Here is a 57671-nt window from a genome sequence, read left to right on the forward strand (position 1 = left end):
TATCCTTTTGTCTGTCGCCCGCAGCTTCTCGCCCAACCGCCCTTCCGTGGACCGATTCGTCCCCGCCCGGGCGCTATTCGCGTCGCTGAAATGAATTCCGGCATCGCTATTTGCCAAGAGGACGTTGCCGCGTCATTCAGATCACGGATTCAGGAATCATATAGAGAAGGGTACTACCCATGTTTCCGAGTCCTGGCTCCAAGACTATGTTAATCAAAAATATCGAGAGGTTCCCTGCCAGTTAAATATTCCAAAGCTTTCTGAGTTTCGGCTAGTCGTCGAGTGCGATAAACTTTGGTCATTTGTACTGAAAAAGAAAGAAAAGCAATGGGTTTGGATAGCAAAGGATCGTGATTCTGGATATATTGTTGGCCTTTGTATCGGATCGCGTGGCATTGAAAGTGCGCAAGGATTATGGAATCCTCTGCCATGCTATTATCAAGAGCTAGCAAATTTCTATACCGATTTTTGGGAGGCGTACGAAGCCGTCTTTCCGGAATTCCGTCATTATGCTGTTGGCAAGGAATCGGGAAAAACAAATCATGTCGAACGATACAACGGCACACTCAGACAGCGTATTTCTAGACTCGCACGGAAAGCACTGTCCTTCTCGAAAAAGCTCGAGAACCATATTGGGGCCATTTGGTATTTTATCCATTATTATAATAGCGCTCTTTCAGCTCAGGCTCATCTGTGAAATCATATAGAGAAGGGCACTACCAATGCGTTTTCTGTTCCATTGATCCCCAAACCCCTGTCCTAGCCCGATCCGCCCGGTGCAGGCATTCGAGATAGTCGTCCCAACCCCTCGGCGGATGTCCGCCGCGCGCCTCGACCAAGTCGCGCAGGTCGCCGGCACACACCTCGAAGTTTTCGCCATGCGGGTGCGAGCACCGGTAGCTGACGAAGGCCCCGAGCTGCCGCCGCAACAGATCCGCGGGTATCCTCACTGCGTCTTCCTGGTCGTGGCCGGCGAGCCGCCAGCCAAATTCAGAGCATGGTTTCCAGTCATCGCTGGAGCTGCGTCGCTGTGAACATCGTCAATTGATCCCAGGGGCGGGAAAAGCCGGTCCGAACCTCCACCCACTTGTCGAACGAGTGGCGCGGAGACAGCTTCACCGATCCCTCGGTGGTCTCGACCGGTTTCTCCGGGTTGCCCGCCCAGGCGATCTCCATCGACTCCTCGGGACGGAAGAAATAGAAGCCTACCAGCAGGTTCCCGTGACGTTTCGCTCGCACGCCGATCGACAGCAATCCACGGATGCTTTTCGATGTCTGGGACAGAGGACGCATGGCCTCGGGCAGTCGCTCGTAGGCGGCGACGCTCTCCGACTGGTTGGCCACGCACCAGTCGTGCATCCGGCGGATCAGATCGGGATCGTCTTGCGCGCGGGACAGGGCCACCTGGTCATCCACCAGGATCGCCCCGGCCTCCGCATCGAGCAGGCGGGCGATATCGGCCAGGTGGTTCTGGAACCTGTCGGTGAGGCCGGCGGTCGTCCCCGACATCCCGGCAAGCGGCGCCAGGACGTCTTCCAGGCGCTCCAACCGGACATTCTGGATCCGCCGGCGGTGCGCCGTGAGCGTAGCAACATGTCGAGAGACCAGCTCCTGACATCGGAGCCGCGTGGCCACCGGCACCCTGAGCGGTTCCGGATGGTGGCAGGCGACCAAGCCCCATAGCTTGCCTTCGACGATCACGGAGACCGAGAAAGACGCCGCGACCCGCATATTGCTCAGGTACTCTCGGTGAACCGGAGACACGGAGCGCAGGTCGGACCAAGTCAGGTCGAGTGCCCGACCCGAACCGCTCGCGCCCCGGATGACGATCGGCTCGCGATTGACATCGGGGATGTGGCGATAGGGAGTACGTGCGTAAAGCGCGCGCGCGATGGCGGGAATGTCCGAGGCCGGGAAGCGCAGGCCCAGATAGGCGCCCTTCGAGCGGGTCGCCCGCTCGGCGAGCACCTCACCCGACCAGTCCACCTTGAATTCGTAGAGCATCACCCGATCGAACCCGGTGGCTTTGGCGACTCAGCAACAGACGTCTGCCGGCGGCGCTTGGCAGATCACCGACATCCGGCAGAAAGTCCTGTCGCCAATGAAGGCGGCGGCGTTGTCGCTGGCGGAATCGATCAGGCCGCTCTCGCGATCCACATGGAGCAGCATCCCTTCATCCTGGATGAGTCCGGAGCTGGCCAACGGCTCTCTTTCGCACTCATTGAGCAGCGGGCCAAGGGGCGACTCGGTCATTCCGATCCTCCTCTAGCTGACCGTGATTGGCGCGGGCGGTGTTCCGCGATCCCTTGACGAACAAATGGATAGGAAGTAGATCCAACCCTATCTTGGTTATATCGCGGCGATGACGCTACCATCGAAGGAGTGTTCGAGCAAGGTTACTCGCCGTTGCACGGCCGTTCCAAATTCCCCGATCACTCGGATCATTTCGCGCCCGACACCGGTGCGCCAAAACGCATTCGATAAGGAGCATCCGATGGACGAACCTGTTTTCGCCAACCCTTCCCCCGTGCTCAGTTGGGTGAACGAGGCTTCCGCCTGCGTGACCCGCCATGAGACGGGACTCATGCGTCTCGACGCGGTGGCGGCCGATATCCTGCGAATCCGTTTTTCCCCGTCGGGGCGGCTGACACCGCCCAGACCCTGGAGCCCGGTGCTTGATCTCCCGCCCGCCGGCCTCGCGGTGAGCGAACTGGACGGTGCCCTCCAGATCAGTACCGAGCGACTGACCGCCAGTCTGGATCTCGACTCGGGCACCCTCGCCTTTTCGACCCCCGATGGGCGGCGCTTCGGCGAGGATCTGTCCCCGCCCACCTGGAGGGAAGTCTTGCTTGAGGACACCAGGCTGGAGCATATGCCGGAACCCGAACTGCCCGAGGGCGAGGCCCGGATCGGGGTCTTCCTGAATAAGCGGATGGCGCCCGACGAGGGCTATTTCGGTTTCGGGCAACGCACCGGACGACTGGATCGGCGCCATCGCCGACTCACCAACTGGACCGTCGATCGCGCCTCGCCCGGCCATGGGCGCGGCGACGACAATCTCTACCAGGCCCATCCGATGCTGATGGCGGTCCAGCCGGGGCTGGCTTGGGGGCTGTTTCTCAATTCGACCTGGTACAGCGCTTTCGATGTCGGGGGCGAGTACGAGGATGTGCTCACAGTCTTCACGCTGGGCGGCGAGCTGGATTATTTCATCTTCGCCGGCCCCACGCCGGCGGAGGTCGTGGAACAGCTCACGCGCCTGACTGGACGCCCTATGCTGCCGCCGCTGTGGGCGCTCGGCTACCATCAATCGCGCTGGAGTTATGGCAGCGACAGCGATGTTCGCGCCATCGCCCAGGGCTTCCGGCAGCGCTGGATCCCGTTGGACGCCATCCATCTGGACATCGATTACATGGATGGGTATCGCGTCTTCACCTGGGATCGCGAGCGCTTTCCGGACCCGGCCGCGACCATCGCCGCCCTGCATGCCGATGGGATCCGGGCCGTGACCATTGTCGACCCCGGCGTCAAGCAGGATCTCGGCGGCGACTACGCGGTCGCGGACGCGGGGGTCGAGGGTGGTTATTTCCTGCGTCGACCAGACGGCGAACTCTTCACCGGCTGGGTTTGGCCGGACGCCTCGCTGTTCCCGGATTTCTGTAGCGCCAAGACGCGCCATTGGTGGGGCGATCAGCATGATCCGCTCCTCGGGATCGGTGTCGACGCCATCTGGTGCGACATGAACGAACCCTCCATCGTCGACCGTCCCTTCCGCGAGCGCGGCGTTTGCGAATATCCGATGCCGCTCTCGGTTCGCCACGGCGACGAGGGCGAGGCGCTCCACGCGGAGACCCACAACCTCTATGGACATCTGATGGCGCGGGCTACCTGGGAGGGGCTGGAGCGGCATCGCCCGGAGCGCCGTCCCTGGGTACTCACCCGCTCCGGTTATGTCGGGACGCAACGCTGGGCGGCGAGTTGGATGGGCGACAACAATGCCTGGTGGGAGCATCTGGAGATGAGCCTGCCCCAGCTCGCGAGCATGGGCTTATGCGGATCACCGCATGTCGGGGTGGATATCGGAGGTTTCTACCAGCACAGTTTCGGCGAGCTCTATGCGCGCTGGATCGAGGTCGGGGCCTTTTATCCCTTCATGCGCGCTCATACGCATTGCGACAGCCGGGCGCAGGAGCCCTGGTCGTTCGGGCCGGAGGTCGAGACCCTCGCCCGCGTGGCCATCGAGTGGCGCTACCGACTTCTGCCCTATCTCTACACCCTCGCCCACCGAGCCCACCGAACCGGCGAACCGTTGTTCCGTCCCCTGCTGTTCGATTTTCCCGAGGCCGGGCATCTGCATCAGATCCAGGACCAGATCATGATCGGCCCCCAGCTCATGATCGCCCCGGTCTGCGCCCCCGGTGTCCGGCGGCGTCTGGTCGAACGGCCGCCAGGGACTTGGTACGACCTGCGCGCCGGGGTCCGCGTCGGCGAAGGGCCACTGATCGCCGAGGCCCCGCTCGGCGGCATGCCCATCTTCGTGCGCGGCGGTTCGATCCTCACCCTCGGCCATGTCCGCCAGTCGACGGCGGAACCGCTCACCGAGCTGACCCTGGAGGTCTACCCGGATGACGAGAGCGTCGGCCATTGGACGCTGATCGAGGACGATGGCGAGAGCTTCGAATATCAGGACGGGATGATCGCCGAGACCGACATGAGCATCGCCGCCCTGTCGCAAGGGGCCGAATTGATCCTGGCGGCGCGTCGGGGCGAGCATCGCCCTCCTCCGCGCGCGCTGGTCGTGCGTCTGCATCTGCCCGATCCTCCCGCCGGCCTGATCCTGGATGGCGTCGCGACCGAGGACTGGCATTGGGACGAGCCGCTCAAGGCCGCCGAGTTGCGATTCGCGGACGACGGTGGAGAGCATCGGGTCGCGCCCTGGTATTGACCGGGGATCGAGACGGCTCACCTGGAGACGAATCCGCGAACTTGCGCCGAATGGGTTTCACGCCAACCTTATTTGATTTATGGTTATCGCCCCGCGCCCTTGTCGCGGGTGGCTGGACTCGCCAAGCCATTGATCCAAAAAACCAGATTAGGAGCATCAGTATGAGCATGACCCATAATGTTGGTGATAAGGATAGAATGTATCGCGCTATCGCTGGCGTCATCGTCCTCCTCTGGGGTGTCGCCAATGCGAACCCGGTCGGCCTGATCGGCTTCGTCATCCTGGCCACGGCCTATTTCCGCTGGTGCCCGGTCTACATCCCGATGGGCATCGATTCAACGAAGAAATAGCCACGAGCCCCTCGGCGATTCACGCCCGCGCGGCCGTGGCGCTAGCGAGCGCCAAGGCCGCGTCGCTTTTCCGGATCCTGGGAATTTCTCGCGATTGGACTCGTCCGCCTTCCCTAGACCCGTTACTCTGCTCGCTCAAGAATCATCGAGAAGCATCGAGCACCCCATGGTCAAGTTTTGGAAGCGTGAAGCGGGAGCGGTCGCCACCGAGACGGGAACTGACGTGCCACCCGCGCTGGACGGCCAGGGCCCGCCATCCGGCCTGGAACGGACGGCCCTCGATCAACTGGCTTCCGTGCTCCGTGTCTGGGGTCTGTACGCCTTCGATGTGGATGAGATCAAGGCCGAGGCCATCACCGAGCAACTCGAACGGTGGAGCCGTCATGTGCTCATGGCCTCGCCGACCGGTGACTCCGACGCCGCGCCGGATCCGGACAAGGCGCAAGCGCGCCGCGACTGGGGCGGCCTTCGGGAGTTCGTGACGCGCGTCAGGCGCGGCGAGCAGGCCTATGTGAATCGGCAGATCCTGGGCACGCGACAGGTGATGGGGGATTTCGTCCAGACCCTGGGCCAGGTGCTGGCCGAGGATCAGGAAGAGCAGTCCAGGGTCATGGCGGTAATCCACAAGTTGCGTGGAGCCATCGAGAAAAACGCGCCGGTCGAGGTCTTGACCCAGGAGGCGATGCAGGCCATCGACCTGATCTCCGGGATCGCGCGCGAACGCTCGCAGCGTCATCAGGGACTCCTGAGCGATCTGACCAACAAGCTCCAGACCCTGCGCGGCGAACTGGATGCCGCGCAACGGGAAATGGAGCTGGATCCGCTGACCAGGCTATTCAATCGCAAGGCCCTCGATATCCAGCTCGAACGTGTGTTCGAGCTGTGCAAGCTCTCTGGACAGCCGGCTTGTCTGATGATGATCGATGCCGACCACTTCAAGAATGTCAACGACCAGCACGGCCACCCGGTGGGCGATCTGGTGCTCAAGCGACTGGCCGACTGCTGCGTGCAGGGTTTTCCGCGCAAGACCGATTTCGTCGCGCGTTACGGTGGCGAGGAATTCGCCATCGTGCTTCAGGACACTCACTCGAATACCGGACTACTACTCGGGCAACGGCTGCTTGAGGCCGTGCGGGAGATGAGGATCGAGCACGAGGGCGGCACGCTCGGCATCACGGTCTCGATCGGCATGGCCGAGATCGAGCCTCACGCCAGCTCGGGACAGTGGCTAAGGGCCTCGGACAGCGCGCTCTACGAGGCGAAGAAGGCCGGGCGCGACCGGATCGTGGCCTTGCGCACCGCCGCCTGACCTACTCCTCACGCTTAGTGGGATTTATCGCCGTGATCGCGATGCGCGGCGAAGGAAATTCGATCCAGCACGCCCATCAACAAGGCCGACAGCACGAAGGTCAGGTGAATGATCACGTACCACATCAACTTGTCGCTCGGCATCTGTGAAATATTCACGAAGACCTGGAGCAGATGGATGGATGAAATGGCGACGATGGACGCCGCCACCTTCAGTTTGAGCGTTCCGGCATCCAGCTTGCCCAACCAGTCCAGCTTGTCGTCCCCCTCGCGGACATCGATCCGCGACACGAAGTTCTCGTAACCCGAGAACATCACCATCACCACCAGACTGGCGACCAGCGACAGGTCGATCAAAGCCAGGGTGACCAAGACCATCTCCGACTCGCCCATCGTCAGGATATGCCCGAGCAGGTGGTAGGTTTCCTGGAAAAATTTGATGGCGATCGCGATCAAGGCCAACGACAGGCCCAGATAGATGGGCGCCAGCAGCCAGCGACTGGCATAGAGTAAACGTTCGATCATGCGCTCGAGCACGCCAGGTCTCCTCGACTCATCGTAACAACAGGAAGACCGCGATGAGGGTGACATCGCGGAGGAATCACAAGGCGCGCGGAAGACAGGTCATCCTCCCGCGGGCGGGCGCATTGTAGTTGAGATGCCCCGCTTTCACGCTATCCCGATCGCCTCTTGACGGTACATTGATCTGGAACAGGAAGTCATACCCTTTCGTTTGTCATGTGTCATGGCAAGGGAGGGGCCTTATCCGCAGCATGCGAAGGGATAATAACAACGGCGGACTGGCGACCCCGGCACTCCCGATCGCCCGGTCCGATTCATATCACCCTCGGAGTCTGTCCCATGCGAGCGATCCTCGGACTCACCCTGGCCTTGCTGACACTCGGATCCTTTCCCCTGGCCGATACCCAGGCCCAGGGCGACTGGCCAACCCCACCGGCCCTTGGCGATCCGCCCCCACAGGTCTCCGGCCCCCTGAGCGGCGGCACCGCCGATCACACCAAGTTCGAGATCCTCCAGCAGCCATTCGCCTCCGGACCGGAGGTCACCAAGGCGTGCCTGAGCTGCCATACCGAGACCGGCTCGCACTTCATGAAGAACATCCACTGGACTTGGGAGCATCGCAATCCCGAGACCGGCCAGTTGCTCGGCAAGAAGCACCTGGTCAACAACTTCTGCACCAACGCCCGCGGCAACGAGGGCATGTGCGCCCAGTGTCATGCCGGCTACGGCTGGAAGGACGAGAATTACGACTTCAGCGACGAGACCAACATCGACTGTCTGGTCTGCCACGACCACACCGGAACCTATTACAAGACGCCCAACAGCGCGGGGAGTCCGGCCTGCTCTGTCATGTTCGAGGGCAAGCCGGCCATGGATTTCTCGCTGATCGCCCGTAGCGTCGGCCTGCCCAAGCGCGCCAATTGCGGTGCCTGCCACTTCAACGGCGGCGGCGGCGATAACGTCAAGCATGGCGATCTTTCATCGGCCCTGAAGAACCCGTCTCGCGACGTGGATGTTCACATGGACGCCAATGGGTTGAATTTCGCCTGCACCGCCTGTCACGTCACCAAGTCGCATGTCTGGGCCGGCAGCCGCTACCAGATCGCCGCCAAGGACCATGAAGGTATCGGCAAACCCGGTCAGCGCCGCGACGTGGCCACCTGCGAGTCCTGCCACGGCATGGCCCCGCATCCAGTCGATTCGCTCGCCGCCTTCAAGCGCAACGACCATGTCTCGAGCGTGGCCTGCCAGACCTGTCATATCCCGGAATTCGCCCGCGGCGGCGTGGCCACCATGACCGACTGGGACTGGCGCACCGCCGGCAAGACCCGCAACGGCGAGGGCTATCACGAGAGCGGCTACACCCAGGGCAACGGCGCGCACCGCTACACCTACAAGTCGATCAAGGGAAACTTCACCTACGCCGAGAATCTGGTGCCTCTCTATCGCTGGTTCGATGGGCAGATGAACTACACCACCATCGACACCAAGTTCGACATCACCAAGCCGGTCGCCATCAATGACTTCGGCGGCTCGCGCGAGGATGGCGATTCGCGCATCTGGCCCTTCAAACGGATGCGCACCTGGATGCCGGCGGATATGGGTAATGGCACCCTGGTCTATACCCATCTCTGGGGCGAGGACGAGGATTCCTTCTGGGGCAACTACGACATGGGCAAGGCCATCGCGCACGGAATGAAGGAGTTCGGGCTCCCCTACTCCGGCGAATTCGGCTTTGTCGAGACTCTCTCCTACTGGCCGATCACGCACATGGTGGCGCCCAAGGAAGACGCCCTTTCCTGCGAGGATTGTCACGCCAAGGAGGGGCGCCTACAGGGAGTGGAGGGTATCTACTTGCCGGGCCGCGACCAGAACCGCTGGCTCGATCTGATCGGCATCATCGCGGTCATCGGCACCCTGCTTGGAATCCTGGGTCATGCCCTGATTCGTCTGTTCTCGCCCAAGGGAGAAAACCACTGATGGCCACTCGCCGCGTCAAAATCTTCAGTCTGTTCGAGCGCTTCTGGCACTGGTCGCAGATGCTTCTGATCATGTTCCTGATGTTCACCGGATTCGGGTTGCATGGATTCCATCATCTGCTGGATTTCCAGGCCGCCGTGACACTGCATACGCTCGCCGCCGCCGCGCTGCTGCTGCTGTGGGCCTTTAGTATCTTCTGGCTCTTCACGACCCGGAACTGGCGTCATTTCATCCCGACCGTCAAGGGGATGTGGGGGGTGCTACGCTTCTATATCCTCGGGATCTTCAAGGGCGAACGCCACCCCTACCGCAAGGCCTTCTGGCGCAAGCACAATCCATTGCAGGCCCTGACCTACCTGATGCTCAAGATCGTGCTGTTCCCGCTGATCTGGGTCTCGGGCTTGACCTATGTCTTCTATTTCGTATGGCGCGACGCCTCCCATGCGACCGCCTGGCTGGAGGGAGTGGCGCTGGTGCATACCGCGGCGGCCTTCACGATTCTGACCTTCGCCATCATTCACGTCTATATGCTGACCACCGGGCACTCGTTCCGCGAGCACCTGATGCCCATGATCAACGGTTTCGACGAGGTGGATCTGACCCCCGAGGAAGAGGCCTACCTGCTTAAGGATCAGCCCGAGATCATCCGCTAGACGTCAAGCCTGGGCCGGCGCGGATGGATCCGCGCCGCCCCGGAGCCGGGATCAGCGGCCCGGAAAGCGCATGCTCGCCATCCGATCCAGGGCCCGCATCATGGGTGCCCACCGTGCCGGCGGCTCGAAGGCATCGAGGAAATTCTTGAGATAAAGCCCCAACTCGGTGTCCCCCGACATCCGCAGTCGACGCTGAAAGAAGAGCGTATCCGCATCCTCGCGACGCGCCGCGAGCAGCAGGAATTCGTGCAGTCCGCCGGAGATCGAGGCATCGCCCGGCTTGTCGTCGCCATATCCCCGAATCCGCCCATCGGCGAGACCCAGTCGATAGCGAACCCCGATGTCATCGATCTCGATCGCGATTCGACGATTCATCAGAAAATCCAACTCGCCCTCCTCCAGGGACTCTTTCATGACCTGATTGAGCAGGGTCGCGAGTGCTCGGCTGTGGAGAACGCTCGGGACCAAACGTAGCGGGAAGGTCAAGGGGTACAGCAAACGAAGCGGAGCAGACATGGCGATGATCTCGATCGAATCGTTCGGGAAAAATAGCGGCGAATTTTCCCCCCTCTCCTGGCTCGACACAAGGGAATGACGCAGGTGAAATAGGCCATTCCAAACAGACATCGGGAAATAATGGAATCATGGCCACCAGCCTTCTCGCGCTACTCGACGATATCGCCACCGTTCTGGACGATGTCTCCCTGCTGACCAAGGTCGCGGCCAAGAAAACCGCCAGCGTGCTCGGAGACGATCTGGCCCTCAATGCCGAGCAGGTGCGCGGCGTACGCGCCGAACGCGAACTCCCCGTGGTCTGGGCCGTCTTCAAGGGCTCATTCCTGAACAAGCTCATCCTGGTTCCGACCGCGCTCGCGATCAGCGCCCTCGCCCCCTGGGCCATCCTGCCGCTGTTGATGATCGGCGGACTTTATCTGTGCTTCGAGGGGGTCGAAAAACTCGCCCATGCCTATCCGCGCGACAAGGCCGGATCCAAGGCCCACCATGCCGAGTTGACCGCCGCCCTGGAAGATCCAGGCGTGGATCTCCTGGCCCTGGAGAAGACCAAGATCAAGGGGGCCGTGCGCACGGATTTCATTCTCTCGGCGGAGATCATCGTCATCACCCTGGGCACGGTGGAGCAGGCGGGCTTCATGACTCAGATCATCGTTCTAAGCGGAATCGCCATTCTCATGACCCTGGGTGTTTACGGCCTGGTCGCCGGCATCGTCAAGCTCGATGACGCCGGCCTCCATCTCAGCCGCCGTGACGGCGCGGGCCTCCTGAATTCCTGGTTACGCGCCCTGGGACGCGGCCTCCTGAACGTCGCTCCCTGGCTGATGAAGGCGCTCTCCGTGGCGGGAACCATCGCCATGTTCCTGGTCGGTGGCGGCATCATCGCCCATGGACTTCCCATGGTTCATCATTGGATCGAGCACCTGGGCGAGAGTGTCACGGCCATCGCCGGCATCGGCCCCTTTCTCGGCGCCATCACCCCCATGACCTTGAACGCCTTGGTTGGTCTCGCCGCAGGCGCGCTCGCCCTAGGCGTTCATGCCCTAGTCGTCAGAGGACTAAACAAAGACTGATCGAACCGAATCGAAGCCGATCCGCTCGCCCAATTGAAAAACCCCGCCGAAGCGAGGTTTTGTCCGTCGTCGGTAAGGACGCCGTGGGCGGGTGCCGGCGGCCAGGGAGTCGATGTGGCCGTAGAGGAGTCGCCGCCGGTTGTGTGGGTGACGTTGCCTTGACCCAGGTTGCCGACCTGCCCCAGATCAAACTAAACTCATTGAACTTAGTCTATTTCGCCCGACTGCCATGCGCACCATCAATATCCATGAAGCCAAGACCCATCTGTCGCGCCTCGTCGAGCAAGCGGCGGCCGGAGAACCCTTCGTGATCGCCAAGGCCGGTCGTCCCCTGGTTAAGGTCTTGCCATTGGACGCGCCCGAGTCCGGCCAGATACGACGGCTGGGTTTCATGACCGGACAGATCGCCGTGCCGGATGATTTCGATCGTCTGGGCCAGGACGCCATCGCAAATCTCTTCGCGGGGCAGGTATGAGACTGCTGCTGGATACCCATCTGCTGCTGTGGGCCGCCGGCCTGCCGGAGCGACTCACCACCGAGGCCCGCGCGTTACTCGACGCACCCGAGCATGCGCTCTATTTCAGTGCCGCCAGCCTTTGGGAAATCGTCATCAAGCAGGGACTCGGTCGTGACGATTTTCAGGTCGATGCACGCCTGCTGCGGCGCGGCCTACTGGACAACGGTTATCAGGATCTGCCCATCACCAGCGTCCATACCCTGATGGTCGAAACCCTGCCCGCCATTCATAAAGATCCCTTCGACCGCATCCTCATTGCGCAAGCGATGGCGGACGGCATGACACTCTTGACCACGGACGCTCTGGTGTCCCGGTATCCAGGCCCGATCCGCAAGGTTTGACGAAGCATCGCGAACCACCGACAGGCGTTACCGGACAACCAGCAACGGGCGGTATATGGACCAACAAAAAGGCCCGGCAACCAGGTTGCCGGGCCAGGGATCGAACTGACGGGCGACTTTTGAGGTCGCCTCGCCCAGCGGGTCGTCCGCCGGGATTATTTCTCCAGCGCGACCGACCCCAACTCCTTGCGCCAGCCTGGGAAGAGCTTGTCGGCGTCCTCCGGGAAGGACGCGAAGGCGCGGGCGAATTCCTTGTGCTCCTTGGCGTAGGCGATCGGGTCGGATCCGGACTTCCAGCACTCGTAGGCCTGACGCAGCGAACGGGCGCCGGCGGCCGGGGAGTCGATGTGGCCGTAGGAGCCACCGCCGGCGGTGTTGATGACGTTGCCGTGGCCCAGGTTCTTGAAGAAGCCGGGCAGACGCAGGGCGTTCATGCCGCCGGAGATGATCGGGGCGGTGGGCTTCATGCCGTACCACTTCTGGAAGTAGACCGGACCCTCGCACTCATCGCGCTCGATCATGTAGGCGATGATGCGATCATCCGCCCCACCTTCCATCTTGCCGTAGCCCATGGTGCCAACATGGATGCCGGAGGCGCCTTGCAGACGTGCCATCTTGGCCAGCACGAAGGCGGTGTAGCCGCGATTGGACGAGGGCGAGGTGATCATGCCGTGACCGGCGCGGTGATAGTGCAGGTACTGGTTGGGGTACTGACGACGCGCGGTGGTGATCATGCCGGGACCACCGACGAAGCCATCGACCAGGAAGGCGAGCTTGTCGGCGTCAGAGCCGAAGGTCTCCAGGGCGAAGTCGGCGCGGGCGCACATCTCGTAGTGGTCGTCGGCGGTGATGTTCATCGAGAACAGCTTGGCCTCGCCGGTCTCGTCCTGGGCGCGTTTCATGGCGTCATAGACCAGCGGCATGACCTTCTTGATCGGGGCGAACGTCTGGTTGCCCTGCGGCTCGTCGTTCTTGATGAAGTCGCCGCCAAGCCAGAACTGGTAGGCCGCTTCCGCGAAGGGTTCCGGACGCAGACCCAGCTTGGGCTTGATGATGGTCCCGGCGATATAGCCGCCGTCCTTGACCGGGCGGCCGAGGATGCGCCAGAGGTCGGAGATGTCCTTGGCCGGACCGTCGAACAACTGGATGGCGCGCGGCGGCACATGGAAGTCGACCATCTGGCCGTATTCGATGTCGCCCATGCCCTGATTGTTGCCGATCGTCAGGGTCAGGAAGGAGACCAGCATCATGCGGCCGTCGGTGACGTTGCGGTCGAAGAGATCCAGCGGATAGGCGATGCGCATATCCTCCTTGGCCTCGTCGATGTAATAGACCAGCGCATCGACGCCCTTGGTGAAGTCGTCGGTGGTGCAGACCTCCACGTTGGTGCCGGTGGAGGACTCGGCGGCGAAATGCGCCGCGGCCTCCAGGTAGCCGTGACCGGCCTTCGGCTTCATGCGATAGGCGCAGAGGATGTGGTTGCCACCCTCGATCAGATCGACTTCCTTCAGGCTCAGGTCGGAATAACGTGATGACTGGTCAAGTGCCATTGAACTTCCCTACGGATGGTGAGCGGGCTCGCGCCCATGGAGCAAAGGGGATCACGAGTGAAATACTCCAACTCGTCGAGCAATCTTCCCCCGCCTGATTTCCGCAAAGAATAAATGTTTATTTTTTATAATGATATTCTGATTATCTTATGCGTCTGATAAGTTTTTACTTATGCATCCTCACCACTCGATTCCGCCTCCGGCCGAGAAGACTTCCGACGATCCCTGGCCTTCCGACCGCTCCCTCGCTGGATCCAGAGCGTCGGGCTGGCCGGCCTCCTTGGGCTCCGGGCGCCGACCCCCGACATCCTCCAGCACTAAATTCACGTCCGGCAACACATCGTCGAACTCCACGCCATAGATCTCCCAGATGGAGATGAGCAGCGAGGCGATGAGTGGGCCGATGAAGAGCCCGGCAATCCCGAACATGAAGATGCCGCCGAGCGTGCTGAAGAAGATCATCAGCTCGTGCATCTTGGTGTCCTTGCCCACCAGCATGGGACGCAGCACATTGTCCAGACTGCCGACGACCAGCCCGCAGAAGAGCCCCAGCGCGACCCCGGTGACGACATGGCCCTGGGCGACGAGCACGACGACGGCCGGAATCCAGACGAGGGCGGCGCCCACGTTGGGGATGATCGAGAGGACGGCCATGACCGTCCCCCAGAACACGGCGTTGTCGATACCGGCGACGGCGAAAGCGATGCCCGCCAGACTCCCCTGCAACACCCCGATCAAAAAGGATCCCTTGAGGGTCGCTCGGGTCACCGAGGTGAATTTGTCGAGCATCAGACGCTCGTCGCTGGTTTTGAGCGGCAGGTAGTAGAGAATCTTCAGGATCAGCTTCGGCCCGTCCATCAGCAGGAAATACATGCTGTAGAGGAGCACGAAGGCCATGAAAATGAAATTGACGGTCTTGAGGGTGACGGAAGAGACCCAGTCCACCAGCAAGCGGCTGATCAGGGTCGCCCCTTGGCCGGCCTGCTCGATGATCAGATCCCGGTGCTGGATCACCTGATCGTAGAACGGCAGGTGGCCGAGATAGGCCATGAGTTCGGTCGGATCCTCGATCACGCCCTTGACCGAGACCGAGATCAACTGGCTGACATCCAACGCCTGACCGACCAGGACGCCGATCAGAAGCGCCACCGGAATCAGCACCATGACCGCCATGAGCAGTAGGGTCAGAAGCGAGGCCAGATGGCGGTTGCCGCCAAGCGCGTCTTGCAGTCGCAGAAAGAGTGGACGCGCCAGGGCGCTGAAGAGTCCGGCGAGAAAGAGCGCCATCAGGAACGGCTGGATCATGGCGAGGAAGAGCGCCGAGATCCCGACCGTCATCAAGAGGACGACACCCTTGGTCAAGGTGTCCTGATTCATGTCAGCCATCAAGGTATCCGCCATTGCGCGACCAGGCCAGGTCCGATGGCTCGCAGTCTAGAGTAAGAGCCGCCAGCTTTCAGCCGCCAGTCACGCGATGGCGGTCAGCCCCGTGATCGCGGTCCGCGAGCCGGGGTCTGGCGACTCTCGACGCGCCTCAGTGACCGCCGCCCTTGAGCGCGCTGTTCATGCCGTCGATGGTGTCCTTGGCGTCGCCGAACACCAGGTAGGTGTTGTCCTGATAGAAGAGCAGGTTGTCCACGCCCGAGTAGCCCGGACGCATGGAGCGCTTGAGGAAATAGACCTGGCGCGCGCGTCCCGCCTCCAGGATCGGCATCCCGTAGATGGGGCTGGTCTTGTCCTCCTTGGCCGCCGGGTTGACCACGTCGTTGGCCCCGACCACCAGCACCACGTCGGCGCTCGGGAACTCGGGGTTGATCTCGTCCATCTCCAGAACCTGATCGTAAGGGATGTCCGCCTCGGCCAGCAGCACGTTCATGTGACCCGGCATGCGCCCGGCGACCGGGTGGATGGCGAACTTGACCTCGACGCCCCGCGCCATGAGCAGTTCCATCAGCTCCTTCAACGAGTGCTGGGCCTGGGCCACCGCCATGCCGTAACCGGGGACGATGATGACCTTGCCGGCATCCTCCATCCAGTAGACCGCGTCCTCGATGGCCGCCGACTTGACACCCTTCTCCGCCGCCTGCGCCCCGGCGCTCTCGCCCGCCGCGCCGCTGTCCGATCCGAAGCCGCCGAAGACGACGTTGAGGATGGAGCGATTCATGGCCTTGCACATGATGTAGGACAGAATCGCGCCCGAGCAGCCGACCAGGGCGCCGACGATGATCAGCAGATTGTTGTGCAGCGTGAAGCCGGTCGCCGCCGCCGCCCAACCCGAATAGCTGTTCAGCATCGAGATGATGACCGGCATGTCCGCCCCGCCGATCGGGATGATGAGGGTCACGCCGAGCGTGAAGGCCAGCAGGGTCATGAGGATCAGCGAAACCAGGCTGCCGGTCATGGCGAAATGGACCGCCAGCGTCACGGTCGCCAGACCGATGAGGGCATTGAGCAGGTGCTGGCCCTTGAACTTGACCGGGGCGCCGCTGAGCAGCCCTTGCAGCTTGCCGAAGGCGATGATGGAGCCGGTGAAGGTGATGGCGCCGATCACCACGCCGGCGGAGATCTCGCCCATGAGGACCGCGTTGAGCAGTCCGGCGTCCCGGTAGTGCAGGAAGGTGCCGATACCGACCAGCACCGCCGCCAGACCGACGAAGCTGTGCAGGGCGGCGACCAGCTGCGGCATGGCCGTCATCTGGATACGCATGGCGACGATGGTCCCGATCACCGCGCCGCCCGCGATGCCGGCGATGATGAAGCCGTAGGACTGGACCTCGCGACCGAGCAGCGTCGCCGCGATGGCGATCAGCATGCCGAGCATGGCGTAGAGGTTGCCCCGGCGCGCCGTCGCCGGATGGGTCAGGCCCTTCAAGCCGAGAATGAAGAGGATCGCCGAAAGGAGATAGGCCAGCGCCTGGTGGTTGACTGAGAAATCCATCGGTGAGCGCCCTTACTTCTTTTTCTTGAACATGGAAAGCATCCGGTGGGTCACCAGAAAGCCGCCAAAGACGTTGATCGAGGCCAGCAGCACGGCGACGAATCCGATGATCTGAACCAGCAGGCCGGATTCGGGATCGCCCGCGACCAGCAGCGCGCCGACCAGGACGATACCGGAGATGGCATTGGTCAAGGCCACCAGCGGGGTATGCAGGGAGGGCGTGACGCCCCAGACCACCCAGTAGCCGATGAAACAGGCCAGAACGAAGACATAAAGGGCAACCAGCGAGGGATCGAGTGCCTCGGGCATGTGCGTGACTCCTTTGAATTGGTCAGTGTGCGGTGATCGGTGGACAGCGAGCGGGGATCGGCGGGCAACCGCCTCGATTCGAACCCCGTTCGGGGTCCGCTTCATTTGGCGCCTGGGCCAAACCGCGTTCGCCTGATCGGCGTGAACGCCGGCTCGCATGAGCCGGCGCGCCTCGCCGCGGACGCGCCCTAGACGGAGGCCCGCGCCAGCATGGCCGCCGTGATGTCGTCCTCGTCCAGATTCTTGAGCTGGGGTCCGGACTCGCCCAGTTCGACCATGATCTCGATCAGGTTCATCAGGTTGCGGGCATAGAAGGCGCTCGCGTCCGCCGGGACCAGGGCTGGGAAGTTGGTCAGGCCGACGATGGTCACGCCATGCCGCTCGACGATCTCGTCGGCGACCGTGAGCGGACAGTTGCCGCCGTTGGCCGCGGCCAGATCGACGATGACCGAACCCGGACGCATCCGCGCGACGACCGCCTCGGTCACCAGGACCGGCGCCGGCCGGCAGGGTATGAGCGCGGTGGTGATGATGACGTGCGCCTTGGCCAACTCATCGCTCAGCGCCGCCTGCTGGCGCGCCTTGGCTTCGTCGGACAGCTCCTTGGCGTAACCGCCCTCCCCGGCCCCGCTCTCGCCCAGGTCCAGATCGATCGGCTTGGCGCCGAGCGAGAGGATCTGCTCGCGGGTCTCCGGGCGCACGTCATAGGCATGGACATCCGCGCCCAGCCGACGCGCGGTGGCGATCGCCTGCAAGCCGGCGACGCCCGCGCCCAGGACGACAACGCGCGCGGGCTTGGCGGAGCCGGCCGAGGTCATCATCATGGGCAGGAAGCGGCCGTAACGCGCCGCCGCCTCCAGGGTCGCGCGATAGCCGGCGATGTTGCTCTGCGAGGACAGCGCATCCATGGACTGGGCGCGCGAGGTGCGCGGCATGCGCTCCATGCCGAGCACCCGGATGTTCTTCGCCAGCATCGACGCCACCAGGGCATCCTCGCCGCAGCTCTCCAGCAGACCGATGAAGAGTCCGCCCGAGCGCATCTGGGCGACATCCGATTCATCGGGCCGGCGGACCTTCAGGAGCAGATCGACATCATAGGCCCCGGCGCGATCGGTCAGCCGGGCGCCAGCCTGCTCGTACTCCGCATCCGGATAACCGGCCCGCGTACCGGCGCCGGACTCGACCAGAATGTCGAACCCTTTCCCAATCAGTTTCTTCACCACGTCCGGCGTGGAAGCGACGCGCGTCTCGCCTGGGCGCGTCTCCAAAGGGATTCCGATCTTCATACAGCGATTTGCCCCGTACTCCGGTGTCGCCACCCACCTGGGCGGCAAAATCCGGCGATTATGCTGGCCGGGTTCGATGACCGCAACCTCGAAACCGACCGCTACGCGGCGAGTTCGGCGGCCCCGCCGAGCCTGGCCAGGAGATTCAGTCCACCCTCCCGGAACAACGACGGCCTGAACCGGCGGGCCTCCAGAGGCCGATCCCAAGGCCCTTCGGCACCGTCGCGACACCTTGGGTGTCCGACTTCCGGTCGTGGCGTACCCCGCCGCCAGGGATCGCGAACCAGCGTCGAACCAGCCGTTTTTCCTGTGTCGCTGAAGGCTTGGAAGTGGATAGAATCGACACCCCAAACGGATGAAACCGTGGCAACCGATACGAATGGGCTTTTCGCGCCAGTATGAATGAAGAGACCTTTCACCTGTTGGAGACGCTCGGCGAGGACGGCCTGCTCCCGGTCCTCTCGGTTTGGCGCGACCGCTATCCGCGCGGCGCCATCATCGCCCTGGTCGCCGAATCCGAGCGCTCGCGGCTGCCCCTGCTCCAGGCCGCCTGTCGCGCCCATGGGCTGGTTCTGCTGGGCGCGCTCTTTCCCGGCTTGATCCGGCAGGAAAGGTTCGTGACCCAGGGCGCCTGCCTGCTCGTTCTGCCAGGCGTGCCGCGTCATGCGCTGATCGATCGGCTCGATGCCGATGGACCCGGATCCGCCGCCAGGATCGCCGCCGCCCTGCCCCAGGATCTCGACGCCGAAGCGCCCCCCACACTGTTCATGATCTTCGATGCCATGGTGCCCAATATCGCCAGCATCCTCGATGATCTCTATCTGGAACTGGCCGATGGGGTCCGCTATCTGGGCGCCAACGCGGGCAGCGAAACCTTCCAGCCCATGCCCTGCCTGTTCGATGGCGAACGACTGATCGGTGATGGCGTGCTCTGTCTGCTGCTGCCGGGCGACTGGAACACAGGGCTGATCCATGGCTACCGCGCGCCGGACGATCTCGTCACGGCCACCGCCACGGCGGGTAACAAGATCGTCGGCATCGACTGGCGACCAGCCTTTCCGGTCTATCGCGACAAGGTATTGGAGCGTTACGGGGTCGCCCTCGATCGCGAGAATTTCTACCGCTACGCGGTGCATTTTCCATTCGGCATCGAGCTGGCCAACGGTCAGACGCTGGTGCGCATCCCGGTCGCCCTGGACGCCGACGATGGCATCCTCTGCGTGGGCGAGGTGCCGAACAACGCCCTCCTGACCCTGCTCCAGTCACCGGAGGTGGATTCACTGGATACCGCCCGCTCGCTGGCCGAGCGGCTGCGCCTGGAGCCTCCGGCCTATCCCTGGCTGCTGTTCTTTTACTGTGCCGGGCGGCGCCTGCACCTTGGCGAGGCCGCCGAACGGGAGCTGACGGCCTGCGCCCGCGAGATCGGCGCGGACCCGATCGGCGCCTTGACGCTCGGCGAAATCGGGAGTCTCGGCGAGGGTGCCTACCCCTTGTTCCACAACGCCGCGGTACTGGGTATCCGCTGGAAGGCGCCCGGCGACAAGCCCGCATGAGCCAGAACGCACGACATACCCGCCTGCTGTCGATGCTCTATGACCTGGTGCGGGTCATCGGCGGTGAATCCCAGCCCGAACCCCTGCTGACCCGAACCATCCAGCGCCTGCTCTTCCACACCGGGCTTCCGGCGGGCGTCGCGCTGGAGATCACCGATCAGGAGGGCCAGCCAGCCGTCCGCCTGGCCTCGGTGGTCGGCAACCGGCGTCTGGAGGCGCACCGGGGCGAGCTGGTTCCGGTCTCGGCCTCCTGGGTCAGCGGCCCGATCGCCGGGCTGTCCGAGGAGTCCGACCTCGACGGGATCCGGGCACTCCTCCATGGCCATGGTTATGTCCTGCGCCTGCCGGTCACGGACTTCGGCGCCATGGTGCTGTTCGGACCGGCCAGCCAGGCCTCCGACCTGCCGCTGTCCGAGCTCTTCCCGCCCGTGCTGGACAATCTGGCCAAGGCGATCCGTCTGTGCCAGACCAACGCGGCCTACACGCGACGCCTCGAACTGGATCGGGAAACCGCGCAATCGCGGCTCGCCGCGAGCGACAGGCTGCTAGAGGCCGAGCGCGCCCGTCTGCGCACCCTGATCGAGGCGGTGCCGGATGTCATCTGGCTCAAGGATCCGGACGGGGTCTATCTGCTCTGCAACCGCATGTTCGAGCGTCTCTACGGGGCGAGCGAGGCGGACATCCTTGGCAAGACGGACTATGACTTCGTCGAACCGGAACTCGCCGATTTCTTCCGCGCCAATGATCGCAAGGCCGCCGAGCTGGGCCGGCCTTCGACGAACGAGGAGTGGCTGACCTTCGCCAGTGATGGTTATCGCGGTCTGTTCGAGACCATCAAGACGCCCATGTATGACAACCAGGGGCAACTCGTGGGCGTGATCGGTCTCGCTCGGGATATCACCGCGCGCAAGACCGAGCAGGCCGAGTTGCAGCGCCGAGAGGAGATCTACGGCGCCATCGTCAATCAGGCGGCCGACGGCATCGTACTGATCGACAGCGTGACGCGCCGCTTCGAGGAGTTCAACGACGCCGCCTGCCTTCCGCTCGGTTACAGCCGCGCCGAGTTCGCCGACCTCACCCTCGAAGACCTCACCGGGCTCCCGTCGGCCGAGGTGGCGGAGCGGATGGATCGCATCCTCGCGATGAACGCCGCGACCTTCGAGATCCGTCACCGGCGCAAGGACGGTGAGTGGCGCGACATCCTGGTCAGCAATCGCACGGTGTGCATCGGCGATCGGATCTTTATCGCGGCCATCTGGCATGACGTCACCGAGCGCAAGGGCGTCGACGCGGAGCTGGAACGCCACCGGCAACACCTCGAGGAGTTGGTCGCCGAGCGCACGGCCGAACTGGAGGCGGCGAATCAGGCCAAAAGCGTCTTCCTTGCCAACATGAGCCACGAGATCCGCACCCCGATGAACGCCATCATCGGGCTGACCCATCTGTTGCGGCGCGAGATCGAACTCCCCCGACAACGCGAACAGCTCGACAAGGTCGCCGGGGCCGCCCGGCACCTGCTTGGGGTCATCAACGATATCCTCGACTACTCCAAGATCGAGGCCGGCAAGCTGACCCTGGAGTCGAGCGATTTCGATCTCGATCAGGTTCTGGAGAACACGTCCAACCTCTTGGCGGACAGGGCCGCCGCCAAGGGCCTGGAGCTGGTGATCGACATCGCCGAACTGCCGGGCAAGCTGCATGGCGACGGGCAGCGACTGGGGCAGGTGCTGCTCAACTTCGCCAGCAACGCCATCAAATTCACCGAACGCGGTTGCGTGCTGATCCGCGGACGACTCCTGTCCCGCACGCCGGAGCGACTGTCGATTCGCTTCGAGGTCAGGGACACCGGGATCGGCGTCACCCCGGAGCAGCGACGCCGGCTCTTTCTGCCCTTCGAGCAGGCCGATGCCTCGACCACCCGTCTCTATGGCGGAACGGGGCTGGGGTTGGCCATCAGTCGCTGTCTGGTCGAGGGCATGGGCGGTCGGATCGGCTGCGAGAGCGAACCCGGCCAGGGTGCGACCTTCTGGATGGAGATCCCCTTCGGGCCGGTCTCCGAGCCCTCGCCGGCCGAGCCGGATCCTGGCGACTGGCGTGCCTGGCGCGTGCTGATCGCGGATGATCTCGCCGAGTCGCGCGCCGCCATGGCGGCGATCCTGAGCCACCAGGGGATGCGGGTGACCTGCGTGTCGTCCGGAGCCGAGGTGATCGCCCAACTGCTGAGGTCGGAGTCTCGCGGTGAGACCTACGACCTGGTGCTGCTCGACTGGCGGATGCCCGACATGGATGGCCCGGAAACGGTCCGTCACCTGCACCGCCTGTCGCTCGCCCAGACGCCGCGACTGATCCTGCTCGATGCCTCGCTCGCCTTGCCGCGCGAGGAAGCCGAGGCGCTGGGCGTCCAAGGCCACATCCTCAAACCGTTCACGCCGCGCGGGTTCATCAACCGTCTGGCGGGATGGCTCTCGTTGGACGCGGCCTCCGAGGTGGTCGGAACGCCGCGTCTGTCCGAGACGCGATTGGCGAGACACCGTGGTCAACGCATTCTGCTGGCCGAGGACAACCCTTTGAATATGGAAGTCGCGCTGACCCTGCTGCGACAGGTCGGCCTGGCGGTCGATCACGCCGAGAATGGTCTGATCGCCGTACGCCTGGCCGAAAGTCAGCCCTATCGTCTGATCTTGATGGACATCCAGATGCCACTGCTCGATGGATTGGAGGCCACGCGCCGGATCCGCGCCCTGCCAGCCCATCGCGAGACCCCCATTCTGGCCATGACGGCGAACGCCTTCGACGAAGACCGGGATTTCTGTCTGGCGGCCGGGATGAACGACCACGTCTCCAAGCCGGTCGATCCCGAGACGCTCTACGACGTGCTGCTCCGCTGGCTGCCGCCGCCCGACCTCGCCGTCTCCGAGCCCGCGACGCCGGCCTTGACCAGGACGGTGCTCGGCGCGGAAGAAAACAGGGAAGACGTGGAAGGCCTGGAGAGACGGCTGCGTGGGATCGCCGGCCTGGATCCAACCCTGGGCCTGAGATCGGTACGCGGTCGCCTGCCTACCTACGTGCGATTGCTGAGACAGTTCCGCGTGCATCACCGCGAGGATATGCGCACACTTCTGGCGTTGCTCGAACAGGGTGACCAGGAAAGCGCACAGCGCGTCGCGCACAGCCTCAAGGGGGTCGCGGCCACGCTGGGCATGAGCGAGCTTCAGGGACAGGCCGCGGCGCTCGAACAGTCCCTAAAGCAGGGGAACGACCGCGAGGCGATTCGGGCCGAGGCGCTAATGCTCGACCAATCGCTCGGGAATCTGATGCTCGCCCTCGCCGCCAATCTCCCGGACCAGGATTGAGGCCCGAAAGAGTACGCTGGGTTTCAGTCCCGGCGGCTGAGCCGATAGACTTTGTAGTAGACGCACTCCGGGGGCTGGCCTGGCGTATCGCCTTCGATCAGGCGCTCGACGTGGGCCAGTTCGATCTCGAAGCGCTCGCCGTAAAGGGCTTCGATCTCGGGCGCGGCGGCGGAAGCCTGGATCGGCGACTGGCCTTCTTCCGCGTCCTCGGCCGTGAGCAGCAGGAGTTTACGGGCGGTCGGGGTGATCAGACTCAGGTGGGCGACGTAACTCCGGCGGATGTCCTCCGGTAGCGCGGTGAAGGCTGTGTGGTCGTAGATGGCGTCGATCGGCCCGAGATCCGCCTCGGTCATCGCGAAAAAGTCTCCACAGAGAATGCCGAGATTCCCGTGGCCCCAGCGGGTGAGCCGTCCCTCGTCGCGTCGCGTGGGCTGCATCTGGTGTTCGCGAAAGAAGGCGCGGACCGCGAGTGGGCTCAACTCGATGCCGAGGACACGATACCCCTGCTCGATGAGCCACAGCATGTCCAGACTCTTGCCGCAGAGCGGGACCAGTACGCGACTTCCAGGCGCCAGGCCGAGACCCGGCCAGAAACGGACCAGGAGTTGGTTGACCGTTTTCTGGTGAAAGTCGGTGCGGTGGTCGCGCCAGTACTGTTGCCATAGGCCGTTGTCACGACTGGTCATGCGGATTCCGTTGCAGTGATTGAGCGAGGTTCGAACCCCGGCCCTTGAATGGATCGCCGTGTTCCGGCGGACGGGCGGCGCGGCGCGAGCGAGGAAGACGACGAGCCCCTATGGAAGGGAGCCAGCATGCCTGACTATCGCCACATCCGCATCCTCGGTACGCCGATTTCTTCAGTGTCAGGCTTCGGTCCCATGTCCGGACGCTTCCATCGCCGGCATGAGCCACTGTCGGATGTCCGCGACCAGTGTGGTCAATTCGCCATCCAGGTGAGCGACCGCGATGTCGAGTTGGCGCGGGGCGGCCGTGTCGCGCAGAAGATGTTCCAGGGCCTCGGCCGCGGCCTGAGCCCTCCGTGCGCCGAGATTGCCCACGGCGCCCTTGAGACCATGGACCAGTCGCCGGGCCGAAGCGGAATCGCCGGCGGCCAGGGAATCCCGGATCCTGGCGACATCCATTCCATGATGGTCCACCAGCAGGCACAGAAAACGCGCCAGCATCTCGTCCTTACCGCCCAGGAGCCGCAGGGCGACCGGAAGATCGAGACCTTCGATCCTGGCCAGTTGCTCCCGACAGGCCGTGGCGGTCACGCGGCAAGCCCGATCGCCGGGCTCGATCGACGCCGGGTTCTCGCAGGGCAGCCATTTCAGCAGGGTGGCGTAGAGCTGCTCGATGTCGATCGGCTTGGTGATGAAGTCGTTCATTCCAGCCGCTTCGCACGCCTGACGATCCTCGGTGAAGGCGTTGGCGGTCATGGCCAGGATCGGGAGCGAGCGCCAGCCCGGCAGGGCACGTATCCGCCGGGTCGCCTCCAGTCCATCCAGACGCGGCATCCGCATGTCCATCAGGACCAGATCGTAATGAGCCTGCCGGGCGCGATCCAGGGCCTCGATCCCATCCGCGGCCGTGTCGATCGCGCATCCGACCCGCTGCAATAGCCCCAGGGCCACCTCGCGATTGATTGGGTTGTCTTCCACCAAGAGCACGCGATGACCGGAGTGCCGGGCGCGCAGGGTCGCCTCGGACTCTCGCGCCACCGGCGGCGCGCTCAGCGGCATGACCCCTTCTCCACGCGCGAGGAGCGCCGTCATCCAGAAGGTGCTGCCCTGCCCCGGCACGCTCTCGACACCCGTCTCGCCGCCCATCAGATGCGCCAGATAGCGCGTGATCGCCAGACCCAGGCCGGTCCCTCCGAACTTGCGCGTGGTGGAACTATCGGCCTGCTCGAAGGGATCGAAGATCGTCGGCAGAACCTCGGGCGCGATGCCGATCCCGGTGTCCTGAACCTCGAAGTGCACCATCAGACGGTCATCGCGTTCCTCCAGCAGTCTGGCGCGCAACAGGACGATCCCGCGGTCGGTGAATTTGAGTGCGTTCGCGGCATAGTTGAGCAGGGCCTGGCGGAGCCGGGTCGGGTCGCCGCGCAGCCAGTTCGGCACCGAGCCGCCGTCGACCATGAGGGACAGTCCCTTGGTCGTCGCTACCTCGTCGATCAGCGAACAGACGTCGTCGAGCAGGGTGGAGAGGGCGAAATCGGTCTCTTCCAGTCGCAGCCGATCCTCCTCGATCTTGGACAGGTCGAGGATGTTGTTGATGATGTGCAACAGATGGTTCGCCGCCATCTCGATCTTGAGGAGCCGTTCGGTCGGGGCGCCGTCCGGGATCTCGTCACGCAGCAGATGCGTCAGGCCAATGATGGCGTTCATCGGCGTGCGGATCTCGTGGCTCATGTTGGCCAGGAAGGCACTCTTGGTCCGGTTGGCCGACTCCGCGCGCTCGCGCGCCTCGGCCAGTTCCTCGGTGCGTCGGGCGACCAGTTCCTCCAGGTGGTGACGGTGGCGGTCGAGTTCGCGCTGTTGCGCGCTCACCTGCCGGCGCATGGCGACCTTTTCGATGCCGTTGGCGATCGTGCGCCGCAGAATCTCCCGGCCGACACGTCCCTTCACGAGAAAATCATGCGCGCCATGCTTCATGCATTCGACCGCCAGAGCGGCGTCCTCGTACCCGGTCAGAACGATGAGGGCGTAATCCTCCTCATGCCCCGCGCCCCGCTCCTCGAAGAATTCCAGGGCCGTCATGTCGGGCAACTGGTAGTCCAGCAACACGCACTCCGGGCGCAGCATCTCGGCGAGGTTAAGACCTCGATCGCCCCGCTCGGTCGCGATGACCTCGAACCCCTCGCGCAGATAGTACCGAAAGGTTTCGGTGTCCTCGGGGCTGTCGTCGATGATCAGCACTTTCGGTAGGACATCATTCATGAGTCGGCAAGCCGATGGCCTCGGGTTTGTTTAGGGAAGGGTCGCGGCCATGAACCAGTAGCTCACGAAGGCGTCGATCCGTGATGCGAACAACTCCCGACTCAGCGGTTTGATCAGGTATCCGGCGGCGCCAAGACGGTAATATAGCTCTACGTCCCGAGGATTGTTCGAGGTCGTGAGCATGACGATGGGAAAGGGCGGACAGCGCGGATCGCAACGGATGGCTTCCAGGATCTCCCGGCCAGTCCCGTCGGGCAGATTGACATCGAGCAACGCCAGGGCGGGAGGCGCCAACGCCCGATGGGCGGTCCGGTCGAGTGGAAAGAGGAATTCGAGGGTGTCGTCGACCCGTGTGAAACGCTGGATCGGACGCTTGAAACCGACCCGCCGCAAGGCCCAGCGGGTCAGCTCGTAGTCTTCATCGGAATCCTCGACGATCAAGAGTGCCTTTTCGTGTTTCTTATCCATGGACGCACTATTGGTTTACTCGCGGCGGATCCGTCGCTGGTCCATCACGCCGGCCGCGATTTCGGGGCGAGCGTGAAACGAAAGATCGATCCTTCCCCTGGCACGGATTCCAGCCAGATATGTCCGCCATGGCGTTCGATGGCCTTTTTGGTGATCGTCAAACCGGCGCCGGTCCCGCCGCCGTACTCCTCGCGGCCATGCAGCCGACGGAAGATCTGGAAGATCCTGGCGAAGTGTTTCGGCGCGATCCCGATGCCATTATCGCGCACGAAAAAGACAGGCGGATCGAGTTCGCTGTCGCAACCGACCTCGATCAATTTATCCGCGCGTTCGTTGTACTTGATGGCGTTCGAAATCAGGTTGCCGAGGATCTCGGTCACGCGGACCCGATCGCAGTGCGTCACCGGCAACCGACCGAGCACCCGCACCCGCACCGAACCCGAGGGAGGCTGGAGCTGTAGCGATTCGAGCATCTGGGCGAGGACATCGTTGAGATCGACCGGCCGTAAATCGAGGTCGATCCGGCCGACGCGCGAATACTGGAGCAGCGATTCGATCAGATCATCCATCCGACAGGTGAGACGGAGGATGGTCGCCAGGCGCCTCTGGCTCTGCTCCGACAGTTGCCCGCCCTCCTCTTCCTGCAGGAATTGGACGAAATTGTGGATACCGCGCAGGGGTTCCTTCAGGTCGTGGGAGGCGGCGTAGGCGAAGGTGTCGAGTTCCAGATTGCTTTCCACCAGTTCGCTGTTCAGACGCCGGAGCCGCTCGGTGTGCACGATGATCGACTCGATGATGCCCACCCGCAACTCGCTCGCATGCTCGATTTCGCAGTCCAGCCAGGGACGCGACTGGCCGGGGACGGTCTCCTTCCAGAGCGCGAACGAGGTACGGGGCATCAGACGGATCACATCTCCGTCCGCGTCGATCTCGACCGGCTTGCGCGGATCGCCGGCCCAGTTGACGGACTGCAACCACTCGGGACGGAACCACATCAGGCTGTCGGGGCCATCACACGACAGGCGCACCGCCAGCAGGCCGCTCGCGATCTCGCCGAAGGCGGCGGCCGGCGGATAATCCGCCGGCAAGCGATGGGTGACGAAGAGCGGATCCTCGCGCGCGGCCAGCCAATCGGCCAGCGCCCGGACATCGCGCTCGGCGGGCGTGACGCCGAACAGCGTCAAGCCGTCCTCCGTGAGCAGCGCGGCGCCGCCGGCATCCAGCGGGGACAGCAGGTCGGGAGGCGCGTCCATCAGCCCCTGTCGACTGGTCGCGGACCCGAGCATCGCCTTGAGATGATGCGCGCGCGCGGCGCTCAGCGTCAGACGATAGCCATCATGCTCCTCGGCTGTTTTCGAGCCCATGAGCAGCGAGACCATATGGGCGAGGAACTCCACCGCCACGCGGCTCTCGTAGGGCAGATACTTCGGCCCCTCGTGGTGCATGCAGGAGATCAATCCCCACAAGTGGCCGTCCTTGAGCAGCGTGGTCACCAACGTGGCCTTGACCCCCATGTTTCGGAGGTAGCCGCTGTACATGAGCGAGACGCTGCGCAGGAACGAATAGCTCAGATCCGGAGGACGCGCGGTCAGCGGATTGAGTTCCGGCACCAGGGGAACCGGGACATAGTCGACATCGGGCAGATGGCGAACCCAGCTCAGGCTGAACAAGCGCCGGGCCGGCTCGGGGATATCGGCGGCCGGGTAGTGCAGGCCCAGATAGGTCTCGCGATCCGAGCCCACCGACTCGGCGATCACCTCGCCGCTGCCGTCCGGGTCGAAACGATAGACCATGACCCGATCGAAACCGGTGAGACGGCGGATGCGCTCCACCGTCAAATCGAAAAACCCTTGCAGCGATTGACTGGCCTGCAAGGCCTGGATGCTGGCGTGAACGTCCTGATACAGATCGGAGGCATGCGATCGCGCCTCCTCGTCGATGCGTTCGAACTCCAGCAGCAGCAAACCGTCGATGCGATTGGCGAACAGATGGAAACTGTCGTCCCGACCGGGCAGGCGCACCGTCATCAGGTGCGCCAGCACACCGGAGATGTTCTGGGAGGCTAGGCGCGCGCGCAGCGTCTCGCTCACCTCATCGCCCAAGAGGATGCCGATCGACGCCTGATGGAGCGCCTCGGGAGGGAACCCCAGAAGGCTTTCCGTATTGGCGCTGGCCTGCAGAATGCGCAAATCCGGTTCGTCGAGCATCAGCAGCGCGCCATGCGGTTGAATGGCGCCCGCGAACTGGATCTGTTCACGATCGCAGTGCGTGAGATCCAGCTTGTTCGAGTGATCCTGTTGCCCCGGTTTCATGTCTTGCCTTACTGATGATGGGTGACCCGAACATCGCCGCGCGCGACGCGGATGTCGCGCGACATCCTACAACTCACAACGAGAATCGATGACAGATCCTAGGCGGTTGTCGCTGATCGGTGCTTGACGCGCCCCGTCACGGAATCGACACTCACGAGGGACGATAGGACAGTCCGAGTGGGTGTGCAACGCACCCCTGTCGTAGCGGCGAACCACCGGAACGCGGATCCATTCGATCAATCATCAGGAGGACAACATGGCGACACAGACCATGAGCGACATCATGAATCCAGGCGCGATCAACCTCGACCCCGAGTTCCCGCATGCTCCACCCGAATGGACCCGCGGAGGCGCCGAGGAAGCGGCCCAGCATGACGGCATTCAGCTCGACGAGGATCACTGGCGAACGATCAAGGCCCTCCAGGACTACTTCGAGCGTCATGATCACCCCAACGTCCGCGATCTCCATGACGCGCTCGACGAGTCCTTCCATTCCAAGGGCGGCATCAAATATCTCTATGGCCTCTTCCCAGGCGGCCCCGTCGCGCAAGGGTGCCGATACGCTGGATTACAGCCGCCATCCGGCGCGCTCGACAAGTCATTCGGCAGCGTTCAGTAGGATCCGGCGGCCGGGAGCGCTTCATCGCACGTCTCGCCGAAGACGCTTCCGGCCACCGTTCACGCTCCGCATGATCAGCGATCCCCAACAGCGCCAGCACATTCTCGACCGTTTTTCCTTTCTGCGCGTGGCCCCACTGGCTTTGCGCGCCGAACTCTTCGACAACGCCTCCATCGCGCGTCTGCCGGCGGGACGTCCGATCTGTGACCATGGTTCGACCTGCTCCCTCTTGCCCTTGATCCTCGTCGGGACCGGGCGGGTCTATCAGCTCGGCGAGAACGGCCGAGAGATCACGCTCTATCGCGTGGAGCCGGGCGAAAGCTGCGTGCTGACCGCCTCCTGCATCCTCGGCCATCGGCCCTTCCCGGCCTTCGCCGAATGCGAGAGCGATGTCGAGGCGGTCGTGGTGAGAGCCGCCGAGGTACACCGCTGGATGTCCGAATCCGAGCCCTGGCGGGAGTATCTCTTCGGCCTGATCGCCAGTCGGTTGCAGGAGGTCTTCGGGGTGCTGGACGCGGTGCTCTTCCAGCGTCTGGATCAGCGCCTCGTCACCTTTCTTCTGAGCGCGCGCTCGGCGGCACCGGGTCGGGACATTCGCATGACCCACCAGGCCCTGGCGGTGGAGTTGGGGTCATCCCGCGAGGTCATCAGCCGGGTGCTCAAAGGGTTGGAAGGACAGGGCCTGCTGCGCACAACGCGGGGTCTGATCGAACTGCTGGATATCCCAGGGCTGGAATCGCGGGCGCGTGATGGCTGATCCGTTGGTGACATAGTCACGGAAGCGACGGATCGATCCGCGTACTCTCTGCTCACACACACCGGATCGGCCAAGAGCGCCGGTCACCACCATCACAGCAGAGATCCCAGCATGACCCAAAACCTCGGAAAACTCGATCGTACCCTCCGTATCGTCGCCGGCGTCGCCATCGCCGCCTGGGGCGTCTACGCTCAGAATTGGCTCGGCGCCATCGCCCTGGTGCCCCTCGCCACCGGACTCATCGGCTGGTGCCCGGTCTATCTGCCGATCGGTCTGAATACCAACAAATAAGACAGGTTCGCCCGCCACTCGCCGCCACTTCGGCGGCGAGTGGCGGGCGATTTTTCGCGCTTCCCAAGTTATTGGAACTTAACCTCGCCGCTGATCGCCCGCATATAAGAGGCGCTGACGCTGTCGCCGACGGCGACCGATTCAAGCAGGGCCGGATCCTTGACCTTGAACGTCATGATTTGCTCTGGCCCCTTGATCGTCACGCTGGATTTCGCCTTGTCCACGGACTCGACGACACCCGTGACGGTCAAGGATTCGACCATCATGCCGGCCGGCTTCTCGCCTGGATCGCGCACCACAGAGGACTGGGTCGAGATACCGATGGCGCCGGCGTCCGCGCCCGTTTTCAGATCGATTAGGACGAGATCGGTTTCGGTGATGGTCAGGACATTCCCGATCTTGACCTCATCGAGACGCTGGACCTCCGCTGGGACATGCAGCACCTCGAAGCGGCCCTCCGGGGTCTTGATGGTCAGCATGCGCTTCTCCTGATTGACGACCGTCACGGTGCCGCTGACGGTGGAGGAAACGGAGCCGACGGCGACCGGAACGGTTTCGGCATGCGCGATGGGCAGGGAGCCGAGGAGACCCAGGGTCATGGCGCAGGCAAGGGTGATCGGGCGTGGCATTGTCGTCATGGAAAAATGATCCTTGAGGTTGAATGGAAGTCAAAATCAGCGACCCGCAGGCGATCCGCCGGGCCTGTCATCCGGCGCCCCGTCAATAGGGCGAACTCACGACCAGGTATTGGACGCTCGCCCCGGCCTATTGTGGGCGATACCTGGCCGAACCGCATCGCTTTGGATGCTCCGTTAGGGCGTGACGATGCGGTTCAACGGCTCTTCTCAGGTTCATCGATGCCTTCCCGTGCCTCGCTCAGTGAGCGGAAACGCTCGACGGCCATCCGCAGGTTGCTAAACATCCGCTCGCGCCCGAGCGTCTCGCCGAGCGGCGAGCGCTGAACCATGCCGAGCGCCTCCGGATTAAGCGCGACCAGCCAGAGCTGGATGCCGCGTTCGCGCAGCCGCTCCTCGCCCTCGGCGAGCATCTTGAGCGCCGAGTACTCGATGTCGGGCACGGCGCGGAAATCGACCACCAGCACGCGCGGCTCGGCTAAGTCGATGAGCCCCCAGAGTTGCTCGCCGATGCGCTGGGCGTTGGCGAAAAAGATGCGTCCCTCCGGGCGCGCCATCAGGAGGCCGGGAACGGTCTCGTCATCCGGATGCTCCGCCGATTTCGGGCGGAAGAGATCGGTGCCGGGCTTGCGTCCGAGCACATAAAGCCTCGGATGGGCGGTCTGGTAGGCCAGGGCGACCAGCGACACGATGACCGCCACCACGATCCCCTTGAGCGTTCCGAGCAGCACCACGCCACCAAAGGCGGCCAACGCCCAGAGAAATTCCATCCGCCGAACTCGCAGGATGGCGAGGAACTCAGCCGGCTGAATCAGACCGATCGAATAGACGATGACCACCGCCGCCAGCGTCGCCTGGGGCATCAGACCCATGAGCGGCGCGAGCAGGACCAGGGTCGCCACGGCGGCGGCGGCCGTCACCAGTCCGGCGATCTGGGTACGTGCGCCGGCGAGCCGGTTGACGGCCGTCTGCGAGGTGCCGCCCCCGCCGGGCATGGCGCTGAAGAGACCGCCGACGAGGTTACCGAGCCCTGTCGCCAGCAGCTCACGATTGGGCTCTGGACGCGGCTCGCCGCGACCCGCGAAGGCGCGCGCGGCGGCGATCGACTCGGTGAAGCTCATGAGCGCGATGCCGAGCGCGCCGGGCCAGAGCTGTTCGATCAGACCCAGGTCGGGGAGGGTCAGGGACGGCAGCCCCTGGGGAATCTGGCCGACGATCGCCACGCCATGGCCTTGCAGAGCGAACAGGCCCGAGACGGCGATGCCGAGCGCGACCGCGACCAGCGGGGCCGGGGCGCGTGGAACCAGACGCTCGATCCCCAGCAGAATCGCCAGCATGGCGACGCCGACCGCGAGCGTCGTGAACGAGGTCTCGGGCAAGTGATGGACAAGCGCCAGGATGTCGCGCAGGAACCCGCTCTTCTCGAAATGGAGGCCGAGCAGCTTGGGTACCTGATCGAGGACGATGACCAGCCCGACGCCGGCCTTGAAGCCGGTCAGCACCGGCTCCGAGATGAAGCTGGCAACCACGCCCAGGCGCAGTACCGAGGCCAGGATGAGCATGATCCCGACCAGGAAGGCGAGGGTCGCGGAGGCGGTAAGCAGCGCCGTCGGATCACCGCCAGGCACCACCAGCGCGAGCTGAGTGCCGGTGAGGATCGCCAGCGTGGTCGTGGTGCTGACGCTGAGCGGTCGCGAGGTGCCCAGGATGGCGTAGATCACCAGGGGGACGAAGGCGGTATAGAGCCCCACCTCGACCGGCAGTCCGGCGATGGTGGCATAGGCCATGGCCTTTGGAACGACCACCGCCGCCGTGGTCAGACCGGCGAGCAGATCCAGACGCAGCCAGCCCTTTTGGTAGCCGCCCAGCCAGTCGAACATCGGGATGGGGGTCATCGTGGATTCACTCCTGAAGCTCTCCGGTCTCGTTGGCGAGAGCCGTCGCATGACTCTCGATGAGTATTGTGCGATTCATGCCCAGAGCTTATTGACGGGATAGGGATTGGTAATCCTTGAAGTCATCGAGCGGTGCGTCAAAGTCCTCCGCCATCCAGATTTTCCCTTGCGCACTGCCAGGCTGACGGGGCTGTCCGACACCGAGGTGCTTGCGCTCCAGAAATTGCACGAAATCCAGGACTTCGGCCGCCACCGATTCCGGCAGCGCTTTCAGGTGTTGATAGACCATTTCGGCGTGGGTCATGGCGATTCTCCAACAGACGTTTGCCGGGATGGGCGGAACCATCCTTCGCAAAAGAGATTAGCTTGCAAGGACGCAACGTGACCTGGATTCACTCCCGAAGCTCTCCGGCCTCGTTGGCGACGCCCTCGGGGAGCGCGAAGGGCGTGGCGAGGATCAGCGGCGTCATGAAGAGCGCGCCGCCGCCCGGTCGGTGGATCTCCGCCCGCTCATACACCCGTTCGAAGAGCGCGTCCGCCGCCTCCGCGTCCACGACGATGGTGACCAGACGCACCAGCGCGGGCTCCGGCAGTTTGCCGCGACGGGCGGTGCTCTCGCGCAACACCGAATGGCCGCGACAATAGACGCTGTTCGCCCGGTTGACGCCCGCCTGGTCGCGCAGCCAGGCCAGGAGACACCGCTCCGTGCCGTCGTCGGGGAGGATACAGGAGATCAGTTTGGCGGCCCCGCCAGGAACCGGCGCGTCCCGTTCGGTCGCGCTCATGACTGGCCTCCCGGCCCCGTCACTCGCTCCAGGATCTCGCGCGGAACAAAGGTCGCCATCCGCTCGATCGGGGTGATATAGGCCATCCCGGCGCCAGGCCGGTTGAGTTCGGCGGCTCGGTAGATCGCCTCGAAGACCACGTCCTGGTAGTCGGTCGCGACCAGGACGTTGACGACATCCTTCTCCGCCTCGACCGCGATGCCCAGCAGCCCGAGCCGTTCGCGCGGACCGATGCCCCTGGCGTGATAGACCAGCGCTCCGGCCGCGCCCATGGTCTGGGCGGCCTGGATGACCGCGTCGCCGCGTCCGGCCGTGACGATGCAGGTGATGAGCGCCACGTCGGTCAGGTAGGTGATTTTGTCTTTCATAGCGGCGATTGGACGTCCAGCGCTGGTTGGGTGGATGGGTCGCGGCGGTCGGTGCGTTCTTGCAGCCCGGCCCGCAGGCGCGCCCAGAGACCGGTCAGCAGCACGCTGATGATGGGACCGATGGAGGCCAGGCAGAGGATCCCGAACCCCTCGACCGCCTGGGTCGCGTTGCCGAAGCCAAGCCCCATGGCGAGCACCAGAGGCACGGTGATGGGACCGGTGGTGACGCCGGCGCTGTCCCAGGCGACATTGACGAACTCCTCCGAGGACACCAGGGTCAGTAGCGTGGCGAGCAGATAGGGCGGGACGATGAGCCAGACCAGCGGCAGATCGAAGATGAGCTTGGTCACGCCCAGCGCGATACCGCAGGCGACCCCGACCGAGACCGCCAAAATCAGTGTGCGCTTCTTGAAGAAGCCGTTGGTCAACTGCTCCGCCGTGACGCCCAGGGCGTTGAGCGCCGGCTCGGCGATGGTCGCCCCGAAGCCGAGCACCCAGGCGAAGACCAGGGCCAGGGTCAGTCCGACCCCATAGAGATAGAGCGGCGACCCCTCCGCGTCGGGAACCGCCATGAAGGCGGCCGGGACCAGGGATCCAGCGCTCGCGCCGAGCGCCGACAGCCCGTAGGTCAGCCCCAGATTGAAGAGACACATGCCGATCAGCGTCAGGGCGATCCCCAGCCAGATCTCGCGCGGACGCGGCAGTTCTTCCTTCAGCACGAACTTCAAAATGATGAAAAGGAAGAGCACCAGCGGCAGGATGGCGCGCAGACCCAGGATCAATTCAACTCCGGGGCTGCGTTCGTACCAGGCGAGCGCGCCCATATCCGTGCCCGCCATGGCGGCGATGGCGAGGATCTCGGTGGGCGTGACGGTCCCGGCGACATAAAAGGCCAGCAGCAGCACGCCGATGATGGGAAAGAGCGAGGCCAGGGTGACGATGCCGAAGCCGGACAGCCCGGAATCGCCCCGACCGGCCGCCGCCGCGATGCCGATGCCGAGCGACAGCACCAGCGGCACCGTGACCGGCCCGGTGGTCACCGCGCCGGCATCCCAGGCCAGCCCCATGACCTTGGCCAGCTCCGGATCGCCCGCGCCGTAAAGGGTGAGCCCGAGCACCGGCACCAGCGAGGCATAAATGAGCGGCTTGAGGCTCCAGCCATGCAGAAAACGCAGCGTCCCCAGCACCGCGGCCAGACCGACGCTGGCCCCGATGACCAGCACCAGCGCGCCGGTCCATTCGTTGAGCAGCAGCCAGAGATAAGGCGCGAGCTCGGGCGAGACGTTCCGACCGGCGGCCTGAAGCGCGCCGATCGCCGGCTCCGCGAAGGTCACGCCGATACCGAGCAGGAGCGTGATCAGCAGCACCAGCGGCAGCGACGACTTGCGCGGCAGGGTGTGGCCGATGAGTTCACCAAAGGGCATGAGACCCAGCTTCAGCCCCTCCATGAAGAACATCAGCCCGAGGATCACCGCGAACAGACCGGCGGTGATGAGCCAGGAGTCATCGACGAGCTGACGCAGGATGAGGATCTGAAAGAGCGCGAGATAGAGCGCCAGGGGCACGACCGCCCGGAACTGATCCATGAAGCGCACGGAGACGTAGGGACGCAGCAGTCCCGCGATTTCGTCCGGGTGCAGCCGGATGGGCGGCGGGGCCGGTGGCGGCAGCGGGCGGCCGTTCACGTCCCGCCGTGCCGGCGGCAGGATAGCGTTGGCGCTCAGCTCACGCCGTCCGGCGCCGATCGCTCGCAGATAATCGCCGTATCGGACGGAGTCTTTCATGCTCTATCGGTGCTCCTCGATGAAAACGAAACTCCGCCGGCGCCTCATGCGCGGCGGGATCTGGCGAATGATCGCCAACATATGGGCGGATTCGCCAGATACAGCCACCCGGCCGCGACTTGCAGGGGGCGCTTGAACGCCCGCGAGGTCGTCCAGGATCCATGGGGCTCTCTCCCTCCCGGCCAGCTCCGGTCGGTCATCCCACGCCCCACCCAGGCACCGCGTCGGCGTCCAACGCGCATGCGAAATGAGGAGCCGTTCAGATTTTCAAGTCCGTCGCTCGCCTAGACTAGGCGCTGGCGGCCGAGACGCCCGTCACAGGCTGGCATTTTATCTACCTTGTCTCCTGGAAGCCTAGGATCCCACGGCTTCCATGTCGTCACCCTTGAGCGATGCTTGCCCACTCCCCAACTCCGAACCCTATGGGACGGCGTCGCGGATTTCGAACGACCCTGACGCGAAGCTAGACAGGCGCCTAACCTTGCCAAGCCGAAACGACACCCATCCCGACACTAACCCGCAAAGCCCACGCGCGGACGACGATCCTTCGCGTTGGCGGATCCGCGTCCTGGAATCGATGATGAGCGGCGTCAGTGTCGCCGATGCCAATGCGCCGGACTTACCTCTGGTGTATGTTAATCCAGCCTTCCAGTCCATGACCGGCTACGAAGCCGACGAGCTGCTGGGACGCAACTGCCGCTTTCTGCAAGGCCATGACACCGATCAGGAGGCACTCGCGGTGGTTCGGGCGGCACTGCGAGAGGGGCGCGAAGCCTCCGTGCTGCTGCGTAACTACCGTAAGGACGGCACCCTGTTCATGAATCAGTTGCGTCTTGCGCCGGTCAGGGATCGGACCGGGCGGATCACCCATTTCGTCGGCATTCAGCAGGATGTGACCAGGGAACTGCAAACCCAGGCGGATCTGCTCAAGGCCAAGGAGGAGGCGGAACAGGCCAACCGGGCGAAGTCCGAATTCCTCTCGCTGATGAGCCATGAATTGCACACAGCCATGAACGCGATCCTCGGCTTCGCCCAGTTACTGGAACAGGATGTATCGCTCGGCGAGGCACAGCGCGAAAACGTGCACGAGATCCTCCTCGGCGGCGAACATTTGCTGAAGCTCATCAACGAGGTGCTTGATCTGACCCGACTGGAATCCGGCCAACTCGAACTCCAGATCGAACCCGTCGCCCTGGAGCCCCTGGTCAGGGACTGTCTCGCCCTGGTCGAACCACTGGGACGCCATCTGGGGATCGGCCTGCATGTGGGGTCCATGTCCGGCCTGGTTCTGCTGGCCGATCGCGGACGCTTGAAGCAGGTACTCGTCAACCTGCTCTCCAACGCTATCCGATACAATCGACCCAAGGGCCGGGTCAGCCTGGAGGCAAGCCACGCGCGCGACGCCCCAGGGGCGATCAGACTGGAGGTCTCGGACACGGGTCCAGGGATCCAGCCAGCGCGGCTGAATGAACTGTTTCAATCCGTCACGCGGCGCAACGCGGATGATCTCGATCTCCATGGGGAAGGCGATGGCATCGCTTTGGCGGTCTGCCGCCGACTCACCGAGGCCATGGGGGGGCGAATCGGCGTTGCGAGCGTGGTTGGCGAGGGAAGCCGGTTTTTGATCGAACTCCCAGGGATGGAGTCCGTGACGATGGATCCCTAGGCAGGCGGGAGGAATATCCTTGAACGGTTATTCACCGGAAACGGCTGTATGAATAACATCACCAAACCCAATAAGCCGGTCAGGTCATTGGCCCGGATCCTCGTGGTCGATGACGAACGGTCCAATCTGATCCTGATGGACCGCCTGTTGCGCGCCGAGGGTTATGAGAATCCGATCCTGATCCAGGATCCGCGCGAGGTCATGCCCGCCTACCGGCGGGTGACGCCAGATCTGATCCTGCTCGATATCCGCATGCCCTATGTGACGGGGTTCGACATCATCGAGCAGATCGTCGCCTTGAACGATCCGCTCGCCCCGCCGATCCTCGTCCTGACCGCGCAGCATAGCCGCGATTATCTGCTGCGCGCCCTGCAGGCGGGCGCCCATGATTTCATCGGCAAGCCCTTCGATCGGGCGGAGGTGGTGATCCGGGTGCGCAACATGCTCGATGTGCAACTGGCGCATCGGATGACCCACGATCAGCGCGACGGGCTCGAAAAGATCGTCCATGAGCGCACTCGCGAGATTCGCGACACCCGCCTGCAGGTGGTACAGAGGCTTGGACGCGCCGCCGAGTATCGCGACAATGAAACCGGCCGTCACATCCTGCGCATGAGTCATACCTCGGCCCTCATCGCCCAGCATCTGGGTTGGAACGAGGGCCAGTGTGAAACCATGCTGCACGCCAGCCCCATGCACGATGTCGGCAAGATCGGGATCCCGGACGCGCTCCTGCTCAAGCCCGGCAAGCTGACGGCCGATGAGTGGCGGATCATGCGCACCCACACCACCATCGGCGGCGATCTGCTGAGCGGCGATGACTCCGAGCTGCTGCGCATGGCGCGCGAGATCGCCCTGAATCATCATGAGAAATGGGACGGCGGAGGTTATCCCCAGGGCCTGGTCGGCGAGGCGATTCCACTGACGGGGCGCATCGTCGCCCTGGCGGATGTGTTCGACGCACTGACCTCGGCGCGTCCCTACAAGCAGGCGTGGGAGGTCAGCGAGGCGCTGCAATGGATCCGCGACAATGTGGGCAGCCATTTCGATCCGCGCCTGGCCGAGTTGTTCTTTGGATCGATCGAGGAAATCCTCGCTATCCGAGAGCGCTTCGCCGATCCACCGTCGCCGCTACCGGCACTCGACCCGTAGGATGGGTAGAGCGGCCACGCTATGAAGCTGAAGTTTGGCACGGACGCCGAATGGCCGTGAAACCCATCGACCATCGCTCCAGGGCTTGACGAAAACGCCCTCGTGCAACCGGAGGCGTTTTTCGTGGCGCGGCTCCGATAGGACGGCGCGGGGTTTGATGGGTTTCGCTTCGCTCTACCCATCCTACGAGGGTTGCATCCAATCGTTGAGCGCTGTGCGCAACGGCTTGAACTCCTGTTCCAGCAGGCGGGCCAGGCGCGATGCCTCCACCAGCGATCCCGGTTCCTCGGCGAGCATTTCCAGCCTTAACGCTACATCGCGCAGCCTGAAGGCCGAGATGTTGGCGGCCAACCCCTGAAGGCTGTGCGCGTGGAAGCCGACCATCGCCAGATCCCCCTCGTTCAGGCCATCCTTGAGTTCACCGATACGGATCGGGCCATCGCGCAGGAATTGCGCGATCACCTCGCGGGCCATGCCGCGATCGCCCATCATGCGCTCAAGCATGTCGGATTCATCGAATGGCGAATCCGGGGCGCGCGGATTCGAAAGGGGCGAGGCCGGCGCCGGGCGTTGGACGGGGTCCGTCGTCTCGCCACAGGGCGGAACGTGCGAGGCGCGGGCGAGTTGCGCCGCGATGACCTCGGCCAGGGCGCGAGGCTCGAAGGGTTTGGACAGATAGTCGTCCATGCCGGCCTCCAGACAGCGCTGCCGGTCACCCGTCATGGCGAGCGCGGTCATGGCGATGATGGGGACGCGCCGGTTGATGACGCCGGCCTCGCCCCGGCGGATACGCCGTGCCGCCTCGAAGCCATCCATTCCGGGCATCTGACCGTCCATGAGCACCAGATCGTAAGCGAGGCACGACAGCGCCTCCAGCGCCTCCGCCCCGTTACCGGCCGTGTCCGTGTTGAGATAACCGAGTTTCTCCAGAATCCCTTTCGCGACGAGCCGATTGGTGAGGTTGTCCTCCACGAGCAGAATCCGCGCCTGACTGGGCGCCAGGGCGGCGATCGCCTGACGATCCGCCTCGGCGACGGTGTGCCGGGTGACGATGGCCGGCGGAGCCTCGCTGGTGGCCCCGGCTTCCCGCCCCATGACCAGCGCCAGACAGTCATGCAACAGATGCTTGCGCAGCGGCTTGGTCAGATAGCCGGAGAAACCGGCCTGCTCCATGCGCGTGGCATCGCCGCGGCGCACCAGCGAGGTCAGGAGGATCAGCCGGGTGCCACGAAGGTTGGGATCCTGCTTGATGAGACAGGCCAGTTCCTGGCCGTTCATGGTCGGCATGGTCAGATCCAGCAGGGCCGCCTGAAAGGGTTCTCCGGCCTGGGCGGCCTGACGCAGCCGCTTCAGGGCGTCCGGTCCATTGTCGGTCTCCTGGGACTCGCATCCCCAGGAACGCAGCAGGGTTTCGAGCAGGAGACGGTTGGTCGCGTGGTCGTCGACCACCAGCACCCGCAGTCCATTCAACGGCGCGTATTTCGCCTGTGGCGCGGGATGCTCCTCCGAGGGTTTCTCGAATTCGGCGGTGAACCAGAACCTGGATCCCAGGGCGGGCTGACTCTCCATCCCGATCGAACCATTCATCAGCTCGGCCAGTTGCTTGGAGATGACCAGTCCCAAACCCGTTCCACCGAAGCGCCGGGTGGTGGAACTGTCGAGTTGGTTGAAGGCAGTGAACAGATTGGCGCGTTGGTTCTCGGGGATCCCAATGCCGCTGTCGCGCACCTCGAATCGGATCAGAACCCTGTCCGGGGTTTCGGCCACCAGGGTGACATGGATGCCAACCTCGCCATGACTGGTGAACTTGATGGCGTTGCCCGCCAGGTTGACGATGATCTGGCGCAGATAACGCGGATCTCCGCGCACCGAAGAGGGCACGCCCGGATCGATCTGATAGGTCAGTTCGAGATCCTTTTCCTGGGCACTGAAGGCCAGGAGTTCCACGACATCCTCCAGGGTGACGCGCAGATCGAAGTTCAGCATCTCCAGTTGGAGTTTGCCGGCCTCGATCTTGGAGAAATCCAGGATGTCGTTGATCAGGGCGAGCAGACTCTCGCCGCTGGCGCGCACGATCTCGGCGAAGCGCCGCTGCTCCTCGGTCAGTTCGCTCTCCAGCAACAGCCGCGTCATGCCGATGACCCCGTTCATGGGGGTGCGGATCTCATGGCTCATATTGGCCAGGAATTGGCTCTTGGCCTGGGTCGAGGCCTCGGCCTGCATCCGCGCCAGATCCAGTTCCCGGTTCTGGAACTCCATCCGCCGCGCCGACTCCTGAAGCTGGTATTCCGTGCGCCGACGTTCGCTGATGTCCTTGATGCCGCCATAGACTCGATGGCAGCCATCCACGTCGAGCACGCATTGATTGGTCATTTCCACCCAGGCCAGGGTTCCGTCGCGGCGGCGCAATCGCAACTGGTAGGTCAGGGCCTTGCCGGTTGTCAGTTCCCGGAGTCGCGCGTCGAAGAGGGCGCGATCCTCCAGCATGATCAGGCGCCGCCAGGTACCCATGGCCATGACCGCCTCGGCCCGGTGACCGGTGATGGTTTCGACCGCGCCATTGATCCAATCCAGGGCGAAACGATCCGGACCGGCCTCGACACAGGAATAGGCGATATCGGACATCAGCATGGAGAGATGGCGAAAACGCGCCTCGCTCTTTCTGAGCGCCTGATCCGCGCGACGCTGGCGCACGATGCGCCAGAGCGCGTTGGCGATGAGCTGGACGCTTTCCACGTCAAGATCGCGATAATCCTCGGCCTTGTTTCCGACCCCGATGAGTAGACGAATGAGGCCGTCCGCCGCGACCGGCACACAGATGAACCGATGCAGCGGGATGTGCCCCTCGGGCAGTCCATGCTGATCGGTCGATGCCGGATAGTCGTTACGGACGAGCGGAGAGCCCTGGAGCAGGGTGTCGGCCCAGACGCCGTCCTCGCCGATCAGGTAGTGACATTCGGTATCTGGTCGTTGACAACCCTGTTCCAGGGTGGAATTCGACCAGGCGGCAAGCTCGATGGTCTGATCCTCGTTGACGAAATGGGCGAAGCCGATACAGCTTTCGGTGAGCGACTCGGCCAGTTTCAGTCCGTGCTGTATCAACGCGAATTCGTCCAATCCATCGACGGCGCGGGGCAATTCGAGCAGGGCCTCCGAGCGCCGTTTCTGCAGGTCGATGATGAGTTCGGACTGCTTGCGGGCCGTGATGTCGCGGTTGACGCCCCGCCAGCCCAGATAGCCGCCGTCATCCTCGAAGACTGGACGACAGATATGCTCGATCCAGCGCAATTCGCCATCGGGGCGGATCAGGCGCAGTTCCAGCTTGGCCGAGGGCGTGTCACGGCAAGCGTGGTTCACATCCCGCGAGTGTTCCTCCCACAGCCATCGATCGTCGGGATGCACCAGGGTCGGCATGAGCTGGGGATCGGCCAGGAAGGCGTCCGGCCCATGGCCGCAAATGGACTCGCAGGCCGGCGAGACGTAGTGATAGCGCCCATCGGAACCGATCCAATAGTCCCAGTCCGCGGAGTAGTCGGCGAGGATCCGATAGCGGGTCTCGCTCTCGCGCGAACGCGCGTAAGCGCTACGGATGTTCGCCTCCTGGCGCAGGCGTTCGCTCAGGTCGATGACCGAGCAGATGAGCTGGCAGACACCGTCCTCCTCCGCGGGCAGGCGGGCGATATGGAGTTCGCCCTCGAAATGACCGCCATCGGTGGTGAGAAAGCGCATCTCGCCACCTTGGCTGGCGCCGGACTCCCAGGCCAGTCCAAGCGCGCCATCGAGTTGCTCGTCCGATTCCCTGGCCACCAGACGGGGAAGATAGTGCTGACGCAGGTGGCGGTTTTGCAGACCAAACAGGCGGGCGGCCTCCTGATTGGCCTCCAGGATCAGACCATGGCGGTCGACCACCAGGACCGCCTGGGGAATGCCGAAGAACAGCGTGGTATAGCGTGTCGCCATGCGCTCGGCGGCCGATTGCGTCACCCGCAGCTCGGCGTTCTGCAATTCCAGTTCGACCTGATAGATGCGCAGGTTTTCGGTCAGCTCGGCGAGATCGAGATCGCCCGCCACCTGTTTTTCCGCCCAGTCGAAATCGCCGCGCTCGAGCGCCCGGCGGGCTCGCTCGCGGATCGTCGCGGGACTCTCGGCGGAATTGGTCACGAGATTCTTGGGCGAGGAAGCCATGGACGCATCCTGAATCAACGAAATGATTGGCGGTGAAGGCACCGCGTGGCGTCAACCTCGATACAGCCCGAGTTCAACGGGAACCAAGAATGAGGCGTCCGCCGTCACGCGCGATGAGGACGGCGCACGGAGGATCGCCTCGAATTCCGATGACCCATCCATGGTGGGAATCCTTGTCGTGAACACCCGACGTCGCTCCGGCCCTCGGAGCTTGTGGAAAATCCCTCGTAGGATGGGCAGAGCGCAGCGATGCCCATCCCGTACGCTCCAAGGCTCAAGATACGAGGATGGGCCGAGCGCCGTGAGGCCCATCGAACCGTGCCGATGTCATCCGGCACAATCCTGAAGGCTCAGTGGGCGGAAAGATGGGCATCGCTCTCGCTCTGCCCATCCTACGGATCGGCCCAGGCCGGGTCGAATTCTCAGCTCACCAACCGCATGCCGACGTCTTGCTCCGAGTGGTCATGCTGACAGTGCTGCTCCAGTCGGCGGATCTGCTCGATGGTCTCCTCGGAAAGCGGGGCGAAACGCTCCGACAGTACAAGGTCCGCCCGCTCGCGTTCACCGACGATCACATGACGAAGGACATCTCCCGCGCACTGATGGAATTGCGCATGTTTCGCGCGCAGCACGGTGTACACGGGGACCGTCTTGAATTGGCTGCCGGCACCGTGGATCCACTGCCCTAGGGAACATTTGTCATCGCAGGACACGATCTCCGGATTCTGGGGTTCGGCGCGACCCTCGACGACCCGGCGAAGCTTCTTCGACCACTGCTTGTGGATATAGACGAATTCGTCGAAGTCAATGTCATCGGCCTGGCTCGCCATTGGCGATCCGTTCCGTTGACGACCGTCATCCATGTTGAAGACCGAGACGGTCCGACTCAAGATCCTGGCCTGATCCTCCAGGCTCTCGGCCGCCGCCGCCGCCTCTTCCACCAAGGCCGCGTTGCGCTGGGTCGCCTCGTCCATCAGGGTAATCGCCTTGGTCACCTGTCCGATGCCCTCCTCCTGTTCCCGGCTGGCCTCGGCGATCTCGGTCACCAGGCTGACGACTTGCTGGAAGGAGCTGACGATCGTCTCCATCGTGGTGCCGGTCTCCTTGACCAGCCTGGCTCCGTCGTCCACTTTCGCCACCGAGTCGCCGATCAGTTGCTTGATCTCCTTGGCCGCCTGGGCGCTGCGTTGGGCCAGCGTCCTGACCTCCGCGGCGACCACCGCGAAACCGCGTCCCTGCTCGCCGGCCCGCGCCGCTTCCACCGCCGCGTTGAGGGCGAGAATATTGGTCTGAAAGGCAATGCTGTCGATCACGCCGATGATGTCGACGATGTGCTGGCTGGATTGCTGGATGCCGCCCATGGTATCAACCACGCGCTGAACGAGGACGCCACCCGCCAGCGCCCGTTCATTGGCGAGACACACGAGTGCCCGCGCGTTCCCGGCGCTGCCGCTGTTCTGCTGGATGCTGGCATTGAACTCCTCCATCGAGCTGGCGGTTTCCTCCAGACTGCTCGCCTGTTCCTCGGTGCGCGCGGAGAGGTCGGCATTGCCCGCCGCGATCTCGCCCGCCGCCGTGTTGATCGCGTCGGTGGCCTCAAGGATCTGTCGGACCAGTCGCTCCAACTGTTGAACCGTGGCGTTGGTGTCCTGTTTCAACTCGGCGAAGCGTCCCTTGTAGCGTGACTCGATCCGTTTCGTCAGGTCCGCCCGGGCGACGGCTTTCAGAACCGTCGCGAGATCATCCAGCGCCTTGGAAACGATCTCGGTGAGATTGTTCACGCCATCGGCCAGCTCGCGGAAGAAGCCCGACTTGCCGTCGATACTCAGGCGCTGACTGAAATCTCCATGCGCGACCGCGTCGAGCAGCGTGTCCAATTCGCCCTCGGCGATCACCTCGGCGGTTCGATCGACCCACTCCACGACGGTCCCAAGGCGAGCGCCCCGGTCGTCCAGCACCGGATTGGCGATCAGCTTGAAGGTGCGTCCGCCCACGCGCATCTGCGAAACATAGGTGCCTTTCAGCCCCTCCAGCAAACCGCGTTGATGGGCTGGATTCTTGTGGAAATCAGCAAAGCCGCGACCGAGCAGACCCGCCGCGGCGAAGCCCGGAATCGCCTGGCGGATATCGGCCTCGGCCTCGCGCATCATGGCGGTGAAGGCCTCGTTCATATAGACCAGGGTGCCGTCGGGGTCGGCGACCATCATGTTGGTAGAGGCCTTGTCGAGGGCGCTGGTGACGCGCCGCATCTCATTGGCGACACGCTGTTCGCTCGCCGCGCGCTCGGCCAGATTGGTTTGCATCCCATCGAGCGCCTTGAGCATGACGCCGATCTCGTCCTGGCGCGCGCCGTCGATCCGACTGCCGTAGTCGCCGGCGCCGATGCGCGCGAAAACCCCGATGACCTGACGCAATGGCTGGGTGATGAGGCGCCTGGTCATCAGCACCAGAATGATTCCCACGGCCAGCAGCAGTCCAGCCGAGGCCGCCAGGGTGGCGTTACGCAATAGGGTCGCGTCGCGGGCGAATTCGTCCAGATAGGTACCGCCACCGATGACCCAGTTCCAATGCGGGTAATGCGCGTGGACGGCGATCTTGTCGCGCGGCTCGGTCTCGTTCAGCTCGGCGTTCATCCAGGGATAGCGGATGACGCCCTGCTTCTTCTCAAGCATCTCGGCGATGAAGGCCCGGCCATCCGCGTCCTTGGTGTCCAGGATCACCTGGCCCTCCTTGGCCGGATGGACGAGAAGCTGCCCGTAATGGGCTCCAGGATTGGCGTCGAGGACGAAGAAATACCCCGAATCCTCGACCTTCAGCGAGCGGATTTGCTGCTTGAGCGCGTCCAGCCCCTCGGTGAAATCGATTCCGATGAACAGCAGGCCGATCACCTGACCATCGGCCAGGATCGGCTTGTACCTGGTCATGTAGTCCCGGCCGAAGAGCGTCGCCTTGCCGCTATAGTCACGCCCGGCGATCAGGCTGGCGTAGCCAGGATGCTGTTTACCGAGCCAGGTTCCCATGGCGCGCTGGCCTTGTTCATCCTTGAGCGAGGTCGCCACCCGCAGGAAATCCTCGCCATCGCGCACGAAGATGGTGGCGACCGAGTGAGCCAGATCCGCGAAGCGGTCCACGGCGGAGAGATCGAGGTTGAGGATGGTGCCGCCATCGCGAAGCGTCGGCACCGTCTGGTCGCCGACGCGGACCCGGTTCTCGGTGTCGATGGAAAACCGTCCCTCGAATCCGCCGGAGAAAACCGACATGAGACGGTCGGACTCCTGGGTCAGCGCCGCGTCATAACTCGCGACCATCGAGAGCAACAGGTCCGTTCGCGCCTCTAGCTCCGCGATTCCCTTCCTGGCCAGCAACGTGCGCGCGTAGTCGCTCAGCCCCCAGGAAAAGGCCGACAACAGAACCAGAACCAGGATGAAGACCACCCCGGCCAATTTCGCGGCCACCGATCTTGCAAAAATTTGTCGCGCCATATCGATTGTCCTGATTTTTATTTTCAGTCGGGTGAACCAAGGCGGAAGAGATCAGTGAACTCAGTGAGCGCCGTTCGTTCCGATGTCAGACCTGAAATAAGGTGATTTCCGGGAAACCTTGTACCCGCGATCCGCCCAGTCATAGACAGGACCGGCAGGATTTCGCAGGATTGGCAGAATTTATAACACTCTGTTTTTAATCCTGTAAATCTTGAAGAATCCTGTAAATCCTGTCCATTTCCGGAGTTTTAGGTTGGGTATGGACTTTCCCGGAAATCGCCTAACGGCCGTATTGAACGAGTACTTGCGGATAGCGTGCGGGGCGACGACTCTCGCCTAACGACTGGCGGACAATGGCGGAGACCATCCATGACACCCACGCGACCAAGGCAGCACGACGGTCCGGCGAAGTGCGCGAATATACAACCGGCGGACAAGCCGTTCGGGGAACTCGATCACAGAAATGGCAGCCCTGCCGGCCGCGACGAGGCGCTGTTCGGATCTCAGGCAACGACCTCGCGCGGCCGGGATCAACCGCCGGAGTCCGGGGTCTCGCGCGCTGGACGGAAGCGGCGCGGGAAGGCGGCGTCATAGAGTTTGGAGGGTTTGGTGTCGCGCTGGGCGCGGGCGCCGAGGGCCGGGCTGACCAGAATCAGGGCCTGGCGATCGACCCTGGCCTCGCGGCAGCGCGCGGCGATGTCCTCCAGGGTACCGCGCAGCACCAGCTCCTCATCGGGCCAGGTCGCCTTGTGCACCACCACCACCGGCGCCGTCGATGCCCAGCCCGCCTCGACCAGATTGGCGACCACGTTCTCGATACGCTCGATGGAGAGAAAGATGCAGAGGGTGCAGCCATGGGCCGCCAGCGAGACCAGCGACTCGCGTTCCGGCATCTGGGTACGCTCGGACAGCCGGGTGAAGATGACGGTCTGGGTGATTTCGGGCAGGGTGAGACACTCGCCGGCCGCCGCCGCCGAGGCCATGGCCGAGGACACCCCAGGCACGATGCCGACCGGGACGCCGGCCGCGTCCAGCGGTCGGGCCAGCTCGGCGAGCACGCCATAGAGCGTCGGATCGCCGGTTTGCAGACGCACCACGGTGTCGTGGCGTTGGGCGCGATCCAGCAGCCAGGCGGTCACCTGCTCCAGGTCCATCGACTTGGAGTCGGCGATCTCGCACTCACTGGAGGCCGATTGGAGGACCGTTTCGGCCACCAGCGAGCCGGTATAGAGGATGGCCCCGGCCTCGCCCAGGAGGCGGGCGCCGCGCACCGTGATGAGATCCGGCGCGCCAGGTCCGGCCCCAATGAACCAGACCTTACCCATGGTCGGCCATCCGGAGCGCGCTGGCTCGACCGAGGATCGCTGATGAAGACTCTTGCATGGCGCGGTCGTCCTTTCGTATGGTGACTGGAATAAAGCCGAGTATTTTTGTAATCCAAGTCAGCCCTTGTCAAACCTATCCGCCGCTTCCCTTCCGATCCCATCGCCCCGGCCTCGGGCCGCTGGCCGGCCTGTCTCCCAACGCGGGCGATCCTGAAATGACCGAGCCGGACGTCCTGGTCATCGGCGGCGGCACGGCCGCCCTCTGCGCCGCCATCTCGGCGCGCCGTCTCGGAGCCTCGGTGCTCCTGGCCGAGCAGGCGCCCAAGGGATTGCGCGGCGGCAATACCCGTCACTCGCGCAATCTGCGGATCCGGCACGAATCGCTCACGCCGCTCTCCAGCGGTCCCTATCCGGAGGAGGAATTCTGGTCCGACCTCTGGCACGCGACCGGCGGGACGTCCGATCCGACCCTGGCGCGAATCCTGGTCCAGCGCTCGGCCGAGGCGACGGACTGGCTGGCCAACGCCGGCGTGCCCTTGCAGCCGACCTCCAGCGGTGTGCTGCCGCCATCGCGCAAGACCGCCTTCCTGCTCGGTGGCGGAACGACCATGCTGAACGCCCTCTATGCGACGGCTAAGCGGCTCGGCGTCGAGATCCGCTATGGAGGCGAGGTCCGCGATCCGAGGATCGCGAACGGGCGTCTGGAGCGCCTTTTGTATCAAGACGCGGGCACCGCCCGAACCCTGGCTCCGCGCGCCGCGGTCGCCTGCTGCGGCGGCGGCCAGGCGAACCGCGACTGGCTGCGCGCGCACTGGGGCGAGACGGCCGACGGCTTCATCAATCGCGGCACGCCCTTCGCCAGCGGCGAGATCCTGGAGGCCCTGCTGCGCCAGGGGGCGCGGGCGGTCGGCGATCCCAAACGCGCCTATCTGGTGGCGGTGGACGCGCGCTCCCCCGCCGACGATGGCGGCATCGTCACCCGGATCCGCTGCATGCCGGAGGGGATCGTGGTCGACGCGAACGGACGACGCTTCCGTGACGAGGGCGGTGACACCGCCTCGACCCGTTACGCGATCTGGGGCCAGCGTCTGGCCGACTGTCCCGGACAGATCGCCTACCTGATCCTGGACGCTCGCGGCCGACGCGCGGCCCCGCCCTCGCTCTATCCACCGATCGCGGCCGAGACCATCGAGAGGCTGGCGGCCCGCTTGGGCATCGACCCCGGATCGCTCGCGGCCACCCTCGCCGGCTATAACGCCGCCACGCGAGCGCCGGACGCGGGCGCGGACGAGGCCGACTGGCGGACGTTCGACCTGGATCCGCCCAAGTCCCGCCAGGCCCGGCCGCTGATCGAGCCGCCCTTCGCGGCCTATCCGATGCGTCCGGGGATCACCTTCACCTATCACGGTGTCGCCGTGGACGCCCAAACCCGCGTGCGGCTTCGCGACGGCGGGGTCATCGAGAATCTGTTCGCGGCGGGCATGATCATGGCGCCCAATCTCATGGGCCGAGGCTATCTCTCCGGTCTCGCGCTCACCATTGGGGTCGTGTTCGGACGTATCGCCGGCGAGGAGGCGGCCCGTCATGCCGGTGGATGAGTCGCTCGCCGAGAGCCGCCGGGTGCTCGAGATCTGCAACGCCTGCGGCTACTGCAACGGCTTCTGCGATGTCTTCGAGTCCGCCGAGCGCCGCCCGACGCTCAACGAGGCGGATCTCGTCCATCTGGCCAATCTCTGTCACGCCTGCCGCAACTGTTTCCATGGCTGCCAGTACGCGCCGCCGCATCCCTTCCTGGTCAATGTCCCGCGCAGCCTGGCGCGCACGCGCTACCGGAGCTATCTCGCCCACGCCTGGCCAGCGGCCTTGTCCGGCCTGCTCGCCCGCCAGGCCCTGGCCGCGCCCCTGATCGCGCTGGGCGCGATCGCGCTCCTGGTCGGGCTGGTGCTGGTGCTGGTGCCCCCGGAGGTGCTGTTCGCCAGCCAAGCGGGGGCCGGCGCCTTCTATCGGATCCTGTCCTGGGAGGCGATGGTACTGCTGGGAGGGCTACCGCTCGGCTGGTCGGTGCTGGCTATCGGCCTGAGTCTGCGCCAGTATTGGCGCCTCACCAGGACAGAGGGCGCCCCGCTCTCGACGCGAGCCATCGGAGCGGCGCTGCGCGACATCCTGGTCCTGCGCAACCTGCGTGGAGGCGGCCCTGGCTGCAACGACCTTGACGATCGGTTCTCGCATGCGCGCCGCCGGCTCCATCACGCCATGCTGCATGGCTTTCTGCTCAGCTTCGCCGCGACAGTGACCGCGACCCTTTATCATCATCTGCTCGGCTGGGAGGCGCCCTACCCCCTGCTCAGCGCGCCGGTGCTGCTCGGCACCCTGGGCGGCATCCTGATGAGCCTCGGCGCCGTCGGGCTCGCCTGGATGAAATGGCGCGCCGATCCCGAGCCGAGCGCGCCCGAAACCCGGGGCCTGGATCTGGCCTTTCTCGGCCTGCTGTTCCTGGTCGCGGTCACCGGACTGGCGCTGCTCGTCTGGCGCGAGACGGCGGCCATGGGGCTGCTGCTCGCCATCCATCTCGGGAGCGTCCTGGCCTTCTTTCTGCTGCTGCCCTACAGCAAGTTCGTTCACGCGGGCTATCGCGCCATCGCCCTCTTGATCGAGGCGATCGAACATGCGGCCGTTTCCAGGCAATAGGCCCGGACAGGCCATGCCGACCCCATCGCTCGTCACGGCTCTGTCCTGGAAGACCTTCGCCATGGCGTTGGCCACCATCGGTCTCTGTCTGCTGGTGGTCGTCCTGTTCGAGCTTCAGACGCTGAAGCATGAAACCTCGGCCCTTCGCGCCCAGTACCTGGAGCAACAAAGCGAGCGTCTAAAGCAAAACGTGCGCCTAGCAATCGCCTTCGCGCGCCAGCAAAGGCAACGGAACATCCAGGCCACGGGTGACGGGGCCTCGCCATTGGACCAGCAGGCCGAGACGCAAGCCGAGGTCCTGGCCTGGTTCGACCAGCTTCGGTTCCAGGATGGAACCTATCTCTTCGCGGGCCGGTGGGACGGACTGTCGCTGGCCGGTCCGGCGAAGGGCCAGAACATGCTGGAGACCACCGACGCGAACGGCAAGAAGATCGTGCGCGAACTCATCGAGAAGGCGCGCCAGGGCGGCGGCTTCGTGGACTATGTCCTGCCGCCGTTTCCGAACCAGCGTTCGGCGCTCAAGCTGAGTTATGTCGAGGCGATCGAGGAGTGGGGCTGGTACGTCGGGGCGGGGGTCTTCATCGACGAGATCGAGCAGTCGCTCACCGCCCTGAGCCGGGACATGCGCCGCCGTCTCCAATTTGAACTGGCCACCATCGGCGGATTCTTCGCGACCATCGTCGCCTTCGCCTCGTTCTTCGCGCACCGTCTGGCGCACCGGACGCACGCCAACACCCTGGCCTTCGTCCGTTATTTCGAACAGGCGGCCGAGGCCGACGCGGACATCGACCCGGCCGGCATGGCCTTCAGTGAGTTTCGGACGATCGCCCAGGCCGCGACCGCCATGATCCGCAAGCGCCGGCAAGCGGAACAGGCGCTGCGAGTCAGCGAGGCGCGCTTTCGCACCCTGGTCGAGGTCAGTCAGCACTACATCCAGGAAATCGACACCCAGGGCCGGATTCAGTACGCCAATCCGGCCTCCCGCACCCTGCTCGGGCTTACCCTGGACGAGTTGATCGGTCGCAACCTCGCCGAGCTGCTGCCCGAGGAGGAACGGGAAGACCTGCTCCGCGATCTCCAGACCTTCGCCATCGAACAGCCGGCGCCCCGGACCTATTACAACCGGAACATCACCGGCGACGGCCGTCTCATCGACGTCGAGGTGGAGTGGAACTACAAGCGCGACGAGGACGGACGGGTGATCGGCTTCGTCAGCATCGCCAAGGACATCACCGCTTACCGCCGCGCCCGTCTCCTGCTCGACGGCCGCAACCGGGTGCTGGAGATGCTCGCGCGCGGTCGGCCTCTGACCGATAAGCTGCTGGCGATCGTCGACTATATCGAGCGCATCGCGCCCCACGCCCTCTGCTCCATCCATCTGCTCGATCGCGACAGCCAGACCCTGCATACGGCCGCGACGCGGCGACTGCCCGAGCACTACACCCAGGCCGTCGAGGGCGTGCGGGTCGGCCAGGGCGTCGGCTCCTGCGGGACCTCGGCGGTCACCGGACAGCATGTGATCGTCGCGGACGTCCTGACGCACCCCTACTGGTCCGACTACCGGGAGCTGATGCTCCAGACCGAGCTGCGTGCCTGCTGGTCCCAACCCATCGTCGGCCACGATGGACAGGTTCTGGGCACCTTCGCCATCTATGCGACGCAACCCGCGGAGCCGGAGCAGGCGGACCTGGAGCTGATCGAGTCAGCGGCCGAGCTGGCCGCCATCGTCATCGAGCACGACCGCGCCGAGGTCGCGATCCGCCAGGCGGAGGAGCAAGTCCGCCTCTTGCTGGAATCCAGCACCGAAGGCATCTTCGGTCTGGATCTCGCGGGGAACATCACCTTCATCAACCCGGCCGCCGCCGCGCTGCTCGGTTTCGAGTCCGAGGCGCTGATCGGTCACCCGGCCCATCCCCTGATTCATCATTCGCGGACCGATGGCACGCCGCTTCCACCCGAGGAGTGCGCGATGCTTTCCGCGGCACGGCGCGACGAAAACCGCCATGTCGTCAATGAGGTGCTCTGGCGCAAGGACGGCAGTCGCCTCCCGGTCGAATACTGGGCCACCCCGATCCGGCGCGACCAGCGGATCGAGGGCTCGGTGGTCACCTTCCACGACATCAGCGCTCGCCAGCGCGCCGAGGCGGAGATCCAGCACCTCGCCTTCCACGACAGCCTGACCGGACTGCCCAACCGCCTGTTGTTCAAGGAAGAGCTGCACCAGGCGCTGGCCGGTCTGCGGCGCGAAGGTCAGCGTTTCGCCCTGCACATGCTGGATCTGGATCATTTCAAGGATGTCAACGACAGCCTCGGTCACCCGGTGGGCGACGAGCTGTTGCGCGCGGTAGCCGATCGCCTGGGCTCGATCATCCGCGGCACCGATATCCTGGCCCGTTTCGGCGGCGATGAATTCGCGCTGCTACAGGGACGGATCCAGGAGATCGCCGACGCGGGCCTGCTGGCCGACAAGATCGTCGAAGGACTCGGCCGTGAATTCCAGTTGAAGGGTCTGCGGATCGGCATCAACACCAGCATCGGGATCGTGATCGCCGACCATGACGACCAGGACGTGGATGAGCTGATCACCCGGGCGGACGTCGCGCTCTACAAGGCCAAGGAAGCCGGACGCGGCACCCACGCCTTTTTCGAGGACTCCATGACCCAGCAATTGAAGCGGGAAATGGAGCTCTCACGCGAACTCGCCCAGGCGATCCAGCACCAGGAATTGTTCCTGGAGTACCAGCCCCAGTTCGATCTCAATCAGGGGCATCTGGTTGGGATGGAGGCCCTGGTGCGCTGGCGTCACCCCAGGGATGGCGTGAGGCCTCCAGGCGACTTCCTCCCGGTGGCCGAAAAGCGCGGACTCATCCGCGGGCTCTCCGATTGGGTGCTGACCGAGGCCTGCCGGCAAGGCCAGCGGTGGACCGCCCGGGGTCTCGATTTCGGCCGGATCGCGGTCAATCTCTGCGCCCAGCAGGTCGGCGACGCCGCCTTCGGCGACAATATTCTCGACGTCCTGAAGAGAACCGGCGCGCGCCCCGAGCATCTGGAGCTCGAGTTCACCGAAACCGTGCTGATCGAGGCCGACGCGCGCACGCAGTCCGACATCGTGCGTCTCTCCGAGCTGGGGATTCAGTTCGCCATCGACGACTTCGGCACGGGCTTTTCCTCGCTCCAGTACCTGCGCAAATTCCGCACCGACAAGATCAAGATCGATCGCGAATTCATCCAGGACGTCGTGCATGACGCCGGTGACGCCGAGATCGTCAAGGCCACCATCGCCCTGGGAACGGCCCTGGGCCTGATCACGACCGCCGAGGGCGTGGAAACCGAGGATCAGGCCGAGTTTCTGCGCCGGCACGGCTGCCATCATGTTCAGGGCTATCTCTACGCCCGCCCGCTCCCGGCCGGCGAGATCGAGCAGGTGATTTTCCAGGAAACCCTGTACCCGCGATCCGCCCCGTCATAGACAGGATTAACAGGATTTCACAGGATTGACAGGATTTTTAAAGCTCTGTTTTTAATCCTGTAAATCTTGAAGAATCCTGTTAATCCTGTCCAATGCCGAAGCTTTCGGTCGGGTAACCTAATAGCCAACCCCCGCCGTCTAGGAACCACCGAAGATGGGTGGATGGCTGTCGGCCTCCAGGCGCCCATAGGCCTGATCGTGGACATCCCCCAGCAGACTCAATTCCTCCCAGGCCTCCGAGGGCCAGCCGCCGGAGTGGAAACGCTCGCCCAGGGTCAACTCGCGAAAGAGCATCCCGAACGTCTCGACATCGCCCCAGCCCAGGGTCAAATAACTGAGTGCCTCGGGGAAATCGAGCTCAAGCGTGCAGCGTAGGGGGCTGGCGAGGGGAGGCTTTCGGCTAGGCTCGGGCGACACGGGAGCCAGGGATCGCGGCGCCCCTTTCGGCAACGCCGGGGCCTGACCCGCGTCGGACAATTGCCCGAGGAGAAACTGGATGAGCTTTTCGAGCGCCTCCTTGGGATGCTCGAACGCCAGGGTCACGTCATGGAGTGGGACGGCGTCAAATCCGGTAATGCTGGTGGGTTTCACCTCGACCACGCGCGCCCTGAGCCGAATGCCGGACCATTGCTCGGTCCCCGCCAGTGAGAAGCACAGGCTTTGGTTATAGGCGTAAGCCTCGAAAACGGTGAGGCTGTGACGCCCGGAGGCGATCGCCGCCAGGATCCGACGCAGTTCCTCGGTGTCATTGGCGTTCACCTCAAGCTCCCTGACCAACTCGGTCGGCCCGACCTTGTCCACTGGAGCCAGCGTATCCCCTAACGTCTTGAGCAGTCGCTCCAGCCGCGACTGACCGCGCGGCGAAAGGCTGGCGAAGCGGGCACCGACCAAGAGCCGGCCATCCTGCAACACCTTGGTTCGCAGGATGGCGGCCAGAACGTTGATCGCTTCACCCTGCCGCCAGGGCAGGACGATGCGCAAGGAGCGCGTGGCCAACGGCAGCGGTTGCGAGAGGGTGAACAGGATCCCGCCCCAGGACAGATCCCGAGTCAGCGCGATCAACGGCTCATCCAGGCCGCGCACCAGTACCTTGACTGGAATCTCCACGCGGATACGCACTTGGGTACGTCGCTCTGAGGCGGCGGCGTCTTGGGGTAATCGAGTCATGCTGTCGGTCGCCATGGACTGGCCATGCCATCAAAGGCAACGGGAGGTGGCCTTGGCCGTGAGTAAGGAGGCACTCGCTCGCGATCCATGCGCGGCGCTTGGTCGTGCGTCCTGCCTGTACCTCCCAAGCGGCCCACTCTCCCACGGACCCAGGGACGCTGACAAGGCGCGAGCGACCCAGTCACCATGGATCCCGTCTTTAACCCTAGCAGCCCTGCTCAGGCAATCCCATTGAGATACCTATGGTTTTTACCTGGAACCCGGCATCCAGGATCGGGCTCGAAATTCTTGACCCGGCCTCCTGGCCAGCGCGGCGTCGCTTCGGTTCGCGCGGGTCAGGAATCCATCCGACAGGGATGAGGTATCGAGATGAAGATTTCTCACCCCAACTCCTCACCGTTGGGAGGGGTAGGAATCACTCCGACTTGACCGCCGTCGCCAGCACGTAATCCAACCCCCGGTAGACGCTCGCGGCGTCGAAGCGCAACGCGACTCGTGCCGCCAGTCGGGCGATCGGATGAAGCCGTCGCACACTCTCGGGATGCCGGGCCAGATAACGGTGCAGGGGCGCGTAAACGTCCTCGCGGATCGATTCGATCCGGATCCGCTCGAACCCACGCAAGGCCAGTAGCGCCTGATAGTGGGGCCGCATGTAGGCATTGGCCGGCGGGATCGCGAACTTGCTGGCCACCAGCCACCAGGAGAACCGCTGCTGAAGCCGCGCGATCCACCCGCCCGCCTTCGGCATGGGGAGGATGTCCGCCGTGACCAGTCGCCCGCCGGGTCGCAGGACGCGCCAGGCTTCGCGAAAGAAATCCTCCCGAGTGTCGAAATGGAAGGCGCATTCGAGCGCGACCACCAGATCGGCGGAATCGCTCTCGATCGGCATCTCGGTCGCCGAACCCAGACGCAGATCGATGCGCTCCGTCAGACCCGCCTCGGCGACCCGACGCTGGGCGACGGCAACCTGCGAGGCCGTGATATTGAGACCGATGATCCGCTCCGGGGCGCGTCGGCGCGCCCAGAGGATGTCCTGATCGCCGAAGCCATAGCCGACATCCAGCACCCGGTCGCCCTCGCTCATCCCGCCAGCCTCCGCCACCCGCATGACCAGCGCCTCGCAGGCGTCGTCCAGATCGCTCGCCTCGGGCCAGTAGCCCAGATTCAGATAGAGGCCGCGCTCGGTTGGGGAGCGGGTCGAGAGCAGGTCGTAGACAGCCACCACGCCGCGTCGCTGGAAGGGATTGATCAGCCAGTCGAGGTAACCCAGGGCCGCCTGAAGGGGGCTGCGGGGAGACGGGGTTTCTTGGCTCACGACAGGTATCTCCTGGGATATCGAAGGGAACGGAGCGCGTGCGGCACCGCGCCGACAGCCTAACCGGAATCCGCGGATCGCTTGCGTTAAATCATGTCGGTCGGACCCGCGGCGTTTAAGATAGCGCGGCGGTCCTCACTGGACCGTTCGCTCCCACCTCCGTCCATCCCAGCCCACATCGCCAGGAGACGAATTTGACCAACAACCGCTATACCCTGATCCAACGACTGCTGCACTGGCTAATCGCCCTGCTCGTCCTCGGACTCCTCGCCGCCGGTCTCGCCTTCTGGGCGCTCGGCTACGAGGGTCTCGTCAAAATGCTCGGCGAGGAAACGACCGGCCAGCTCTTCACGCTGCACAAGAGCCTCGGCATCCTGGTGCTGCTGCTGACGGTGTTCCGCCTCATCGTCAGGGGCCAGTCGCCGGCTCCGGCCTATGACCCGCCGCTCGGCATGATCGAGCGCCTGGTCGGCGGCGGCATCCATCTGCTGCTCTACATCTTATTGATCGGACTGCCGATCGGCGGCTGGCTCGCGACCGCCGCCTCGGGTTATCCGGTCCAGTTCTTCTCCGTGAATCTGCCGGGCCTGATCGGAGAAAACAAGGAGCTGGGCGCCATGCTCTTCTTCTATCACGGCATCGGCGGTCTGGCCGTCGGCGTGCTGGTCCTGGTCCATATGGCCGCCGGACTCAAGCACTGGAAACTGAAGGATGGGATCATGACCCGTATCAGCCTGCCCTGATCGCTCCGCCCGGCCAGGGATGGCCGGATCGTTCCGCCCCCGCCCTCCTCCACGACGAGATCCACCGCGTGAAACCCAGCCTCCTCATCCTCGGCGGCACCACGGAGGCTTACGCCCTCGCCGACGTGCTGGCGGCCCGTGACGACCTGCGACTCATCAGTTCGCTCGCCGGACGCACGACCAATCCCCGGCTACCGGCCGGAGAGACCCGTATCGGCGGCTTCGGCGGTCCGGAGGGACTCGCGACCTATCTGCGCGAGCAGGACATCCGCGCGGTCATCGACGTCACCCATCCCTTCGCCTCCCGGATGGGCTGGAACGCCGTCGAAGGCTGCCGAAGCGCCGATGTTCCGCTTCTGAGACTCGAACGTCCCGCCTGGATGCCGGAACCGGGCGACCGCTGGGAATCGGTCGAAAGCTGGGGGCGCGCCG

General features: G+C 64.1%; 44 protein-coding genes and 2 pseudogenes (1 of these 46 running past the window's edge). 21 read left to right on the forward strand and 25 right to left on the reverse strand.

Features of this window, described 5'->3' with window-relative positions:
• Positions 1-181: 181 nt before the first annotated feature.
• A pseudogene (locus tag CKO27_RS10975) lies at positions 182-697 on the forward strand (IS1 family transposase); the annotation flags it as partial.
• 311 nt (positions 698-1008) lie between these two features.
• Here CKO27_RS10975 and CKO27_RS24970 read toward each other — a convergent pair.
• The 3 genes and pseudogenes from CKO27_RS24970 to CKO27_RS10985 form a co-directional block, all read right to left on the reverse strand.
• Positions 1009-1509, reverse strand: coding sequence for a GAF domain-containing protein (locus CKO27_RS24970; protein ID WP_276570153.1), 501 nt, complete (start codon positions 1507-1509; stop codon positions 1009-1011).
• A 138-nt stretch (positions 1510-1647) separates the two neighbouring features.
• Positions 1648-2022: pseudogene (locus CKO27_RS24975) on the reverse strand (GAF domain-containing protein); the annotation flags it as partial.
• Between the two features lie 12 nt (positions 2023-2034).
• A complete protein-coding gene (locus CKO27_RS10985; protein ID WP_200374937.1) occupies positions 2035-2253 on the reverse strand; it encodes a phytochrome family protein in 219 nt (72 codons plus the stop codon).
• 241 nt (positions 2254-2494) lie between these two features.
• Between CKO27_RS10985 and CKO27_RS10990 the strand changes: the two genes are divergently transcribed.
• From CKO27_RS10990 to CKO27_RS11000, 3 genes are all read left to right on the forward strand, one after another.
• On the forward strand, positions 2495-4945 hold the full coding sequence (locus CKO27_RS10990) for a glycoside hydrolase family 31 protein (RefSeq protein ID WP_200374938.1): 2451 nt from the start codon (positions 2495-2497) through the stop codon (positions 4943-4945).
• 161 nt (positions 4946-5106) lie between these two features.
• Positions 5107-5295 carry a YgaP family membrane protein gene (locus CKO27_RS10995; RefSeq protein WP_242470857.1) on the forward strand — a complete coding sequence of 63 codons (189 nt, stop codon included), beginning with the start codon at positions 5107-5109 and terminating at the stop codon, positions 5293-5295.
• Positions 5296-5461: 166 nt separating this feature from the next.
• Entirely contained in the window at positions 5462-6604 is a 1143-nt protein-coding gene (locus CKO27_RS11000) for a GGDEF domain-containing protein (RefSeq protein WP_200374939.1), read from the forward strand.
• Between the two features lie 14 nt (positions 6605-6618).
• Here the strand turns inward: CKO27_RS11000 and CKO27_RS11005 are convergent, their stop codons facing one another.
• The gene (locus tag CKO27_RS11005) at positions 6619-7140 is read right to left on the reverse strand and encodes a TIGR00645 family protein (RefSeq protein ID WP_476718500.1); all 522 of its coding nucleotides are present in this window, start codon (positions 7138-7140) and stop codon (positions 6619-6621) included.
• A gap of 324 nt (positions 7141-7464) precedes the next feature.
• Here CKO27_RS11005 and CKO27_RS11010 point away from each other — a divergent pair, with 324 nt between their 5' ends.
• Both CKO27_RS11010 and CKO27_RS11015 read left to right on the forward strand, forming a co-directional pair.
• Positions 7465-9105 (forward strand): tetrathionate reductase family octaheme c-type cytochrome, encoded by a 1641-nt coding sequence (locus CKO27_RS11010; RefSeq protein WP_200374941.1) that lies wholly within the window; start codon positions 7465-7467, stop codon positions 9103-9105.
• Positions 9105-9758, forward strand: a complete 654-nt coding sequence (locus CKO27_RS11015; protein ID WP_200374942.1) for a cytochrome b/b6 domain-containing protein — start codon at positions 9105-9107, stop codon at positions 9756-9758. Before CKO27_RS11010 ends, CKO27_RS11015 begins: the two co-directional genes overlap by 1 nt.
• Before the next feature lie 51 nt (positions 9759-9809).
• Here CKO27_RS11015 and ubiT read toward each other — a convergent pair whose 3' ends face one another.
• Positions 9810-10274, reverse strand: coding sequence for a ubiquinone anaerobic biosynthesis accessory factor UbiT (gene ubiT / locus CKO27_RS11020; RefSeq protein ID WP_200374943.1), 465 nt, complete (start codon positions 10272-10274; stop codon positions 9810-9812).
• Positions 10275-10402: 128 nt separating this feature from the next.
• Here ubiT and CKO27_RS11025 point away from each other — a divergent pair, with 128 nt between their 5' ends.
• The 3 genes from CKO27_RS11025 (at position 10403) to CKO27_RS11035 (ending at position 12202) form a co-directional block, all read left to right on the forward strand.
• Positions 10403-11344: a DUF808 domain-containing protein gene (locus CKO27_RS11025; protein ID WP_200374944.1), complete on the forward strand. Its 942-nt coding sequence runs from the start codon at positions 10403-10405 to the stop codon at positions 11342-11344.
• A gap of 229 nt (positions 11345-11573) precedes the next feature.
• Complete coding sequence (locus CKO27_RS11030) at positions 11574-11819, forward strand: type II toxin-antitoxin system Phd/YefM family antitoxin (RefSeq protein WP_200374945.1); 246 nt, start codon at positions 11574-11576, stop codon at positions 11817-11819.
• Positions 11816-12202 carry a type II toxin-antitoxin system VapC family toxin gene (locus tag CKO27_RS11035; RefSeq protein WP_200374946.1) on the forward strand — a complete coding sequence of 129 codons (387 nt, stop codon included), beginning with the start codon at positions 11816-11818 and terminating at the stop codon, positions 12200-12202. Before CKO27_RS11030 ends, CKO27_RS11035 begins: the two co-directional genes overlap by 4 nt.
• A 155-nt stretch (positions 12203-12357) precedes the next feature.
• Here CKO27_RS11035 and CKO27_RS11040 read toward each other — a convergent pair whose 3' ends face one another.
• The 5 genes from CKO27_RS11040 to CKO27_RS11060 all read right to left on the reverse strand — a co-directional run bounded on the left by CKO27_RS11040 (position 12358) and on the right by CKO27_RS11060 (position 18285).
• A complete protein-coding gene (locus tag CKO27_RS11040; protein WP_200374947.1) occupies positions 12358-13752 on the reverse strand; it encodes a ribulose-bisphosphate carboxylase in 1395 nt (464 codons plus the stop codon).
• A 180-nt stretch (positions 13753-13932) separates the two neighbouring features.
• A complete protein-coding gene (locus tag CKO27_RS11045) occupies positions 13933-15138 on the reverse strand; it encodes an AI-2E family transporter (RefSeq protein ID WP_338115993.1) in 1206 nt (401 codons plus the stop codon).
• A 148-nt stretch (positions 15139-15286) separates the two neighbouring features.
• A complete protein-coding gene (locus CKO27_RS11050) occupies positions 15287-16690 on the reverse strand; it encodes an NAD(P)(+) transhydrogenase (Re/Si-specific) subunit beta (protein WP_200374948.1) in 1404 nt (467 codons plus the stop codon).
• Positions 16691-16702: 12 nt separating this feature from the next.
• Positions 16703-16999 carry a proton-translocating transhydrogenase family protein gene (locus tag CKO27_RS11055; RefSeq protein WP_200374949.1) on the reverse strand — a complete coding sequence of 99 codons (297 nt, stop codon included), beginning with the start codon at positions 16997-16999 and terminating at the stop codon, positions 16703-16705.
• Between the two features lie 188 nt (positions 17000-17187).
• Positions 17188-18285, reverse strand: a complete 1098-nt coding sequence (locus CKO27_RS11060; RefSeq protein ID WP_200374950.1) for a Re/Si-specific NAD(P)(+) transhydrogenase subunit alpha — start codon at positions 18283-18285, stop codon at positions 17188-17190.
• A gap of 398 nt (positions 18286-18683) precedes the next feature.
• On the opposite strand from CKO27_RS11060, the gene CKO27_RS11065 reads away from it, so the two are divergent.
• On the forward strand, positions 18684-19838 hold the full coding sequence (locus tag CKO27_RS11065) for an FIST signal transduction protein (protein WP_200374951.1): 1155 nt from the start codon (positions 18684-18686) through the stop codon (positions 19836-19838).
• Positions 19835-23191 (forward strand): response regulator, encoded by a 3357-nt coding sequence (locus tag CKO27_RS11070; protein ID WP_200374952.1) that lies wholly within the window; start codon positions 19835-19837, stop codon positions 23189-23191. Before CKO27_RS11065 ends, CKO27_RS11070 begins: the two co-directional genes overlap by 4 nt.
• Positions 23192-23214: 23 nt before the next feature.
• Here CKO27_RS11070 and CKO27_RS11075 read toward each other — a convergent pair whose 3' ends face one another.
• The 4 genes from CKO27_RS11075 to CKO27_RS11090 all read right to left on the reverse strand — a co-directional run bounded on the left by CKO27_RS11075 (position 23215) and on the right by CKO27_RS11090 (position 28913).
• Positions 23215-23877, reverse strand: coding sequence for a thiopurine S-methyltransferase (locus tag CKO27_RS11075; RefSeq protein WP_200374953.1), 663 nt, complete (start codon positions 23875-23877; stop codon positions 23215-23217).
• 177 nt (positions 23878-24054) lie between these two features.
• Positions 24055-26133: a hybrid sensor histidine kinase/response regulator gene (locus CKO27_RS11080; RefSeq protein WP_200374954.1), complete on the reverse strand. Its 2079-nt coding sequence runs from the start codon at positions 26131-26133 to the stop codon at positions 24055-24057.
• Positions 26134-26163: 30 nt separating this feature from the next.
• Positions 26164-26601, reverse strand: coding sequence for a response regulator (locus CKO27_RS11085; RefSeq protein ID WP_200374955.1), 438 nt, complete (start codon positions 26599-26601; stop codon positions 26164-26166).
• A 44-nt stretch (positions 26602-26645) separates the two neighbouring features.
• Entirely contained in the window at positions 26646-28913 is a 2268-nt protein-coding gene (locus CKO27_RS11090; RefSeq protein WP_200374956.1) for an ATP-binding protein, read from the reverse strand.
• 256 nt (positions 28914-29169) lie between these two features.
• Between CKO27_RS11090 and CKO27_RS11095 the strand changes: the two genes are divergently transcribed.
• From CKO27_RS11095 to CKO27_RS11105, 3 genes are all read left to right on the forward strand, one after another.
• Positions 29170-29532 (forward strand): TusE/DsrC/DsvC family sulfur relay protein, encoded by a 363-nt coding sequence (locus CKO27_RS11095; protein WP_200374957.1) that lies wholly within the window; start codon positions 29170-29172, stop codon positions 29530-29532.
• A 70-nt stretch (positions 29533-29602) separates the two neighbouring features.
• Entirely contained in the window at positions 29603-30289 is a 687-nt protein-coding gene (locus CKO27_RS11100) for a Crp/Fnr family transcriptional regulator (protein WP_200374958.1), read from the forward strand.
• Positions 30290-30400: 111 nt separating this feature from the next.
• Positions 30401-30580: a YgaP family membrane protein gene (locus tag CKO27_RS11105; protein ID WP_200374959.1), complete on the forward strand. Its 180-nt coding sequence runs from the start codon at positions 30401-30403 to the stop codon at positions 30578-30580.
• Between the two features lie 68 nt (positions 30581-30648).
• Here the strand turns inward: CKO27_RS11105 and CKO27_RS11110 are convergent, their stop codons facing one another.
• The 6 genes from CKO27_RS11110 to CKO27_RS11135 form a co-directional block, all read right to left on the reverse strand.
• The gene (locus tag CKO27_RS11110) at positions 30649-31218 is read right to left on the reverse strand and encodes a copper-binding protein (protein WP_200374960.1); all 570 of its coding nucleotides are present in this window, start codon (positions 31216-31218) and stop codon (positions 30649-30651) included.
• A 194-nt stretch (positions 31219-31412) separates the two neighbouring features.
• On the reverse strand, positions 31413-33110 hold the full coding sequence (locus CKO27_RS11115; protein WP_200374961.1) for a SulP family inorganic anion transporter: 1698 nt from the start codon (positions 33108-33110) through the stop codon (positions 31413-31415).
• A gap of 88 nt (positions 33111-33198) precedes the next feature.
• A complete protein-coding gene (vapB, locus tag CKO27_RS11120) occupies positions 33199-33414 on the reverse strand; it encodes a type II toxin-antitoxin system VapB family antitoxin (protein WP_200374962.1) in 216 nt (71 codons plus the stop codon).
• A gap of 88 nt (positions 33415-33502) precedes the next feature.
• Positions 33503-33895: a hypothetical protein gene (locus CKO27_RS11125; RefSeq protein WP_200374963.1), complete on the reverse strand. Its 393-nt coding sequence runs from the start codon at positions 33893-33895 to the stop codon at positions 33503-33505.
• On the reverse strand, positions 33892-34263 hold the full coding sequence (locus tag CKO27_RS11130; protein WP_200374964.1) for a P-II family nitrogen regulator: 372 nt from the start codon (positions 34261-34263) through the stop codon (positions 33892-33894). The genes CKO27_RS11125 and CKO27_RS11130 overlap by 4 nt, the downstream gene beginning before the upstream one ends.
• The gene (locus tag CKO27_RS11135) at positions 34260-36047 is read right to left on the reverse strand and encodes a DUF1538 domain-containing protein (protein WP_200374965.1); all 1788 of its coding nucleotides are present in this window, start codon (positions 36045-36047) and stop codon (positions 34260-34262) included. The genes CKO27_RS11130 and CKO27_RS11135 overlap by 4 nt, the downstream gene beginning before the upstream one ends.
• 481 nt (positions 36048-36528) lie before the next feature.
• Between CKO27_RS11135 and CKO27_RS11140 the strand changes: the two genes are divergently transcribed.
• Positions 36529-37713, forward strand: a complete 1185-nt coding sequence (locus CKO27_RS11140; RefSeq protein WP_207280739.1) for a sensor histidine kinase — start codon at positions 36529-36531, stop codon at positions 37711-37713.
• A gap of 48 nt (positions 37714-37761) precedes the next feature.
• Positions 37762-38865 (forward strand): HD-GYP domain-containing protein, encoded by a 1104-nt coding sequence (locus CKO27_RS11145; RefSeq protein WP_200374967.1) that lies wholly within the window; start codon positions 37762-37764, stop codon positions 38863-38865.
• Positions 38866-39048: 183 nt separating this feature from the next.
• On the opposite strand, the gene CKO27_RS11150 is transcribed toward CKO27_RS11145, so the two are convergent.
• The 3 genes from CKO27_RS11150 to cobM all read right to left on the reverse strand — a co-directional run bounded on the left by CKO27_RS11150 (position 39049) and on the right by cobM (position 47857).
• Positions 39049-43050 (reverse strand): response regulator, encoded by a 4002-nt coding sequence (locus tag CKO27_RS11150; RefSeq protein ID WP_200374968.1) that lies wholly within the window; start codon positions 43048-43050, stop codon positions 39049-39051.
• A 422-nt stretch (positions 43051-43472) separates the two neighbouring features.
• The gene (locus CKO27_RS11155) at positions 43473-46532 is read right to left on the reverse strand and encodes a Cache 3/Cache 2 fusion domain-containing protein (protein ID WP_200374969.1); all 3060 of its coding nucleotides are present in this window, start codon (positions 46530-46532) and stop codon (positions 43473-43475) included.
• A 530-nt stretch (positions 46533-47062) separates the two neighbouring features.
• The gene (cobM, locus tag CKO27_RS11160) at positions 47063-47857 is read right to left on the reverse strand and encodes a precorrin-4 C(11)-methyltransferase (protein ID WP_200374970.1); all 795 of its coding nucleotides are present in this window, start codon (positions 47855-47857) and stop codon (positions 47063-47065) included.
• Between the two features lie 215 nt (positions 47858-48072).
• Between cobM and tcuA the strand changes: the two genes are divergently transcribed.
• Genes tcuA through CKO27_RS11175 form a run of 3 tightly spaced genes read left to right on the forward strand, consistent with a single transcriptional unit; the run spans position 48073 to position 54014 of the window.
• Entirely contained in the window at positions 48073-49455 is a 1383-nt protein-coding gene (tcuA, locus tag CKO27_RS11165; RefSeq protein ID WP_200374971.1) for an FAD-dependent tricarballylate dehydrogenase TcuA, read from the forward strand.
• Positions 49442-50545 (forward strand): tricarballylate utilization 4Fe-4S protein TcuB, encoded by a 1104-nt coding sequence (gene tcuB, locus CKO27_RS11170; RefSeq protein WP_200374972.1) that lies wholly within the window; start codon positions 49442-49444, stop codon positions 50543-50545. The genes tcuA and tcuB overlap by 14 nt, the downstream gene beginning before the upstream one ends.
• Positions 50546-50558: 13 nt before the next feature.
• Positions 50559-54014, forward strand: coding sequence for an EAL domain-containing protein (locus CKO27_RS11175; RefSeq protein WP_200374973.1), 3456 nt, complete (start codon positions 50559-50561; stop codon positions 54012-54014).
• Positions 54015-54152: 138 nt separating this feature from the next.
• Here the strand turns inward: CKO27_RS11175 and CKO27_RS11180 are convergent, their stop codons facing one another.
• Positions 54153-55181, reverse strand: coding sequence for a PilZ domain-containing protein (locus CKO27_RS11180; RefSeq protein ID WP_200374974.1), 1029 nt, complete (start codon positions 55179-55181; stop codon positions 54153-54155).
• A gap of 415 nt (positions 55182-55596) precedes the next feature.
• The gene (locus CKO27_RS11185) at positions 55597-56496 is read right to left on the reverse strand and encodes a methyltransferase domain-containing protein (protein WP_200374975.1); all 900 of its coding nucleotides are present in this window, start codon (positions 56494-56496) and stop codon (positions 55597-55599) included.
• 194 nt (positions 56497-56690) lie between these two features.
• Between CKO27_RS11185 and CKO27_RS11190 the strand changes: the two genes are divergently transcribed.
• Both CKO27_RS11190 and CKO27_RS11195 read left to right on the forward strand, forming a co-directional pair.
• Positions 56691-57239, forward strand: a complete 549-nt coding sequence (locus CKO27_RS11190) for a cytochrome b (RefSeq protein WP_200374976.1) — start codon at positions 56691-56693, stop codon at positions 57237-57239.
• Between the two features lie 68 nt (positions 57240-57307).
• Positions 57308-57671, forward strand: the beginning of a protein-coding gene (locus tag CKO27_RS11195) for a cobalt-precorrin-6A reductase (RefSeq protein ID WP_200374977.1). The gene runs 386 nt beyond the window's last position; only the first 364 of its 750 coding nucleotides appear in the window; its start codon is at positions 57308-57310; its stop codon lies beyond the right edge, outside the window.

Source organism: Thiocystis violacea (genome assembly GCF_016583575.1).
GTDB lineage: Bacteria > Pseudomonadota > Gammaproteobacteria > Chromatiales > Chromatiaceae > Thiocystis > Thiocystis violacea.

Coding starts and splice junctions, on each gene's coding strand:
- CKO27_RS11050 (WP_200374948.1), bottom strand. CDS start 16,690: ATGGATTTCTCAGTCAACCACCAGGCGCTGGCCTATCTCCTTTCGGCG.
- CKO27_RS11075 (WP_200374953.1), bottom strand. CDS start 23,877: ATGACCAGTCGTGACAACGGCCTATGGCAACAGTACTGGCGCGACCAC.
- CKO27_RS11155 (WP_200374969.1), bottom strand. CDS start 46,532: ATGGCGCGACAAATTTTTGCAAGATCGGTGGCCGCGAAATTGGCCGGG.
- CKO27_RS11080 (WP_200374954.1), bottom strand. CDS start 26,133: ATGAATGATGTCCTACCGAAAGTGCTGATCATCGACGACAGCCCCGAG.
- CKO27_RS10995 (WP_242470857.1), top strand. CDS start 5,107: ATGAGCATGACCCATAATGTTGGTGATAAGGATAGAATGTATCGCGCT.
- CKO27_RS11085 (WP_200374955.1), bottom strand. CDS start 26,601: ATGGATAAGAAACACGAAAAGGCACTCTTGATCGTCGAGGATTCCGAT.
- tcuA (WP_200374971.1), top strand. CDS start 48,073: ATGACCGAGCCGGACGTCCTGGTCATCGGCGGCGGCACGGCCGCCCTC.
- CKO27_RS11180 (WP_200374974.1), bottom strand. CDS start 55,181: ATGACTCGATTACCCCAAGACGCCGCCGCCTCAGAGCGACGTACCCAA.
- CKO27_RS11070 (WP_200374952.1), top strand. CDS start 19,835: ATGAGCCAGAACGCACGACATACCCGCCTGCTGTCGATGCTCTATGAC.
- CKO27_RS11135 (WP_200374965.1), bottom strand. CDS start 36,047: ATGAAAGACTCCGTCCGATACGGCGATTATCTGCGAGCGATCGGCGCC.
- CKO27_RS11065 (WP_200374951.1), top strand. CDS start 18,684: ATGAATGAAGAGACCTTTCACCTGTTGGAGACGCTCGGCGAGGACGGC.
- CKO27_RS11090 (WP_200374956.1), bottom strand. CDS start 28,913: ATGAAACCGGGGCAACAGGATCACTCGAACAAGCTGGATCTCACGCAC.
- CKO27_RS11105 (WP_200374959.1), top strand. CDS start 30,401: ATGACCCAAAACCTCGGAAAACTCGATCGTACCCTCCGTATCGTCGCC.
- CKO27_RS11095 (WP_200374957.1), top strand. CDS start 29,170: ATGGCGACACAGACCATGAGCGACATCATGAATCCAGGCGCGATCAAC.
- CKO27_RS24970 (WP_276570153.1), bottom strand. CDS start 1,509: ATGTCGGGGACGACCGCCGGCCTCACCGACAGGTTCCAGAACCACCTG.
- CKO27_RS11045 (WP_338115993.1), bottom strand. CDS start 15,138: ATGGCTGACATGAATCAGGACACCTTGACCAAGGGTGTCGTCCTCTTG.
- ubiT (WP_200374943.1), bottom strand. CDS start 10,274: ATGTCTGCTCCGCTTCGTTTGCTGTACCCCTTGACCTTCCCGCTACGT.
- tcuB (WP_200374972.1), top strand. CDS start 49,442: ATGCCGGTGGATGAGTCGCTCGCCGAGAGCCGCCGGGTGCTCGAGATC.
- vapB (WP_200374962.1), bottom strand. CDS start 33,414: ATGACCCACGCCGAAATGGTCTATCAACACCTGAAAGCGCTGCCGGAA.
- CKO27_RS10990 (WP_200374938.1), top strand. CDS start 2,495: ATGGACGAACCTGTTTTCGCCAACCCTTCCCCCGTGCTCAGTTGGGTG.
- CKO27_RS11110 (WP_200374960.1), bottom strand. CDS start 31,218: ATGACGACAATGCCACGCCCGATCACCCTTGCCTGCGCCATGACCCTG.
- CKO27_RS11130 (WP_200374964.1), bottom strand. CDS start 34,263: ATGAAAGACAAAATCACCTACCTGACCGACGTGGCGCTCATCACCTGC.
- CKO27_RS11015 (WP_200374942.1), top strand. CDS start 9,105: ATGGCCACTCGCCGCGTCAAAATCTTCAGTCTGTTCGAGCGCTTCTGG.
- CKO27_RS11025 (WP_200374944.1), top strand. CDS start 10,403: ATGGCCACCAGCCTTCTCGCGCTACTCGACGATATCGCCACCGTTCTG.
- CKO27_RS11060 (WP_200374950.1), bottom strand. CDS start 18,285: ATGAAGATCGGAATCCCTTTGGAGACGCGCCCAGGCGAGACGCGCGTC.
- CKO27_RS11040 (WP_200374947.1), bottom strand. CDS start 13,752: ATGGCACTTGACCAGTCATCACGTTATTCCGACCTGAGCCTGAAGGAA.
- CKO27_RS11055 (WP_200374949.1), bottom strand. CDS start 16,999: ATGCCCGAGGCACTCGATCCCTCGCTGGTTGCCCTTTATGTCTTCGTT.
- CKO27_RS11150 (WP_200374968.1), bottom strand. CDS start 43,050: ATGGCTTCCTCGCCCAAGAATCTCGTGACCAATTCCGCCGAGAGTCCC.
- CKO27_RS11175 (WP_200374973.1), top strand. CDS start 50,559: ATGCCGACCCCATCGCTCGTCACGGCTCTGTCCTGGAAGACCTTCGCC.
- CKO27_RS10985 (WP_200374937.1), bottom strand. CDS start 2,253: ATGACCGAGTCGCCCCTTGGCCCGCTGCTCAATGAGTGCGAAAGAGAG.
- CKO27_RS11035 (WP_200374946.1), top strand. CDS start 11,816: ATGAGACTGCTGCTGGATACCCATCTGCTGCTGTGGGCCGCCGGCCTG.
- cobM (WP_200374970.1), bottom strand. CDS start 47,857: ATGGGTAAGGTCTGGTTCATTGGGGCCGGACCTGGCGCGCCGGATCTC.
- CKO27_RS11115 (WP_200374961.1), bottom strand. CDS start 33,110: ATGACCCCCATCCCGATGTTCGACTGGCTGGGCGGCTACCAAAAGGGC.
- CKO27_RS11010 (WP_200374941.1), top strand. CDS start 7,465: ATGCGAGCGATCCTCGGACTCACCCTGGCCTTGCTGACACTCGGATCC.
- CKO27_RS11125 (WP_200374963.1), bottom strand. CDS start 33,895: ATGAGCGCGACCGAACGGGACGCGCCGGTTCCTGGCGGGGCCGCCAAA.
- CKO27_RS11100 (WP_200374958.1), top strand. CDS start 29,603: ATGATCAGCGATCCCCAACAGCGCCAGCACATTCTCGACCGTTTTTCC.
- CKO27_RS11000 (WP_200374939.1), top strand. CDS start 5,462: ATGGTCAAGTTTTGGAAGCGTGAAGCGGGAGCGGTCGCCACCGAGACG.
- CKO27_RS11145 (WP_200374967.1), top strand. CDS start 37,762: ATGAATAACATCACCAAACCCAATAAGCCGGTCAGGTCATTGGCCCGG.
- CKO27_RS11030 (WP_200374945.1), top strand. CDS start 11,574: ATGCGCACCATCAATATCCATGAAGCCAAGACCCATCTGTCGCGCCTC.